General features: G+C 42.1%; 53 protein-coding genes, 2 tRNA genes and 1 pseudogene (1 of these 56 running past the window's edge). 16 read left to right on the top strand and 40 right to left on the bottom strand.

Features of this window, described 5'->3' with window-relative positions; all coding sequences use genetic code 11:
• From H1A14_RS07355 to H1A14_RS07335, 5 genes are all read right to left on the bottom strand, one after another.
• A protein-coding gene (locus H1A14_RS07355; protein ID WP_194775595.1) for a sodium:solute symporter crosses the window boundary here: on the bottom strand, positions 1-1,040 show its 5' portion. Its footprint begins 676 nt before the window's first position; only the first 1,040 of its 1,716 coding nucleotides appear in the window; its start codon is at positions 1,038-1,040; its stop codon lies beyond the left edge, outside the window.
• Positions 1,041-1,127: 87 nt separating this feature from the next.
• Positions 1,128-3,596, bottom strand: coding sequence for a PIG-L family deacetylase (locus H1A14_RS07350; RefSeq protein WP_194775594.1), 2,469 nt, complete (start codon positions 3,594-3,596; stop codon positions 1,128-1,130).
• 231 nt (positions 3,597-3,827) lie between these two features.
• Positions 3,828-3,900, bottom strand: a tRNA-Thr gene (locus H1A14_RS07345).
• 153 nt (positions 3,901-4,053) lie between these two features.
• A complete protein-coding gene (locus tag H1A14_RS07340) occupies positions 4,054-6,441 on the bottom strand; it encodes a DUF349 domain-containing protein (RefSeq protein ID WP_394355327.1) in 2,388 nt (795 codons plus the stop codon).
• Positions 6,442-6,495: 54 nt separating this feature from the next.
• A complete protein-coding gene (locus H1A14_RS07335; protein ID WP_194775593.1) occupies positions 6,496-7,068 on the bottom strand; it encodes a YqgE/AlgH family protein in 573 nt (190 codons plus the stop codon).
• A 100-nt stretch (positions 7,069-7,168) separates the two neighbouring features.
• On the opposite strand from H1A14_RS07335, the gene pdxH reads away from it, so the two are divergent.
• Positions 7,169-7,807, top strand: coding sequence for a pyridoxamine 5'-phosphate oxidase (gene pdxH, locus H1A14_RS07330; protein ID WP_194775592.1), 639 nt, complete (start codon positions 7,169-7,171; stop codon positions 7,805-7,807).
• 33 nt (positions 7,808-7,840) lie between these two features.
• Here pdxH and bshB1 read toward each other — a convergent pair whose 3' ends face one another.
• From bshB1 to H1A14_RS07290, 8 genes are all read right to left on the bottom strand, one after another.
• A complete protein-coding gene (gene bshB1 / locus H1A14_RS07325; protein ID WP_194775591.1) occupies positions 7,841-8,557 on the bottom strand; it encodes a bacillithiol biosynthesis deacetylase BshB1 in 717 nt (238 codons plus the stop codon).
• Between the two features lie 59 nt (positions 8,558-8,616).
• Positions 8,617-9,657, bottom strand: a complete 1,041-nt coding sequence (locus H1A14_RS07320; RefSeq protein WP_194775590.1) for a peptidoglycan DD-metalloendopeptidase family protein — start codon at positions 9,655-9,657, stop codon at positions 8,617-8,619.
• Between the two features lie 10 nt (positions 9,658-9,667).
• The gene (trxB, locus tag H1A14_RS07315) at positions 9,668-10,612 is read right to left on the bottom strand and encodes a thioredoxin-disulfide reductase (protein ID WP_194775589.1); all 945 of its coding nucleotides are present in this window, start codon (positions 10,610-10,612) and stop codon (positions 9,668-9,670) included.
• Positions 10,613-10,809: 197 nt separating this feature from the next.
• Positions 10,810-11,673: a sigma-70 family RNA polymerase sigma factor gene (locus H1A14_RS07310; RefSeq protein WP_194775588.1), complete on the bottom strand. Its 864-nt coding sequence runs from the start codon at positions 11,671-11,673 to the stop codon at positions 10,810-10,812.
• Positions 11,674-11,763: 90 nt separating this feature from the next.
• On the bottom strand, positions 11,764-13,902 hold the full coding sequence (pnp, locus tag H1A14_RS07305) for a polyribonucleotide nucleotidyltransferase (protein WP_194775587.1): 2,139 nt from the start codon (positions 13,900-13,902) through the stop codon (positions 11,764-11,766).
• Between the two features lie 108 nt (positions 13,903-14,010).
• The gene (gene rpsO / locus H1A14_RS07300; RefSeq protein ID WP_194775586.1) at positions 14,011-14,286 is read right to left on the bottom strand and encodes a 30S ribosomal protein S15; all 276 of its coding nucleotides are present in this window, start codon (positions 14,284-14,286) and stop codon (positions 14,011-14,013) included.
• Positions 14,287-14,370: 84 nt separating this feature from the next.
• A complete protein-coding gene (locus H1A14_RS07295) occupies positions 14,371-16,182 on the bottom strand; it encodes an LptF/LptG family permease (RefSeq protein ID WP_194775585.1) in 1,812 nt (603 codons plus the stop codon).
• An 86-nt stretch (positions 16,183-16,268) separates the two neighbouring features.
• Complete coding sequence (locus H1A14_RS07290) at positions 16,269-16,664, bottom strand: START-like domain-containing protein (RefSeq protein WP_194775584.1); 396 nt, start codon at positions 16,662-16,664, stop codon at positions 16,269-16,271.
• Between the two features lie 92 nt (positions 16,665-16,756).
• Here H1A14_RS07290 and H1A14_RS07285 point away from each other — a divergent pair.
• From H1A14_RS07285 to H1A14_RS07270, 4 genes are all read left to right on the top strand, one after another.
• Positions 16,757-16,830 (top strand) — tRNA-Met (locus H1A14_RS07285).
• Between the two features lie 37 nt (positions 16,831-16,867).
• Complete coding sequence (locus H1A14_RS07280; RefSeq protein WP_194775583.1) at positions 16,868-17,122, top strand: GIY-YIG nuclease family protein; 255 nt, start codon at positions 16,868-16,870, stop codon at positions 17,120-17,122.
• A gap of 91 nt (positions 17,123-17,213) precedes the next feature.
• Positions 17,214-17,468, top strand: coding sequence for a GIY-YIG nuclease family protein (locus H1A14_RS07275; protein WP_194775583.1), 255 nt, complete (start codon positions 17,214-17,216; stop codon positions 17,466-17,468).
• Positions 17,469-17,559: 91 nt separating this feature from the next.
• A complete protein-coding gene (locus tag H1A14_RS07270; RefSeq protein WP_194775583.1) occupies positions 17,560-17,814 on the top strand; it encodes a GIY-YIG nuclease family protein in 255 nt (84 codons plus the stop codon).
• 427 nt (positions 17,815-18,241) lie between these two features.
• Here the strand turns inward: H1A14_RS07270 and rplT are convergent, their stop codons facing one another.
• The 4 genes from rplT to thrS form a co-directional block, all read right to left on the bottom strand.
• Positions 18,242-18,586 (bottom strand): 50S ribosomal protein L20, encoded by a 345-nt coding sequence (gene rplT, locus H1A14_RS07265; protein ID WP_194775582.1) that lies wholly within the window; start codon positions 18,584-18,586, stop codon positions 18,242-18,244.
• A 95-nt stretch (positions 18,587-18,681) separates the two neighbouring features.
• Positions 18,682-18,876 carry a 50S ribosomal protein L35 gene (rpmI, locus tag H1A14_RS07260; RefSeq protein WP_194775581.1) on the bottom strand — a complete coding sequence of 65 codons (195 nt, stop codon included), beginning with the start codon at positions 18,874-18,876 and terminating at the stop codon, positions 18,682-18,684.
• A gap of 21 nt (positions 18,877-18,897) precedes the next feature.
• Entirely contained in the window at positions 18,898-19,446 is a 549-nt protein-coding gene (gene infC / locus H1A14_RS07255; protein WP_194775580.1) for a translation initiation factor IF-3, read from the bottom strand.
• Positions 19,447-19,535: 89 nt separating this feature from the next.
• Positions 19,536-21,485, bottom strand: coding sequence for a threonine--tRNA ligase (gene thrS, locus H1A14_RS07250; protein WP_194775579.1), 1,950 nt, complete (start codon positions 21,483-21,485; stop codon positions 19,536-19,538).
• Between the two features lie 328 nt (positions 21,486-21,813).
• Here thrS and lhgO point away from each other — a divergent pair, with 328 nt between their 5' ends.
• Positions 21,814-23,013: an L-2-hydroxyglutarate oxidase gene (gene lhgO, locus H1A14_RS07245; RefSeq protein WP_194775578.1), complete on the top strand. Its 1,200-nt coding sequence runs from the start codon at positions 21,814-21,816 to the stop codon at positions 23,011-23,013.
• A gap of 54 nt (positions 23,014-23,067) precedes the next feature.
• On the opposite strand, the gene H1A14_RS07240 is transcribed toward lhgO, so the two are convergent.
• The 5 genes from H1A14_RS07240 to H1A14_RS07220 all read right to left on the bottom strand — a co-directional run bounded on the left by H1A14_RS07240 (position 23,068) and on the right by H1A14_RS07220 (position 27,865).
• Positions 23,068-24,033: a YheT family hydrolase gene (locus H1A14_RS07240; RefSeq protein ID WP_194775577.1), complete on the bottom strand. Its 966-nt coding sequence runs from the start codon at positions 24,031-24,033 to the stop codon at positions 23,068-23,070.
• 173 nt (positions 24,034-24,206) lie between these two features.
• Complete coding sequence (locus tag H1A14_RS07235; protein WP_194775576.1) at positions 24,207-24,548, bottom strand: hypothetical protein; 342 nt, start codon at positions 24,546-24,548, stop codon at positions 24,207-24,209.
• A complete protein-coding gene (locus tag H1A14_RS07230; protein ID WP_228527668.1) occupies positions 24,545-25,789 on the bottom strand; it encodes a BaiN/RdsA family NAD(P)/FAD-dependent oxidoreductase in 1,245 nt (414 codons plus the stop codon). The genes H1A14_RS07235 and H1A14_RS07230 overlap by 4 nt, the downstream gene beginning before the upstream one ends.
• 34 nt (positions 25,790-25,823) lie before the next feature.
• The gene (locus H1A14_RS07225) at positions 25,824-27,359 is read right to left on the bottom strand and encodes a helicase HerA-like domain-containing protein (RefSeq protein WP_194775575.1); all 1,536 of its coding nucleotides are present in this window, start codon (positions 27,357-27,359) and stop codon (positions 25,824-25,826) included.
• A 98-nt stretch (positions 27,360-27,457) separates the two neighbouring features.
• Positions 27,458-27,865 (bottom strand): DUF4332 domain-containing protein, encoded by a 408-nt coding sequence (locus H1A14_RS07220; protein WP_194775574.1) that lies wholly within the window; start codon positions 27,863-27,865, stop codon positions 27,458-27,460.
• Between the two features lie 894 nt (positions 27,866-28,759).
• On the opposite strand from H1A14_RS07220, the gene H1A14_RS07215 reads away from it, so the two are divergent.
• Positions 28,760-29,431 carry an outer membrane protein assembly factor BamD gene (locus tag H1A14_RS07215; protein WP_194775573.1) on the top strand — a complete coding sequence of 224 codons (672 nt, stop codon included), beginning with the start codon at positions 28,760-28,762 and terminating at the stop codon, positions 29,429-29,431.
• A gap of 173 nt (positions 29,432-29,604) precedes the next feature.
• Here H1A14_RS07215 and H1A14_RS07210 read toward each other — a convergent pair whose 3' ends face one another.
• Together H1A14_RS07210 and H1A14_RS07205 are read right to left on the bottom strand one after the other, a co-directional pair.
• A complete protein-coding gene (locus tag H1A14_RS07210; RefSeq protein ID WP_194775572.1) occupies positions 29,605-30,207 on the bottom strand; it encodes a tetratricopeptide repeat protein in 603 nt (200 codons plus the stop codon).
• Positions 30,208-30,228: 21 nt separating this feature from the next.
• Positions 30,229-31,044, bottom strand: coding sequence for a 2,3,4,5-tetrahydropyridine-2,6-dicarboxylate N-succinyltransferase (locus H1A14_RS07205; RefSeq protein WP_194775571.1), 816 nt, complete (start codon positions 31,042-31,044; stop codon positions 30,229-30,231).
• 36 nt (positions 31,045-31,080) lie between these two features.
• On the opposite strand from H1A14_RS07205, the gene H1A14_RS07200 reads away from it, so the two are divergent.
• The 4 genes from H1A14_RS07200 to mnmE all read left to right on the top strand — a co-directional run bounded on the left by H1A14_RS07200 (position 31,081) and on the right by mnmE (position 35,105).
• The gene (locus tag H1A14_RS07200; protein WP_194775570.1) at positions 31,081-32,193 is read left to right on the top strand and encodes a glycosyltransferase family protein; all 1,113 of its coding nucleotides are present in this window, start codon (positions 31,081-31,083) and stop codon (positions 32,191-32,193) included.
• 309 nt (positions 32,194-32,502) lie between these two features.
• Positions 32,503-33,165 carry a metal-dependent transcriptional regulator gene (locus H1A14_RS07195; protein ID WP_194775569.1) on the top strand — a complete coding sequence of 221 codons (663 nt, stop codon included), beginning with the start codon at positions 32,503-32,505 and terminating at the stop codon, positions 33,163-33,165.
• 105 nt (positions 33,166-33,270) lie between these two features.
• A complete protein-coding gene (locus H1A14_RS07190; protein ID WP_194775568.1) occupies positions 33,271-33,720 on the top strand; it encodes a thioredoxin family protein in 450 nt (149 codons plus the stop codon).
• A gap of 2 nt (positions 33,721-33,722) precedes the next feature.
• Positions 33,723-35,105 carry a tRNA uridine-5-carboxymethylaminomethyl(34) synthesis GTPase MnmE gene (gene mnmE, locus H1A14_RS07185; RefSeq protein WP_194775567.1) on the top strand — a complete coding sequence of 461 codons (1,383 nt, stop codon included), beginning with the start codon at positions 33,723-33,725 and terminating at the stop codon, positions 35,103-35,105.
• Positions 35,106-35,928: 823 nt separating this feature from the next.
• Here mnmE and H1A14_RS07180 read toward each other — a convergent pair.
• The 12 genes and pseudogenes from H1A14_RS07180 to H1A14_RS07130 all read right to left on the bottom strand — a co-directional run bounded on the left by H1A14_RS07180 (position 35,929) and on the right by H1A14_RS07130 (position 47,695).
• Entirely contained in the window at positions 35,929-36,087 is a 159-nt protein-coding gene (locus H1A14_RS07180; protein ID WP_194775566.1) for a hypothetical protein, read from the bottom strand.
• 305 nt (positions 36,088-36,392) lie between these two features.
• Entirely contained in the window at positions 36,393-36,968 is a 576-nt protein-coding gene (locus H1A14_RS07175; protein WP_194775565.1) for a hypothetical protein, read from the bottom strand.
• Between the two features lie 8 nt (positions 36,969-36,976).
• Positions 36,977-37,183 (bottom strand): annotated as a pseudogene (locus H1A14_RS23170) (hypothetical protein); the annotation flags it as partial.
• A gap of 751 nt (positions 37,184-37,934) precedes the next feature.
• On the bottom strand, positions 37,935-38,705 hold the full coding sequence (locus tag H1A14_RS07170; protein WP_194775564.1) for a DeoR/GlpR family DNA-binding transcription regulator: 771 nt from the start codon (positions 38,703-38,705) through the stop codon (positions 37,935-37,937).
• Between the two features lie 55 nt (positions 38,706-38,760).
• Positions 38,761-40,266, bottom strand: coding sequence for an FGGY family carbohydrate kinase (locus H1A14_RS07165; RefSeq protein WP_194775563.1), 1,506 nt, complete (start codon positions 40,264-40,266; stop codon positions 38,761-38,763).
• The gene (locus tag H1A14_RS07160) at positions 40,259-41,248 is read right to left on the bottom strand and encodes an ABC transporter permease (RefSeq protein ID WP_194775562.1); all 990 of its coding nucleotides are present in this window, start codon (positions 41,246-41,248) and stop codon (positions 40,259-40,261) included. Before H1A14_RS07160 ends, H1A14_RS07165 begins: the two co-directional genes overlap by 8 nt.
• 45 nt (positions 41,249-41,293) lie before the next feature.
• Complete coding sequence (locus tag H1A14_RS07155; protein ID WP_194775561.1) at positions 41,294-42,799, bottom strand: sugar ABC transporter ATP-binding protein; 1,506 nt, start codon at positions 42,797-42,799, stop codon at positions 41,294-41,296.
• Between the two features lie 12 nt (positions 42,800-42,811).
• Entirely contained in the window at positions 42,812-43,444 is a 633-nt protein-coding gene (locus tag H1A14_RS07150; RefSeq protein ID WP_194775560.1) for a DUF2291 domain-containing protein, read from the bottom strand.
• A 5-nt stretch (positions 43,445-43,449) separates the two neighbouring features.
• Positions 43,450-44,388 (bottom strand): D-ribose ABC transporter substrate-binding protein, encoded by a 939-nt coding sequence (locus H1A14_RS07145; protein ID WP_194775559.1) that lies wholly within the window; start codon positions 44,386-44,388, stop codon positions 43,450-43,452.
• A gap of 43 nt (positions 44,389-44,431) precedes the next feature.
• The gene (locus H1A14_RS07140) at positions 44,432-45,403 is read right to left on the bottom strand and encodes a transketolase family protein (RefSeq protein WP_194775558.1); all 972 of its coding nucleotides are present in this window, start codon (positions 45,401-45,403) and stop codon (positions 44,432-44,434) included.
• Complete coding sequence (locus tag H1A14_RS07135) at positions 45,400-46,275, bottom strand: transketolase (RefSeq protein ID WP_228527666.1); 876 nt, start codon at positions 46,273-46,275, stop codon at positions 45,400-45,402. Before H1A14_RS07135 ends, H1A14_RS07140 begins: the two co-directional genes overlap by 4 nt.
• The gene (locus H1A14_RS07130) at positions 46,268-47,695 is read right to left on the bottom strand and encodes an L-fucose/L-arabinose isomerase family protein (RefSeq protein ID WP_194775557.1); all 1,428 of its coding nucleotides are present in this window, start codon (positions 47,693-47,695) and stop codon (positions 46,268-46,270) included. The genes H1A14_RS07135 and H1A14_RS07130 overlap by 8 nt, the downstream gene beginning before the upstream one ends.
• A gap of 963 nt (positions 47,696-48,658) precedes the next feature.
• Here H1A14_RS07130 and H1A14_RS07125 point away from each other — a divergent pair.
• From H1A14_RS07125 to H1A14_RS07115, 3 genes are all read left to right on the top strand, one after another.
• Entirely contained in the window at positions 48,659-48,955 is a 297-nt protein-coding gene (locus H1A14_RS07125; RefSeq protein WP_194775556.1) for a type II toxin-antitoxin system HigB family toxin, read from the top strand.
• Positions 48,956-48,958: 3 nt separating this feature from the next.
• Positions 48,959-49,318 carry a helix-turn-helix domain-containing protein gene (locus H1A14_RS07120; protein WP_194775555.1) on the top strand — a complete coding sequence of 120 codons (360 nt, stop codon included), beginning with the start codon at positions 48,959-48,961 and terminating at the stop codon, positions 49,316-49,318.
• Between the two features lie 555 nt (positions 49,319-49,873).
• Entirely contained in the window at positions 49,874-50,980 is a 1,107-nt protein-coding gene (locus H1A14_RS07115) for a Fic family protein (protein WP_194775554.1), read from the top strand.
• Positions 50,981-50,994: 14 nt separating this feature from the next.
• Here the strand turns inward: H1A14_RS07115 and H1A14_RS07110 are convergent, their stop codons facing one another.
• Positions 50,995-51,309, bottom strand: coding sequence for a hypothetical protein (locus H1A14_RS07110; protein WP_194775553.1), 315 nt, complete (start codon positions 51,307-51,309; stop codon positions 50,995-50,997).
• A 217-nt stretch (positions 51,310-51,526) separates the two neighbouring features.
• Between H1A14_RS07110 and H1A14_RS07105 the strand changes: the two genes are divergently transcribed.
• Together H1A14_RS07105 and H1A14_RS07100 are read left to right on the top strand one after the other, a co-directional pair.
• The gene (locus H1A14_RS07105) at positions 51,527-51,982 is read left to right on the top strand and encodes a response regulator transcription factor (RefSeq protein ID WP_194775552.1); all 456 of its coding nucleotides are present in this window, start codon (positions 51,527-51,529) and stop codon (positions 51,980-51,982) included.
• A 107-nt stretch (positions 51,983-52,089) separates the two neighbouring features.
• On the top strand, positions 52,090-53,175 hold the full coding sequence (locus tag H1A14_RS07100; RefSeq protein ID WP_194775551.1) for a hypothetical protein: 1,086 nt from the start codon (positions 52,090-52,092) through the stop codon (positions 53,173-53,175).
• A gap of 131 nt (positions 53,176-53,306) precedes the next feature.
• Here the strand turns inward: H1A14_RS07100 and H1A14_RS07095 are convergent, their stop codons facing one another.
• The 3 genes from H1A14_RS07095 to H1A14_RS07085 all read right to left on the bottom strand — a co-directional run.
• On the bottom strand, positions 53,307-54,569 hold the full coding sequence (locus H1A14_RS07095; RefSeq protein ID WP_194775550.1) for an McrC family protein: 1,263 nt from the start codon (positions 54,567-54,569) through the stop codon (positions 53,307-53,309).
• Positions 54,570-56,867: an AAA family ATPase gene (locus tag H1A14_RS07090; protein WP_194775549.1), complete on the bottom strand. Its 2,298-nt coding sequence runs from the start codon at positions 56,865-56,867 to the stop codon at positions 54,570-54,572.
• Positions 56,868-56,923: 56 nt separating this feature from the next.
• Positions 56,924-57,671, bottom strand: a 748-nt coding sequence (locus H1A14_RS07085; RefSeq protein WP_194775548.1) for a DEAD/DEAH box helicase family protein, incomplete at its 5' end; no start/stop codon positions are given.

The following is a 57,671-nucleotide window of genomic DNA, read 5'->3' as shown; positions in this document are numbered from 1 at the left end:
GATTCTATGGCATCGACCATGGCAAAAATCTGCGCATTTTTTTCCTCAAATTTCTCCTTGAATTCCGCTTCCAGCCCATGGAATTCCTCTCTATAATCACTGTCCAAAAGCTTTTCAGTTTGGACGGAATTGAAAAATACAGGAGGCTGAAAAAACTGATAAAAAACAAATACCATCACACCGATAAAGAGAATGACAAACTGCATCGGAACCTTGAGAAATCCGTTCATGATCAAGCCCATTCTACTCTGATTGAGGGATTTTCCTGTTAGGTACCGTTGAACCTGCGATTGATCAGTTCCAAAATATGAAAGAAACAAAAACAGTGCACCTGTAATCCCAGACCAAAAATTGTATCGGTCTGATAGGTCAAAATCAAAGTTCACAATATTGAGCCTTTCCATTTTTCCTGCCACATGCAGGGCTTCTGTAAATTTGACAGGCAGCAACTGAATGACAAGGAGCCCTGCGAGCACCATCCCTCCCATCATGACCACCATTTGTTGCCTCTGGGTGATAGATACCGCCTTGGTGCCTCCTGAAACCGTATAAATAATCACCAATACGCCAATAAAGATATTGGTCCAAGTAAGGTTCCAGCCAAGCAAAGTAGATAAGATGATGGCAGGGGCATAAATGGTTATACCCGCTCCAAGACCTCTTTGAACCAAGAAAAGTAATGCGGCCAGTGTCCTGGTTTTTAAATCAAAACGGCCTTCCAGATATTCATAAGCCGTATAAATTTTTAACTTATAATAAATAGGCAGGAAAAATGCCGAAATGATGATCATTGCAATGGGCAATCCAAAATAAAACTGCACAAAGCGCATCCCATCTTCATAGGCTTGCCCCGGAGTGCTCAAAAAAGTGATGGCAGAAGCTTGGGTGGCCATGATGGAAAGCCCTATGGTCCACCAATTCATGTCATTGTTGCCTTTTAGGTAACTTTCCATGTCCTTGGGACCGTAGGTTTTATACACCCCATATCCAACAATCAGGATCAGGGTGCCGAACAGGACTATCCAGTCAATGATATTCATGAAAAGGCTAGGCTAAGCTGGTAGAACAAAAAAATCAACAAGCCTAAAACCAACAGCATTAGGGCATATATACGGCTCCAGCTTTCTTTATCTTTTTGCACCGGCTCGTTCTATTAGATTGATGAAGATTTTGGTTGCTCCCGGGACGCCAGCAGGTAATTGCCTAAACCAGGAAATCCCTGAATAAGCATATGTGCCTTTGCCATACTCAGCAAGGAGCAAACCGCCTTTGGTAGAGGGTTCATCTGGGTCCTGTAAGGTTAAAGGGGTTTGGTAAGCATTGTCCCATTGGTCGGGAAAGTACAACCCTCTTTCTTGAACCCAGCCTTCGAAATCCCTGGACTCAATTTGGTAAGGAGTCTGTAAAACTTTGTTTGTTTTGTCCATGATTACCGGAGAATCCTCAACTGCAACCCTGTTTCTGGACAATTCAAAAGGATAGGGTCCAAGATTTCGGGTCAGAAGTGGAGATGATGTGTTGTATTGGACAATTAGGTTGCCTCCATCTTCGACGTATTTCATCAAATTTCCCACTTGATCAGCAAGTTGTTGGTTAACATTAAATGCCCTGATGCCGACTATGATGGTTTGATAAGTGGCCAGTTTTGATTGACTCCAATCCCCATTTTCGAGGAGGGTCACCTCGTATCCCATATTGGATAAGAGCGATGGAATATCATCTCCTGCCCCATTCACATAGCCTATTTTTTGGGAACTGATTGGCTTGTTTAAGCTCAATAAATTGAAGGTACTGGACGGAAAATAAGTTAGATTTGGTATGTGCTTGTATAATATTCGCTTCATACCCTGGTTAAAAACCTTCCCTGAGGGGGTCACATATTGTACTTCAACTTCCTGTTTTTCTCTTTCTGATAATCCCTCAATTTCAATCCAAAAACTTATCAATTTTTTATCTAGCTGGTTTTCCTTCCGGATCGTTTTATACTTGCTTTCTGGTAATCCATTTAAAATGATTTCCCCTTCCTTTTCTCCATTCTGAAAACGAACATCAACCCGAAGTACCTGCGGTATTCCGTCCAAAACATACAAGTTGTTTTTATCCAAACTCAGGTTGACCTCTGGAATGAGCGTAAAGGGCTGTTTGATTTCCCCATCCACCTGATCATTGTATTTATAGACCAATGGAACCTCTTTGGTATACAGTTCACCCGACATCTCATAACTTAACAAGCCCGTCAGGGCAGGTTGGTTAAAAGCTTTTCCAATCAGGGTTTGGTCTTCAATGTCAAACAACTGCTCTTTGACCGGATTGTCCAACCAATACGGTTGGGATACTGGGTAGGTTTCAGGCAACACAATCTTGACCTCTTTTCGAAATGGCTGATTGTTTACAACTGTCTCGCTTATGGGTATTCTTTTATCCAAAATCGTAAATTCAATCAATTTCACACTGATCTTAGAGGGATTGTTGAATACAAGGCTTGCAGACACCTCCTCTCCGGGATAGGCCAATTCTTTTTTGGAAAGGAACTCGGTTTTTATGCCCAATGTGTAATTGGTTATTTCCCTGATCAATTGCTGCTTCTCCCGCACCCAGTTAAGGTCAGTTTTGAGTCGGTCCAAGCTTTTCTTGATGGCCAACAATTGTTCCACCTGGGCAGAGGGGTTTCTGAAATCGTAATTATCTATGGCCACTTGAATTTGTTGTTCAATCGCTTTTCCACCTTCCAATTCTTCCCATTTATTGGCTACACCTTCAAATGGATCATTTCGAAAATTTGCCCCATCGACCAGCTCTACAAAGTCATTGCTTTCCCCTGTTTGGGCTGTTGCTCCAAACCCTTGAGATTTGTGCATCGTCCTGCTGTCGGCTGCAATTTGGGAATAAGAGGTACCCAAGATAGGATTGAATTCGCCCACAGGGAAATTGTAAAAAAGCTTGCCTGGTTCCGGTTCATAGTTCCCCCCCCAACTGTAAGCATTCCAGAAAATCCTTTTTGCCTGCCAAGGTTGAACATGTTCCAGTTGATCGGGAAAAACATTGGGATCATTGGACATTTTGAAAGCTTTCCCCGCCAAGATCGCGGAGGTAGTGTGGTGGCCATGCGTGGTGCCTGGAATGGTATTGAATCGGGTTATGATGATATCGGGTTGAAACTTCCTTATGATCCATACCACGTCCGAAAGCAACTTTTCCTCATCCCAATTGTTAAGGGTTTCAGGAGGATTTTTGCTATACCCAAAGTCCAAAGCTCTACTGAAATATTGAATTCCTCCATCCAGTTCTCTCGCCCTGAGCAATTCCTGGGTACGGATCATTCCGAGTTCTATGCCCAATTCTTTACCGATCAGATTTTGCCCTCCATCACCCCTGGTCATTGATAAGTAGGCCACTTGGGCATGTTCTCTATTGGCTAGATAGGCAATCAAACGGGTGTTTTCATCATCTGGATGTGCTGCTACATAGAGGATTCTTTTGGTTTCCTTTAGCCTAAGGAGTTGATGGTAGATTTCAGAAGATGAAAGTGTCTGTGCGCTGAGTCCAAAAGACCCAAAAAAAATGGCAATAATAAGGATGCACTGGATAATTCTCATAGATGGCTTAAATTAAGCTTGAAAGCTAATGTACTTGGTTGAGAATTAAAAACCATTTTTTACTAATGGAAAATATCCCGTATAGGATGGGAAAGGGTCATCTCCATAGCATTTGGGCTGTTTCTCAGTCAGAAATCCTTACATCTTATTCATTGGATAAATTACAGAAATACCTAGGTACCACTTCACAAAAAAGGCACTTAGAAGGTTTTCTAAGTGCCTGATTTTAAGAGCCCCCTGCCGGGATCGAACCAGCGACCTACTGATTACAAGTCAGTTGCTCTACCAGCTGAGCTAAGGAGGCAATTGAGTGGAAAAGGGAAGATTTGCTGGATTAAATGCCTTTCAAAGCTGCTTTCCTCAATTGTGAGTGCAAATATAGAAGGCTGTAAGTTTTAAGCAAAACTAATTGGTAAAAATATTGATAAAGACACCTATCTATCTTAGATCCAAAGTATTAAAATTCTCTGATGATGGACAGTTTCTTCTTAAGCTTTTCTATTTCCTTTTCAGCCTTTTCAATTTTCTCATCAAACTGATCTTTCAATTTATCTGCAGTTTTGGAAGAGGCAAAGAATTCAAGATTATTTCTCCAAAGGGTTACATTGTTTTCAAGATCAGAAATCTGTTTCCTGATGCCATGTTCTTTTTTGTTCAGCACCCTGTTGAGGTTGGGGTCACCCTGAATCTTGTTTAGGTTCAACCGGAACAAGAACTCATCTCTTTTGACTCCTTCTAGTCCCATGTTCTTCACATAAGTATCCACGGCATCATTGAATTTGGCTGCTATTTCCTTGATGTTCTTTCTGGGAACAAAACCAATGGCTTGATATTCAAGGATCAGTTTTTCAAGTTCATCCGGAGATAAATCATCAGAAGCTGCGGCCGTGTTGATCTTTTGGCAGATTGCTTCTTTTAATTCCAGATTGGTGTCGAATTCCTTTGAAACTTGCTTATTGGCTTTCCTTTTATTTTCGAAGAAAGTGTCACAGGCAGATTTAAATCTTTTGTATAGCTCATCCCTGACTTTTTCAGGCGTGGGGCCTATTTCCTTCCATTCTTTTTGAAGTCCGATTAGCGTATTTGCCGTATCTTGCCATTCGGAACTATCCATCACTTCCTCGGCCCTGGTTATCAACGCCTCGGCTTTCAGTTTATTGGCTTGCCGAATTTCATCTAGCTCTTTAAAGAACAGGTTTTTGTTGTGAAAAAACTGCTTGAATGCCCCCCAAAAGGCCCTGTTGATATCTTTACCGACTTCTCTGGGTACGGGTCCAATTTTTTCCCATTCCTTCTGGATCTCTAATATCTCCTTGGTCTTGATATTCCACTCTTTGATTCTGCTGGCCGTAAAATCTGTAAAAGTATTTAATTTTTCAATCAGTCCCTCTTTTTTATCCTGATTGACCTTAAATACTTCCTTTTGACTTTCATAGTATTCTTTTCTTCTTGAATAGATGGCATCTGAGGCCTCTTTAAATCTTTGCCACAAGGATTCCTGCTCTTCTCTGGGGACAGGGCCTATATGTTTGAATTCCTCATGGAGGTCATTGAGTAGCTTGATGGCTTCTTTAAGATCTTTTACATTTACCAGCGCCTCCGCTTTCTCACAAAGCTCCAGTTTGCTCTCGAGATTTTTTTTCCTGTCTAATTCCTTGAGCTCAAAATAGATACTTCTGTTGTCATAAAACCTATCCATCAAAGCATTGTATGATGCCCAGAGGTTTCTATTCTGTGAAGAAGGTACTGGTCCTATCTTTTTCCAGTCCTCCTGAATGGCTTTAATGGTACTGATGGAGTGTGTGGTTTCTTCACCATCCACCAGTTCTCTCAGGGTGTTTAGAATTTTGTTCTTGGCGTGAAGATTGGTCTCTTTGCTTCGTTCCAGTTCTTTGTATTGGGCGGATTTTTTTTCTCTGAAATCATGGTATAGGATAAAAAACTGACGATCCTCATCTGAGTTCCTAAATTCAAAATCAGCCTCTACCCCCCCATCAGAAATAAATTGTTTAAGAGCATCGTCCTTCTCTTTCGAAAGTAATTCATCAAAATGGGTTTTGATCTCGTGGACAGATTTGTCCGCTTTCATATAATTACTTCCCTGCAAAAGTTCCTTTAAGGCAGATATCAGTTGCTTTTTGGAAAATTCTGAATAGTCAATATGATCATCATCTTCATGATGTTCCTCTTCTGATTGCTCAGTGGTTTCCTCCTCGTCCACAATCTTTTCCGCATCTTTTTGCTTATCTGAACTGGAAATAGCTGGTGCAGCAGCAGCGACTGAGTCCGATTCATTTTCAATGGATGCTTGTTGGATCTCAGGTTCACTTTCCTCTTCCGAGTTCAATGATGCTTGTTCATTTACAACAGCCTCATCTGATTGATCGGTTTCTTCGGGTTTGGAAGTAAAAAATTCCGCCGACTCAGGTTCTGTTGAATCTTCTAATTGGGAAGCTGTGGATTCCGGCAAGTTTGGATTGGTTTCGGATTGGTCTCCTTTTGGTTCAGATTTGACGTCAATGGTTTCAGATTTGTCTTCTTCAGAGGCTGGTTCATCTTTTTGAACCTGCGGAGTAATCATTGGATCTATTTCCGCTTCTTTTTCCTCAGAAGCTTCCTGCATAGTCTCTTGCTCAATACCATCAGACTCAAATGTCGAAACAGCCTCCTCTTTTTCGATCTCGGCTTGGGGATCCTCTGAGATGGACTCCTTTAGTTCTTCAAATTTCTCCGATTTATCTTCTTGATTTTCAGACCCTTTTTCTGTATGATTACTCTCTGAATTGATTTCGTTGGTTTCAGGAGTCACCTTTTTTTCCTCTGACATTTCTTTGTCCTTATCCATAATCCTAATGTACTAGTACCGATAGCTAACGTGAACAAAAGTAATAAATTTGAATTAATTTAATCTTGGGTCAATAGGATAATTTGCCAAAACCTGGAAATCACCTCCCATATTCCGCAAAATAAGCCTCCAAAGTTCATCAGGGGATGAATTAAATAAATTGTCAGAATCGAGTTGTTCGCACACAATCCAGGTTTTCTCTATCAGTTCTTCTTTCAACTGACCCTCTGACCAACCTGAGTACCCAATAAAAAATCGAAAGTTAGCTTTATCTATCTGACCCAGCTTAATTTTATCCACGAGCTCTTCAAAATCCCCGGACCACCAAACTCCCGAACAAAGTTCTACGCTGCCATTGAGTAAAGATTCTGAAGAATGGTAAATAAAATGCAAAGTGTTCTGTTCTACCGGACCACCTACGTACACCTGATCATCGAAATTATTCAGGTCTTCAATCAGATCTCCGATTTTGAGTATGGAGAGTTTGTTTAACACCAGACCAAAAGATCCATTTTCATTGTTTTCACAAAGCAAAATCACGGACCTTACAAAATTTTCATCCTGTAAAAACGGTTCTGATATCAAAAGATTACCCGATTTTGGTGTAATGTTGGAATTATATTCCATAAAAATGAAATTTAAATTTCTCGGTCAATATAAAGTAAAATTTCATAAATGCCATAACATTGGTATTTTTATAGTGTTATTTATAAAATAATTATCCCCGATGAACATAGCTGATATCAGAAAAGATTATTCCTTAAAAAGCCTTAATGTAGAGGAAGTAGACCCAGACCCTCTCCAACAGTTTAAAATTTGGTTTGAACAGGCCATGGAGGCCAAGGTTTTAGAAGTCAATGCCATGAATTTAAGCACCGTCAATCTACAGAATTTGCCAGAATCCAGGATTGTCCTGCTCAAAGGAGTGGATCATGGTTTTGTTTTTTTTACCAATTACAACAGTAAAAAAGGAAAGGAATTGGCCAACAATCCCCATGCGGCTTTGAATTTTTTCTGGGGAGAACTGGAGCGGCAAGTAAGGATCAATGGAAAAGTGGAGAAAATCAGCCAGGAAGCATCCGAAGCATATTTTTTTTCCAGGCCTTTCTCCAGTCAGATAGGTGCGTGGACTTCACCCCAAAGCCAAGAAATTCCCAATCGGCAGTTTCTTGAAAAAGAGGAAGCAAAATGGTCCTTGAAATTCAAGGAGGAGCCTATCCAAAAGCCGGATCATTGGGGTGGATACCGAGTCATCCCTCATTTTTTTGAGTTTTGGCAGGGAAGACCCAGCAGGCTGCATGATAGGGTCGTTTATGAACGTATGGGAACTCGGGATGATTGGAAAATAAAAAGACTTGCTCCATGAGGGCAAGTCCAGTGTATTTCAATTTTTCAGTGATTAAACAAGGTCAAATAAATCATTCACTCCTATCATTTTTTCTACCGTGAAGCCTTCTCCATATTTTACATTGATGGAATGACCAAATTCTTTTGCCCTGGCTTCCACAAAATCCATAAATTCGGAGGAGGATATAAAACTTTCAGGTTCTTTGTTTTCAGGATCATAAAACTGGGATTTAAAGGCTTTGATGCTTTCCAGCTTTTGCTCCCAATAGGATGAGATGTCTACCACAAAATCAGGTTTGATATAATTGTTCTGAATGAAATGGTACAGGTATTTGGGTCTCCAAGGTGCTTGTGATTCTCCATCATGGAAGGTTTCCACCCTTCGCAAACCGCTGACAAAACAAGCCAAAGAAGCCAACTTTCCCCCTTTTCCATGATCAGGATGTCTATCGGTAACCGCATTGGCCAAGACAATTTCTGGACGATATTGGCGGATAATTTGCGCGATTTGGATTTGGTGGTTTTCGTCATCGGTAAAAAACACATCCCTGAAACCGGCATTCCTTCTCATAGAAATATTTAAAATTTTTCCTGCCTCTTCCGCTTCCTTCAGTCTGATTTCCGGAGTTCCCCTTGTACCCATTTCCCCCTGTGTCAAGTCAAGGATACCCACTTTATAACCTTTGGCAACATGCGCGGCTATGGTGCCCGAACAGGAAAGCTCCGCATCATCGGGGTGTGCAGCAATTACCAGTATATCTAATTTCATACAAATTGGTTTTCAAATTGAAACATTGAAGCCTTAACACCAGCCTACTGTAAAAAAGTTTAACGAATCCTTAATCTTTGCCCCACCCGAAGGATCGACCGGGAGGAAATGCCATTCATTCTGGTCACATGGCCTACTGTCACGCCATATCTCCTTGCTATGGTACTGAGGTTCTCACCACTTCGGACACGGTGATAGACGACCTGTTGAGCTTGTATGACATGTTCAAAACTATTAGCAGTAACTGGGTAGATTTCCATTTTGAGTCTCCCTATACTAAAATCGAAGATCTCAGTTGGGTTGATGGAAAGTCCCTGATACCTGATTTCATAATGGAGGTGCGGGCCTGTACTGCGACCTGTACTGCCTCCAAGTCCGAGTATATCCCCTGCCTTAACCTCCTGCCCTACATCCACAGTAATCTTTGACAGGTGTCCATAAAGGGTTTCCAGACCATTTCTATGCCTAACTACCACATAATAGCCATACCCATTTCTATCATAAGATCGCATACGAACAATTCCATCAAAGGTACTGTAAACAGGATCACCAATCTTGAGACTGAGGTCAGTACCGTGGTGCCACCTGTACCTCCTGAACCCAAACTCAGAATTGATTTTTGTTTCATCCAGAGGTTTGTGCCAATTGGAGCCAAAAAAAGGATCATATAATTTGATGTAGACAGTATCCTTAAAATCTTTGGGATCAAAATCATAGATGTTGATTTTTTTGCTGTCCCAAGAAGAAAAATATTCAAAGGCAGTAACCCAAATGCTGTCTATCTGGATTTGCTCGGATACCTGTACCAACTGATTGGTAGGCGCCCAAATGATGGACAAGGTGTCTTCACTAACCGGCGTAAGACTGCGCTTGAGATCGACAAAATCTTTGTAAAAAAGAGAATCGGACCCTTTTCTCAGATCCATCAGGTATTTCTGAACATCAAACGGATTGATGACATTGTAATCCAGTGGGGCAACCGAATCGGGTTTTGGTTTGGGTTTCTTAATTAACTTTGGAAAAACCTGAGCTTGGAGGGCGGTTGCTGTGAGGCACCAGAATATGAAGCTTAATAACCAGGGGCTTTTGACAAATGGCATCCCCACGTTTTTAAACCAATTCCAATTCAGCCAAGTAACGCTCTGCATCCAACGCCGCCATGCATCCTGTCCCCGCAGCAGTGACTGCCTGCCTGTAAATATGGTCCTGTGCATCGCCGCAGGCAAAAACTCCTTCTACATTGGTTCTCGTACTCCCGGGTATGGTTTTGATATAACCTGACTCGTCCATGTCAAGAAAATCTTTGAAGATACTGGTGTTGGGTTCATGGCCTATGGCTACAAAAAATCCGGTAACTGCAAGATCACTGATTGCGCCAGTTTGGTTATTTTTAATTTTCACTCCTTTTACCTCATCCTCACCTAAGATTTCTACTGTTTCTGTATTCCACAGAATTTCAACTTTAGGATTTAACATGACTCTTTTTTGCATGATTTGAGAAGCACGCATTTCATCACGCCTTACCAACATGTAGACTTTATTACAAATATTGGACAAATAAGATGCTTCCTCACAGGCTGTATCTCCTGCACCAACTATGGCTACATCCTGCCCTCTAAAGAAGAAACCGTCACAAACAGCACAGGCAGATACGCCCTTTCCGTTGAGTCGGGTTTCACTTTCCAAGCCAAGCCATTTGGCAGAGGCCCCGGTGGAAATGATCACTGTATCCGCCAGAATCACTTTTTGATCATCTACAACGATCTTATGAGGCCTTTGTGAAAAATCCACTGAGGTGACCATGCCATACCGAACATCTGTTTCAAACCGCTCGGCTTGTCTTCTGAAATCATCCATCATCTGAGGTCCCATCACTCCATCAGGATAGCCCGGATAATTTTCAACGTCGTTGGTAATGGTCAATTGTCCTCCAGGCTGTCCACCTGTATACAGCACCGGCTTCAGACCTGCCCTTGCTGCATAGATGGCAGCGGTATATCCTGCCGGTCCGGATCCTATGATCAATACTTTAACTTCTTCTATTTCTTGGTTCATGGGGAGTGATTTTTCGGTTGGCAAATTTTATTATTTTAATTTTGGAAACAAAGTTTCGAATCGTTAAAATTCCCAAACAGGAGATTATTCGGAATAATTTTTAGTGATCAAAAAATACACCAAGAATATTCAGCTCCAATGATCAAACAAAAAAAGGGGCGATGAGCCCCTTTATATGATTTATCAAATTGAACTTATTAACCCAGATAAGGTTTTAAAGTTTTACTTCTTGAAGTATGTCTTAACCTCCTGATGGCCTTTTCTTTAATTTGTCTAACTCTTTCTCTTGTCAAGTTGAACTTTTCCCCGATTTCTTCCAAAGTCATGGCGTGTTCACCATTGAGTCCAAAATAAAGGGTGATGACATCCGCTTCTCTTTGGGTCAAGGTAGAAAGGGCTCGTTGAACCTCTTTTCGTAAGGAATCATTCATCAGTCCGTCGTCGGGTTTTTCTTCCCCGTCATTTTCCAACACATCCAAAAGGCTGTTTTCTTCTCCCTGAACAAATGGAGCATCCATGGAAACATGCCTTCCTGAGATTTTCATGGTATCTACCACTTCTCCTGCAGTCACTTCCAACACTTCTGCCAATTCCTCTGGCGAGGGTTCCCTTTCAAACTTTTGCTCCAACTCAGAAAAGGTTTTGCTGATTTTATTCAGTGAACCTACTCTATTGAGAGGCAAACGAACAATTCTAGACTGCTCTGCTAGGGCTTGTAAAATGGACTGTCTGATCCACCAAACAGCATAAGAGATGAACTTAAATCCCCTGGTTTCGTCAAACCTTTGTGCGGCCTTTATCAAGCCCAGGTTACCTTCATTGATCAAATCTCCAAGAGAAAGCCCTTGATTCTGATACTGCTTGGCTACTGAGACCACAAACCTCAAGTTGGCTTTGGTTAATTTTTCAAGAGCAAGTTGGTCTCCTTCACGGATTCTCTTGGCCAAAACCACCTCTTCATCAGCGGTGAGTAGGTCCACCTTACCTATTTCTTGAAGGTACTTATCCAGAGACTGACTTTCTCTGTTGGTAATCTGTTTGCTAATTTTAAGTTGCCTCATTCAGGAAATTCATTTATTGTTTAGACCTTTCTATAACAGATGTCGATTCAAAATAAGTTCAATGTGATTTATTGACTAAATTAAATCTAATTAATTTTTATCGGATTTTTCAGGTTTAGGCAATAATACCTTTCTGGATAATTTAAACTTACCTGTCTTTTTATCAACATCTATGAGCTTAACCATAATTTCCTCGCCTGGTTCAAGAACACCTTCCATGTTTTCAAGCCTTTCCCATTTGATTTCGGAAATGTGCAACAAACCGTCTTTACCTGGCATAAATTCAATGAAGGCTCCGAAAGGCATGATGTTTTTCACTTTACCGGTATAGGTTTCTCCTATTTCAGGCATGGCTACAATGCCACGGATACGGCTGATGGCTGCATCCATAGAAGTTTGGTTGTTGGAGAAGATGTTGATCTTGCCCATGTTGTCCACTTCTTCTATGATGATGGTCGCACCGGTATCTTTCTGGATCTCTTGGATCACCTTACCACCTGGTCCGATCACCGCACCAATCAATTCCTTGGGAATAGACATCATGGAGGATCTTGGAGTATGTGGTTTTAGTTCCGGTCTTGGTTCGGCCAAGGTTTTGTTGATCTCATCTAATATATGTAATCTACCTTTTCTTGCTTGATAAAGCGCTTCTTTCAAAACACTGTAATCCAAACCTTCCACCTTCAGGTCCATTTGACAGGCGGTAATGCCTTTGGCTGTACCGGTCACTTTAAAGTCCATGTCACCCAGGTGATCTTCATCACCCAAGATATCAGACAAGATGGTATAATTTCCTGTTTTGGAGTCAGATATCATCCCCATAGCAATCCCGGTAACAGGTGCTTTGATAGGAATACCTGCATCCATAAGTGCCAGAGAACCAGCGCATACTGTTGCCATGGATGAAGAACCATTTGACTCGAGAATATCGGAGACGATCCGGATCGTATATGGATTCTGATCTGGGGATGGAAGCACTTTTTTCAATGCCCTCATGGCCAAGTTTCCATGTCCTACTTCCCTCCTGCCCGGTCCACGGTTGATTTTTACCTCACCTGTAGAGAATCCTGGGAAATTATAATGAAGAAAGAATTTATTGTATCCGGAAATCACTGCACCATCTACCATTTGTTCGTCTAGTTTGGTACCTAGCGTACAAGTGGTCAAGGACTGCGTTTCACCTCTGGTAAATATTGCAGATCCATGTGCAGAAGGTAGATAATCCACCACCGACCAAATCGGTCTGATTTCATCGGGATTTCTGCCATCAAGCCTTTTCTTTTCCTTCAAGGTAAAGTTTCTGGCTGCTTCTTTGTGAATTTTATGGAAATAAGGCCCAATCAAACTTGCTTCAAATTCGTGCTCTTCGCCAAGACTTTCAATAAATCCTTCTTTGATGGCCTTGATGTTTTCGGAGCGAATGCTTTTGTCAGCAATTTGTAGGCTGACTGACTGGTAACAGGCATCATAGAGCTCTGCTTTCATTTTTTCGTACAGAGGCTCATCCGAAACTTCATGGGCATATTCTCTTTTTACTTCCTTGCCCACTGCTTTGGTCAATTCCAACTGAACCTGACAATGTCGCTTGATTTCTTCATGTGCAAATTGTAAGGCTTCCACCATTTCATCTTCAGAGACTTCGTTGCCTTCTCCCTCTACCATCAGCACAAACTCCAAAGAACCTGCGACTATAAGTTCAAGCGTGGCTTTTTCCAATTGAGCTGGGCTAGGATTGATATGGAGCTTACCGTCAATTTTAGCAACTCTCACTTCGGAAATCGGCCCGTTAAAAGGAATGTCCGATACTGCTAAGGCAGCAGAAGCAGCAAGACCGGCCAAACAATCCGGTAGTACCTCATCATCAGCAGAAATCAGGGTGATGTCCACTTTGGTTTCAGCATGATAGTCATCAGGAAAAATGGGTCTTAAAGCCCTGTCCACCATTCTGCTGATCAGAATTTCATAATCGGAAAGTCTTCCTTCCCTTTTCAAAAAGCCTCCTGGGATCTTGCCGGATGAGGCAAATTTTTCTTGGTAATCAACTGACATAGGGAGAAAATCAACCCCATCGTTGGCTTCTTTTCGGGATACAGCGGTCGCTAGCAACATCGCTTTTCCCATTTTTACAACCACCGCGCCATCAGCCTGCTTAGCCAAAGCCCCGGTTTCAATAATAATCTCTCTACCGTCTTCTAGGACAATAGATTTGGAAATAACATTAGGTAACATACAATTTTGTTAAGAATAAATCTTGAGAATAGGTATAAAAGTAAGGTTTAATTATTGGGGGAAAAGAAAAAAGTAAGGTTCTCCCAATAGAGAACCTTACAGTAGTTATTATTTTCGAATGCCTAACTCGGCGATAATGGCTCGGTATCTTTCAATGTCCCTGTCGTACAGATAATTCAAAAGGCTCCTGCGCTTACCTACTAATTTAAGAAGACCCAGTCTGGAAGAGTGGTCTTTTTTGTTGGTTTTTAAATGATCAGTCAGGTGCTTGATTCTGAAGGTAAATAAAGCGATCTGCGATTCAGGAGAGCCTGTATCGGTATCAGATTTTAACCTGCCATGATTTTTAAACAACTCTGATTTTTTCTCTGAAGTTAAATACATGCCTAGTCAAATGATTTTTTAATAATGATTTTTTAAAACAGCTACAAAGATACGTGCTTTATTTAATATTTTAAAATATAGCCTTCATCTTTTGTATTTGGAAAGAAGTTCTTGCCACTTTTTTTTGCCTTTCTGAAACAATTCAACATACAGATCGGGTTCAAAAAGCCTCGCATCCTTTCTGGCCTGTTTCAAAAAGAAAAGACCGAATGGGATTAGGGCAAGGTTGGAAAACCAGGTCCCGAACAAGGGACTTGACATACCCTCTTTTGCCCATTTTTCTCCTGTAATGGTCAGCATGTAGAAGATGATGAAAAAAATGATGGAAAATAAAACCGGCATCCCCAACCCCCCTTTTTTGATAATGGCTCCCAAAGGGGCACCAATCATAAACATCACGATACAGGCAAAGGCTTGGGTATATTTTTGGTACCAGGCGATCTTAAACCGTCGGTATTCTCTTTCCAAATCTTCGAGTTGATTTTTCTTAAGGCTGTAGGTATTTTTAAAAGTCCTCGCATTATTGATGGCAATGGATGCCCCTCTGGCATTATACCTCTCCTTTTCAATGATTGAATCCAGCCTGGCTTTTTGGGCTTCTGTAAAAACAAGGTTTCGTTTGGACTCTGTGGTATCTTTTCCCCTTGCGTTATGCCGTTCCAGGTTCTGAACTCTTGATTGGGTGCTTGAAGTGGCAGCACTAGCCCTGGACCGCCTGATTCTTGCATTTAAAACTGAATCCGACGTGTTCACAGCAGCTGAAGTACTTGGGTTGAGAGATGGGTTGACCAAAGAATCAAATTTGATCGGGTTTTCCAGTTGGATTTTACTCAGTGAATCAGAGGATAGCTCATTTCCTTCAATGTTTTTAAGGCTATCTGCTTCGGAATTTCTTTTGAGTTCCTGTTCTTTTTGCCTGGTCAACGCTTCATTTTTGATGGAATCATAATAATCTTTTTTGGTCTGGAGGTAATCCGGAGGAGAAAGTTGTCGCTCAGCGGTAAAGAAATTGTAGGTCGCTGATGCATTGGTGAAGTTATAAAAAACCAGGTTTGTAAGATCCCTGTCCATGGAATCGAGGTCAACTTTGATTTCAGCGATGTTCTTTATAGAGCGGTTAGTTGACCACTGATCCTCTGAGGTCCTATTCAGGTTAAATGCATCCAAGCTGAAGATAATTTCATATTGGGAAAATTGGGTTCTTCTGAAATCAACAGGCTTTTCTCTGATACCCCTCTGACCCCTTTCTTCATTGTAACTGTAGCCACTGTAAAGGGTCATCATCATGTAACGGTCATTAAAGAATGGCTCCATCCTTCCTGAGTCGGCCACGATCACATGGATGTTTCCCTGGCCTGAAGTGTGGTCATAAATCATCACATCTTCAAGTCTGATGTCATCCTTTTTACGGTTTACTTTGATAGAGTAATTTGGGATGCCGTTATAAAAAATACCTTCTTTGATGTCGAAAGCGGGTGACTTGGTGCGGATATCATAAAGTAGACTGAAGGTTTTCAGATTCACTTTTGGCACAAGGTAATTGTTGGAAAGATAGGCCAAAAAGGTGAGCACTACTACAAATACACCTATGGGTGCCATGGCACGGATCAATGAAATTCCACTGCTTTTAATTGCCGTAAGCTCAAAATGTTCCCCCAAATTCCCAAATGTCATCAGAGAAGACAAGAGGACAGCTAGGGGTAAAGCCATCGGGGAAATGCTGATCACAAAATAGCCGATAAGCTCCATGTAGATCCCGAAACCCAAGCCCTTGCCGAAAATTTCATCGAAATACTTGAGCATGTTTACCGTCAGCAGAATAAAATCCACCACGATAAAGGTCAACAAAAATGGTCCTATGAAGGACCCTAGAATCAACTTATCTAATTTTTTCATGCATTCACTGAAACCTTTCTGCTCATATTTACTTAAGACGAAACAAAGGTCATAATGTTATTGCAAAAATGGACAATCAGACTCAATTAACCTCCTATAATCTCCTTCAATTTAAGGATCAAACCTTCCCAAATAGATTCCAGCTCTTCATCATCATAGGTATCAGAATAATCAATCACCTTTAAAAATATGGTCTGCGTCAGTTCATTTTCTTCCAATTTGAATTCAATGTAGGAATGGTCATTTTCATCTGGAAGATTAGGATCAAAAAACTCAAATTTTACGTGTGAATTGGTTCTCAAGGCAGTGATCTTGGCATAATGGTCTTCATTGTCATAGGAAAAGTTATATACCTTGTCTTCGTTGATGTTGACATCATCTGCAAACCATTCGGAGAGTCCACTTGCCGTACTCAAATATGGAAAGATGATTTTACGGGAAGTATTGACCTGATATTCAGCTACAAATTTATTCTTGACCATAACACTCCTATTTAGATTTTCGTAAAAGTAAACTTTTTCAATTTAAGAACTTGCATTTATATCCATTAAACCTCATATTTGCAATCCGATTTGGCGAGGTAGCTCAGGTGGTTAGAGCGCAGGATTCATAACCCTGAGGCCAGGGGTTCAATTCCCCTCCTCGCTACACCTAAGCTTCTCCTTTTGAGAAGCTTTTTTTATTTATGGTAACTGTTTACGTTTTGTACTCTTTCTCTTCCGATAAACTTTACATCGGTGTTTCTGAACATTTTATCAGAAGGTTTCATTTTCACAACCAATTTGCCACCAAGGGATTCACTATCCGATACAGGCCTTGGTTCTGTATCCATAATGAGTTCTTTGCTGACAAAAAGCAGGCCCTAATTAGAGAAAAACAACTTAAGTCCGGGCAGGGCAGACAATGGATCCGAGAAACCATCCTCCCTTTGTACCGATAGCGCAGGATTCATATCCGCCTCAGGCGGACAGGGGTTCAATTCCCCTCCTCGCTACACCTAAGCTTCTCCTTTTGAGAAGCTTTTTTTATTTATGGTAACTGTTTACGTTTTGTACTCTTTCTCTTCCGATAAACTTTACATCGGTGTTTCTGAACATTTTATCAGAAGGTTTCATTTTCACAACCAATTTGCCACCAAGGGATTCACTATCCGATACAGGCCTTGGTTCTGTATCCATAATGAGTTCTTTGCTGACAAAAAGCAGGCCCTAATTAGAGAAAAACAACTTAAGTCCGGGCAGGGCAGACAATGGATCCGAGAAACCATCCTCCCTTTGTACCGATAGCGCAGGATTCATATCCGCCTCAGGCGGACAGGGGTTCAATTCCCCTCCTCGCTACACCTAAGCTTCTCCTTTTGAGAAGCTTTTTTTATTTATGGTAACTGTTTACGTTTTGTACTCTTTCTCTTCCGATAAACTTTACATCGGTGTTTCTGAACATTTTATCAGAAGGTTTCATTTTCACAACCAATTTGCCACCAAGGGATTCACTATCCGATACAGGCCTTGGTTCTGTATCCATAATGAGTTTTTTGCTGACAAAAAGCAGGCCTTAATTAGAGAAAAACAACTTAAGTCCGGGCAGGGCAGACAATGGATCCGAGAAACCATCCTCCCTTTGTACCGATAGCGCAGGATTCATATCCCTGCCTGTCGGGAGGCAGGCGCCTCAGGCGGTCCGCCTGAGGCGGTTCAATTCCCCTCCTCGCTACACCTAAGCTTCTCCTTTTGAGAAGCTTTTTTTATTTATGGTAACTGTTTACGTTTTGTACTCTTTCTCTGCCGATAAACTTTACATCGGTGTTTCTGAACATTTTATCAGAAGGTTTCATTTTCTCAACCAATTTGCTTCACAGGGAATACAACTTACCCTCCCTACTTCTTAAATGCAGATAGGTTTTACTGAAATTGTCTGTTTTCGGAAGTAGTATCAGGAAATGATCGTCTTTTGTAATATAGTGAAAATTTATAAAATGACATCGACTCCCCAATAAATTCTTTGCAACAAAAAAACCCCTCGAATGAGGGGTTCTTCAATTAAGTAAGCCTTTGCCTGCTTACTTTACTTTTTCAACAACAGCTTTGAATGCCTCAGGGTGATTCATGGCCAAATCAGCCAAAACCTTTCTGTTCAATTCAATTTCTGCCTTTTTCAACATCCCCATAAACTGGGAATAAGAAATGCCATGTTCTCTGGCACCGGCATTGATACGCTGGATCCACAAAGCCCTGAACTCTCTCTTCTTAACTTTTCTGTCCCTATATGCGTATTGTAATCCTTTTTCATACTTGTTTTTGGCTACTGTCCAAACATTGCTACCTCTTCCAAAGTAACCTTTGGTGGCCTTCAACACTTTTTTTCTTCTTGCTCTGGACGCTACTGCGTTTACTGATCTTGGCATGATTTTTTGATTTTTTGACCCTTGGTGCCTTTTGGACTTTAATACCTAAGCGTCTGGTGAATAATTAACCTGATTGATTTACTTTAAACTCCGGATTAGATCCTTAACATGTCTTTTACTCGGCCTTCATCTGAGGTATGAACCAAACCCATTTTGGTTAGATTTCTCTTCCTTTTGGTGGATTTTTTGGTCAGAATGTGGCTTTTGTAAGCATGCTTTCTCCTGATTTTACCGGTTCCGGATAATTTGAACCGCTTTTTTGCACTTGATTTTGTTTTTACTTTTGGCATAGCTGTATTGATTTGTTGAAATTATTTTTTTGCTTTTGGCGCGATGAAAATATTCATCCGCTTGCCTTCCATTTTGGGAAGCTGTTCCACCTGACCGTATTCCTCCAATTCCTGCGCAAATTTCAACAACAACATTTCGCCCCTCTCCTTAAACACAATGGTTCTACCCACAAAGTGTACATAGGCCTTGACCTTAGCACCTTCTTTGAGAAAATTGATGGCATGCTTCAACTTAAAATTGAAATCATGGTCATCGGTATTGGGGCCAAATCTTATTTCCTTCAGAACAGTCTTTGCAGCATTGGCTTTGATTTCCTTCTGCTTCTTTTTCTGCTCGTATTTGAATTTTGCATAATCAATCACCTTACATACAGGTGGACTTGCATTCGGAGAAATTTCTACGAGATCAAGATCATTGTCCTGGGCCAGTTTTATGGCTACTTCTGTTGGAAGGACCGCGTTGCCCCCTTCCACAAAATCCCCCACTACCCTAACTTCTCTGGCTCTGATTCTTGAATTTACCTTATATGGTTCTTCTTGTCTCGGTCTAAACGGTTTTTTTCCTCTCAAAATTGATTTGGCTATTTTAATGAAATTGACTGCAAATATCGTAATTATTTTGAATTATTAAAAACTCCCTACTTTTTTCGCTTTTATTTCTACTGTTTTAATGCACCCTTGATGATCTGTTGGAAATAATCTGCAAAACCCTCAGGAGTGAAACTACCCAAATCCCCTTCCCCATGCTTTCTGATCGACACTTTTCCCTCTTCCGCCTCCTTCTCGCCAACAATCAACATAAAAGGAATTTTTTTGATTTCGGCATCCCTGATTTTTCTTCCGATTTTCTCATCTCGGTTATCTATACTGCCCATAATATCGACCTCCTCCAATATCGCTTTGATCTTTTCTGCGTAGGACACATATTTTTCCGAGATAGGCAAAATGATCATCTGCTCCGGTGATAGCCACAAAGGGAAGTTTCCAGCACAATGCTCTATCAGCACCGCAACAAAACGTTCCAAAGAACCAAAAGGGGCTCGGTGGATCATTACAGGCCTGTGTTTCTGGTTATCAGACCCCACATACTCCAACTGAAAACGTTCCGGAAGATTGTAATCTACCTGAATGGTGCCCAACTGCCACTTTCTTCCCAATGCATCTTTGACCATAAAATCCAGCTTTGGTCCATAAAATGCAGCCTCACCCAACTCGGTGATTGTTTCAAGCCCTTTTTCTGAAGCGGCTTCTACAATAGCGGCTTCTGCCTTATCCCATGCCTCATCCGTTCCTATGTATTTGCTTTTGTTTTCAGGATCCCGAAGGGAAATCTGTGCCGTGTAATCTTCAAAACCCAAGGCACTAAAGACATACAACACCAAGTCGATTACTTTGATAAATTCCTCTTTTACCTGATCCGGTCTGCAGAATATGTGCGCATCATCTTGGGTAAAGCCCCTGACTCGGGTCAAGCCGTGCAGTTCTCCACTTTGCTCATACCGGTAGACCGTACCGAATTCAGCATACCGGACGGGTAGGTCCTTGTAAGACCTGGGTTTGTATTTATAGATTTCGCAATGGTGGGGACAATTCATCGGCTTCAACAGAAACTCCTCACCCTGATGGGGAGTGGTTATCGGTTGAAAGGAATCTTTGCCGTATTTCTCATAATGACCCGAAGTTTCATATAAGGCCTTGTGGCCAATATGAGGGGTTGCCACTTGCTGATAGCCGGATTTGTCTTGGGCTTTCTTGAGAAAACCGACCAGCCTTTCTCTCAGAAGCGTTCCTTTGGGTAACCAAAGCGGCAATCCCATGCCCACTTTTTCCGAAAAGGTGAAGAGCTCCAACTCTCTGCCCAACTTTCGGTGGTCACGCTTCTTGGCCTCCTCCAACATGTGGAGATATTCCTGAAGCTCCTTGGCCTTGGGAAAACTTACACCGTAAATTCGCGTGAGCATTTTATTATTTTCGTCTCCACGCCAATAAGCCCCAGCTATATTCAAAAGCTTAACCGCTTTCACAAATCCGGTATTGGGAATATGGGGTCCTTTGCAGAGATCAATAAAATTGCCTTGTTCATAAAATGTAATGGTCCCGTCTTCCAACCCCTCAATCAAGTCCAATTTATATTCATCCCCTTTTTGATTGAAATACTTTTCTGCCTCAGTTTTGGAAACCTCTTTGCGGATATATTCATTTTTTTGACGGGCAAGCTCCAGGATCTTAGCCTCTATTTTTTCAAGCTCCGCTCCTTCCAGCGTTTTTTCTCCAAAATCCACATCATAATAAAATCCAGCCTCTATAGAAGGACCAATTCCGAATTTAACACCGGGATACAAGGCCTCAAGGGCTTCCGCCATCAGGTGCGCTGATGAATGCCAAAAGGTGGATTTGCCCTCCTGATCATTCCAAGTGAGCAACTGGACTTTGGCACTTTGGTAGATGGGTCTGTTGGCATCCCATACTTCTCCGTTGACTTTTGCTGCTAAAACATTTCTGGCTAAACCCTCGCTGATACCAAGTGCAATCTGTAGCCCGGAAATGCCTTTTTCGTACTTTCTTACTGAACCATCCGGTAAAGTAATTTCAATTTCTTCTCGTGACATTTAATGTTAGGAATAAATGATCGTTTGCACCTATACAAACAGGTGCTTTCTGTTTAAGGTGCAAATATGCAAATTCATCTTGGGTTTATAAAAATTGTAAGTGAATACCTATATTAATTTTTTGGGGTTTAAGGCATTGCAAAAGACAACTCGGTGAGGAAGTTCCTCCCTTTACCCAGCTAAATCATCCATTTCATTCAGTTAAGGTAATCCTTAAGCTGTTTGAAAGAAATATTGTAAAGATTCCGGTCCTGGATCTACTTATTTCTTCAGGGAAATGCCTTTAAATGACAATCCTTGGTATATTTGAAGCAAATAATTTTTAAACATGACCTACGATATCATCATCATTGGAGGGGGAATTGTCGGATTGGCCACAGGCCTAAAAATCAAGTCCCAAAAACCCAACCTTAAGGTAGCCATCCTAGAAAAAGAAGGAACACTCGCCAGGCATCAAACAGGAAACAACAGCGGCGTCATCCACTCGGGTTTGTATTACAAACCCGGCTCCCTTAAAGCGGTCAATTGTATCAAAGGATACGAGGAATTGATTCAATTTTGTGAGGCAGAAAATATTCCTTTCGAACTTACTGGAAAAGTGGTGGTAGCTACCCGAAAAGAGCAGGTCCCCATTTTAAACGGGTTATTGGAAAGAGGACTCCAAAATGGACTCAAAGGCAGCCGCCACATCACTTTGGATGAACTGAAAACCTATGAGCCTTATTGTGCCGGTGTAGCTGCCATTCACGTACCTCAGACCGGAATCGTGGATTATAAAGTAGTGGCCGGGGCTTATGGTCGGAAGTTTCAGGAGATCGGAGGTGAAATTTTTTTAAATAATAACGTACTGAATATCAAATACAAAGATGAACTAAGCCATATAGATACTTCAAGTGATTCTTACCAAACCAAATTGATCATCAATTGCGCGGGACTGTATGCCGACAAGGTAGGCGAAATGAATTTGGGAAAGCCTTTGGATGTGAAAATCATTCCATTCAGAGGCGAATATTACAAGATCAAACCCGAAAGGGAGTACTTGGTCAAAAACCTGATCTATCCTGTACCAGACCCCAACTTTCCGTTTTTGGGGGTACACTTTACCAGAATGATGAAAGGGGGCGTGGAAGCAGGCCCCAATGCGGTATTGGCTTTTCGTAGGGAAGGATACAAGAGATCTGACATCAACCTTTCTGAATTAAGGGAAACCTTGGCTTGGCCGGGATTTCAAAAGGTAGCTTCGAAATATTGGAAAACAGGGATGGGAGAACTCTACAGGTCCTTTTCCAAAACAGCCTTTACAAAGGCTTTGCAGGAACTGATTCCAGACATTCAGGAATCTGATTTAGTCGATGGAGGTGCTGGTGTCAGGGCCCAGGCCTGCGACAGAACCGGTGGACTTTTGGATGATTTTTCCATCCGTGAATCAGATCATGCCATCAATGTTTTGAATGCCCCTTCACCTGCCGCAACGAGTTCTTTGTCCATTGGAGGTACCGTGGCGAAAATGGCATTGGCCCGACTTTGATCGGTGTATCCATTGTCCAATATTCTTTTGGGTAGGCTCCGAAGACTGGGGAGATTAAAATTGGGAAAGAAATTCGATTACCCGTTTTTCTACCCAGCTAAACTCCTGCCCTTTCAAAGTGAAACCAGTATGGCCGCCTCTTAGGGGCATTTCCAAATAGAGGTGCGGATGGTTGAGTGCCAGTCTCTCAGGATAGCATGCCGGACCTAGTAATGGATCATTTATAGCGTTGATGATCAAGGTGGGGATCTGTATTTCCTTCATCCAGTTGTCTGCACTCACACTGAGATAAAAATCACGGGCATCCTTGAAACCATGCAGCTTGGCGGTGAAATGGGTATCGAAGACATCGAAATCATTGGTTTTTTCCAGCAAATCCAAGTCAAATATGCCAGGAAACTGATGGGCTTTGGCCACAATTTTCTTCTTCAGTTTGCCAAGAAACCTTTCTTTGTAGAACCTATTGCTTCTTTTCTTCAGGGTTTCCGCGCTGGATAGGAGGTTACATGGGGTAGAATAAACAGCCGCCCCTTTGATCACAGGAGATAAATCTTTACCTGATTCTCCCAAATACTTCAAAGTCTGGGCTCCTCCCATGCTGATACCAGTAAGGTAAATTTCCCAGTAGGTGTTTTGATCCAATGCATGGTTGACAGTAGTATGCAGGTCGTAGGATGCGCCATGGTGGTACAGGATGGGCCTAAGATTGATTTCCCCGTTGCAGGAACGGTTGTTCCATGCCAAAACATCCCAACCTGAAGCGTTAAACAGTTTGGCCAAGGCTTTGGCATAATGACGGTCTGCACCCCCCTCCAAACCATGGGAGATGATCAATAGTTTTTGGCTGCCTACTTTGGACCAATCTAAATTCAAAAAATCTCCATCAGGAGTATCGATTTTTTCCCTGGAATAATGAATCCCTTCAATTTTTCTAAACAAGCTGGGAATTATGGTTTCAAAATGACCATTGATATAATGCTTTGGGGGGCCTGGGTAGAGCGACCTTGAAATGATGGGCATGATTTTTCTGTTGGGCTATTAGAAACAAGAAAAAGGATCTGTGAACCTTTGTTGATAAAATGGTCACAATGCCTTAACAGGATTCTACCTAAAAAAGCCCAGCTTTGTGCCAGTAAAAATTTTCTTCATAGGTAAAATACTAAAGCGGATCTACAGGTGTAAGTCCGCTTTTTTTATGGCTTCTGCATGGCGAGTTCCGAGAGCAGGGCATCTGTGCATTCAATGAATTCCAGCCTGTGGAGTTCAATTTCATCCGAAAAACCATCACTCTCCATCATTTCTTTGCCTTTCTGTAAAATATCGGCCAATTGGTCCAACCCAAAAAGATACAGACTGGGCTTTACTTTGTGTCGCGCCTGCTGAATCGCTTCAAGATTCTGGGTAGCCAAAGCAAATTGATAAGAAATTCTCAAATCTTCGATGGAATGGTAGATGGCCTCCAATAATTCATTTCTAAACTCATTATCCCCTTCTGCCATCTCGTCTACCTTTAGGTAGTCAATGATTGTTTTCATACTGCTTCAATATGGTGATTAGCGGCATGCTTACCTGCTATCTGTGCGGTGCTCCAGGCTGCTTGAAAATTAAATCCTCCTGTAATACCATCTATGTTTAAAACTTCACCTGCAAAATACAATCCTGGAAGTATTTTGCTCTCTAAATTACTTGGGTCTACCTCCGATAACTCAATTCCACCGGCTGTCACAAATTCCTCCTTATACGTGGTCTTTCCTTCTATGGGCACAATATAACAAAAAAGATTATCTACTAACTTATTGATTTGTTTTTTTGAGCAATCTAACCAAATAAATTCTTCTGAAATGCCAGAATTGATCAGAAAATGTTCCCAAAGCCTAGATGGAAGATCAAAAAGTGGGTATTTGGCCACCTTCCTTTTGGGATGAAGGGTTTTGTATGCTCCGATCCCTTTGCGGTAATCTTCTTCTGATTTGGTGCCATGCCAGCGAATATGGGCCTTGGCTTGGTAGGCTTTTTCAGCCAGCCAATTGGCTCCAAAAGCAGATAGTTTTAACACAGCCGGCCCACTGATTCCCCAGTGGGTAATCAAAAGCGGACCACTATAGGTAAGTTTGGTGCCCTCCAGTTTGACCATGACTTCAGGCATACTGATTCCGGGAAATGATTTGATGGCAGATTGCGGTGTATTAAAGGTAAAAAGAGAAGGAACTGGAGCAATGATGGAGTGACCCAATGCCGCCAACCAGCCAAACCCTTCCAACTTGGGATGACCGCCGGTAGTCACTATCACCCTATCCGTTTCCAGAGGTTGATTTGGACCATGTAAGCGGAACCTATCAGATAACGGTTCGATTTTACTTATCGGGGATTTTAAATGCACTTTTACCCCTTTTGCCAAAGCCTCCTTTTGTAGGGCCTCTACTATTGTATTGGAATCATCACTGATAGGAAACATTCTTCCATCCGCTTCAACTTTAAGGTCCACGCCTCTTTTTTCAAACCAGTCGATGGTTTCCCTCACGGCAAACTGCTCAAATACTTTTTTGAGGAATTTGCCTCCTCTTGGATAGTTCTTGATGAGGTGGGAAGGCTCAAAGGCGGCATGGGTTACATTGCATCGTCCTCCCCCTGATATTTTGACCTTGGAAAGCACATGACTGGTCTTTTCGAAAAGGTGTACTTCCGCACCATGAGAAGCAGCTTCTATTGCCGCAAAAAAACCAGCCGCGCCACCTCCGATTACCGCAATTTTGACCATAGGCCCAAAAGTAGCCATTTATTGGGGAGATATTAATGGGAAAAATGAAATTTCAGCGTTTTTTTCCAGAAATCACCCCCATAAAATTACGGGTAATCTCCCTGAATACTGTTCTGCCAATTTGCCTTACCATGGTATTTTTGGATATTTCTTCTATGAAACTGGTCGGTTTAGGCTGCCTTCCTCTAGCAGGCTTGTTTGGGGCCGTATTTCTGGCTTTCTCGGTGGCTGCCTCCGCCCGGGAAAGTTTCTCCTCCAGCAAATCAAAAGCACTCTGTCGGTCAAGTTCCACATTGTACTTTTTGACAAGTTCAGATTCTCGTGTCAGTTCATCAATTTCATTAAGTTCCAGAATATCCATTCTGGTAATGGGGGCACGCAGCAAGGTATGGACCAAGGGAGTAGGAATGCCCTTTTCATTCAATGCTGTAACCAATGCTTCCCCTATTCCCATGGCTGTGAGCACTTCAGCGGTTTTGTAAAAATCCGAAATGGGGTAATTCTCCGCAGTCTTGGTGATGGCTTTTCGGTCCTTGGCAGTAAATGCCCTCAGCGCGTGCTGAACTTTAAGACCAAGCTGACCCAACACAGCATCAGGAACATCCATGGGACTTTGGGTACAGAAAAATATGCCGACCCCTTTGGATCGAATCAATTTTATGATGGTTTCAATTTTACCGATGAGTTCGCGGGTAGAATGGTTAAACACCAAGTGAGCTTCATCTATAAAAAGGCATAGTTTGGGCTTTTCAGCATCTCCGATTTCCGGGAAGGTCTCGTAGATCTCGGACAACAGGCTCAGCATAAAGGTGGAAAACAGCTTGGGCCGGTTTTGAATATCGGTCAACCTTATGATGGAAATGACACCCTTCCCATCTTTGGTCCTAAGGAAATCGTCCACTTCGAAGGATTTTTCCCCAAAAAACTGTTCGGCACCCTGCTGTTCCAATTCAATGATCTTCCTCATGATGGTATTGACCGATACAGCAGCCACGGTGCCATATTCTTTGGCAATCTCTTCTTTGCCCTCATTGAGTACAAACTGAAGAACTCTTTTCAGATCCCGCAGATCCAACAAAGGAAGATGATGGGTATCACAATAGCGGAAAATCAAAGCAATGATTCCTCGCTGAGAATCATTCAGGTCAAGAATCTGGGCAATTAGAATGGGTCCAAACTCAGAAACTGTCGCTTTGAGTCTGACCCCTTTTTCTTGGCTGATGGACATCAATTCCACAGGAAGTGGGCTTGGTTCATAAGACACACCTACTGTATCGCTCCGCCAGGCAATGTGGTCATTGAGTTGCCCTGCTTTGGCCAATCCGGAAAGGTCTCCTTTAAGATCCATCAAAACAGAGGGGATTCCATTGAGCGAAAGCTGTTCCGCAATGACCTGAAGGGTCTTGGTTTTGCCCGTGCCGGTAGCTCCAGCAATTAACCCGTGCCTGTTCAAGGTCTTGAAAGGTATTTTTACCTGTGCGCCCTTTACGGGTTGCTGATCCAATATACCTGTACCCAAGATAAGGGAGTCTCCTTTAAAAGTATATCCTTTTTCAAGCGAAGTCTTGAATGGTTCTATTTTGGGCATTGCCTATTCATTTACGGTTTTTCAAAAGATTTTGCCTAAAAATAAAAAAAACCTTAATACGAATGGCATTAAGGTTTTATTATCAGTTGAAATAGCTATCAATGGGTGACCATAGGTTCAAGTTTTTTGGCTTGCTCAATGTAATCAGTGACCATGGACAAGCTGGGTACCACTCTAGTGAGTTTCTTTTCAGCATTTTTTTCTGTCAAGGCCTTGTGAAGATTTTCCGGATTTCGGGTTCTCAATTCTTTCACAGTGTCTACTCCTGTTGCTTTGAGCAATTCAGCAAACTGGCTGGCCACGCCTTTGATCCTGAATAAGTCTGCCATATTGACCCAATCCAGGATCCTACCCTCATCCAAACCACTTGCTTCAGCAATTTCTTTTCTACCTTTTCGGGAGGCTCCTTTGGTTAATAATCCGTTCACAGATTTCACACCTGCCAATGAAAGTTTCTCTTTGAAAACCGGACCAATTCCTTCGATCATGGTGATTGTTTTTGCCATAAAATAAAATAATTATAGGTTAAATATTGAATATGAATTTATTGTTGACTCTGGATGAAGCTATCAAAGCATCATAAATAATAAGTTGTAGCTAGGTTTTTTTCATAGTTTCCTTGTCGACGGAACAGAAAACTATTTTCAAGATTTTAAATAAAAGCATATCTGATTATAAATCCAAATCCAGAAAACAATATTCGAAATACAATTTTTGGCATTGTTTCTATTCCAAGGATTTTTTGATTTATCAGACGTAAGCATGGTAAAATCATAGACCCTTGTGGTTGAAAACAAAGGCAAGTCCGAATGGCCAAGATTTTTCAGCATGAAAATAAATGAAATTAGACATGACAAAATAAAAATCATGTATGTACGCAATGAGACCAGCAAAATGGTAATTGAATATAATTCCCGCCATCAAACTGAAAAATGTCCGGCACATCCCTGCCCTAATTCCAACTTCAAGCTTACAATTTTTTCCATTTACATCCCACCTACAACCTCTAACCTTCAACTTCTTACCATTTTAACATCCGTCATCTGACATCCGTCAAGTTTTTCGACAGTGCGGGGACTTCCGACTTCCGACTTCCAACCCGTTTGAAGAAGAATATTGGGTTAATGGCAAAGAAGCGGATAACCATTTTAAAAATTTTCAAGCTCCGACTGACCTTCCACAAAATTCATTTTTGATTGGAAGGTTTTAATAATTAAAATTGTAAAAATCAATACATCTCGCTTCTTGTTTATTTGTCCTGGCCTAATTATTTGGATCAAATATTGAAAAGGGTACAGAAAGAAGGAAGATGGTGATTCAAAAATGTATAAAAATCTATGTGTATAAACCCAAGAAATAGTCAGAAACCGTTCATTTATGTTGTCCTGGTCTTTTGTATCATGGTGACTTTTTCTGTGCATGCCCAGGTAAAGCCCAACCTAGGGACAGTGAACAGAATGATGAATGATGCCAAAACGCAGATGGACAAGGGGAATTATGAGTCCGCCAATGTGATTTTTAGGCAAATTATAGAAGGAAATTACACGATTCCACAAGAGATGCCCTATTATTTTGCGGAAACCTTGTACCATCTGGAACAATATGATAACAGTGCCAATTTTTTGAAAAAATACCTTGAAATCAACCGATCCGGAGGAGACCATTTTGAAGCGGCCAAAGCATTGGAAAACAAACTTGCAGAACCCCTTTTGGCCATTCGAAGCTGTCAACTCTGTGATAGAAAAGGATACCGATACGAACCCTGCTCCAAATGTCACGGGGAAAAAATTACGGAAAAATCCTGTCAATTTTGTAAGTCAAGAGGAGAAGTGGGATGTACCACCTGCATGGGTTCAGGTTTGGTGACCAGAAGAAATGTATTCAACATCATTGAATACCACGAATGCGCCAAATGCAGCAACACAGGACGAACCATCTGCCCGGTCTGTGAAGGGACCAAGCAGGAGTTGATCACCTGTATGGTTTGTAAAGGTAATGGGACCCAGGTATCAGATCAGCTATGTGACCATATCGGTGAAATCAACCATACCCATGAGAAGATTGGCAACTAATTATTTTTATCTGATTTTACGGAATTAAGATTTAAGTGAATATTGGTTGTTACTAAACCATAAAAAGGTTGTGTCATTTAGTTAATGTCACTTCTCTTTTATACACTTTCGTTAAATTAAAAAGGGGCTTAAATGCCCCTTTTTGATCTAAACTTTATATCCGTCAATATCCATTAATTGCAGAATTTTTCCAAGGCTTCTTGGCCCAGCCCGAAATCGGCATTGGAGGCCAACTTGAAATCTTCGCAGGCTGAACTTTTCTTATCCGTTGCCATTTTTAACATGCCTCGATAATAATAGGCCTGTCCAAATTCGCTGTTCATTTTGATGGCGGTGCTGTATTCCCTCAAAGCTTCCTCTGTATTGCCCAGGCGGTGCAGGGCCCTACCCTTTAGGAAAAAGGCCATCGCCGGAGCGCCAACCACATCTGTGGCTTTTCCGGCATACAACAATGATCCGGAGTGATTCTTTTCTTTTTGAAGCAGATTTGACATACTCATCAATACCTGTACATTTTTTGGATCCTTGTCCAAAGCTGCCTCAAAACTGGCTTTGGCATTTTCAAAATCATCCAATTCTTCATAAGCCCTGCCTCTATTGTACAAGGCCTTTACATTTCCGGGTTTGTTGACCAGAAAATCATCGTAAGCCTTGACGGCGCCTTCATAATCTCCAGCTGCATAGAGGTTGTCTCCTTTGTTGGATGTGCTTTCTCCACAGGATTGTATCAATAATATTGCCACCAAAATGACAAAAGTTGGTTTAAAGTAATTCATTGTTTTGATCGAATAGGTTTATTATACTGCCACATTGTTTTCTCTCAATGCCTCATTGAGAGAAGTTTTCAGGTCCGTTGAGGCTTTTCTTTGTCCGATAATCAGCGCACAGGGCACCTGAAAATCTCCGGCGGTAAATTTTTTGGTGATGGAACCTGGAATGACCACAGATCGATCAGGTACATAGCCCCTGTATTCTTTGGGGTTTTGTCCGGTCACATCTATGATTTTGGAACTTGCGGTCAGGGTAACCCCTGCGCCTATGACAGCTTCCTTACCGATCCTCACTCCTTCCACGATGATCGCACGCGACCCGATGAAGGCACCATCTTCTATGATAACGGGAGCGGCCTGAACAGGTTCCAAAACGCCTCCTATACCAACCCCGCCACTCAGGTGGACATTCTTCCCGATTTGGGCACAAGACCCCACCGTGGCCCATGTATCCACCATGGTTCCGCTGTCCACGTAGGCGCCAATATTGACATAAGAGGGCATCATGACCACTCCAGGAGCAAGAAACGCGCCATATCGGGCCACCGCATGGGGAACTACCCTAACACCCTGTTTGGCATAATTCGATTTTAGCGCAATTTTATCATGGAATTCAAAAGGTCCCACCTCAATGGTCCGCATCTTTTGGATGGGAAAATAGAGGATGACTGCTTTTTTAATCCAGTCATTGACGATCCAAGCTCCATTCTCGCCAGGTTCAGCTACCCGAAGTGCCCCCACATCCAAATCACTGATGACTGTTTTGATGGCTATGGCTATTTCTTTTTCCTGAAGTAGCTCGCGGTTATCCCATGCATTTTCGATGAGCGTTTTTAATTCCATATTTTTTGTTAGCTTCATTCCTGACTTCTTTTTGAGATGAAAAAATCAAAAATCGCCATAGCTTCTGTCTTAAAACCCGTAGATGATCCACGAGCCTTAAGAAAAATAGCGCTTTCGTTGCGTGAAACAAATAAATACCACCTTAACATCATAGGATTTTGTACAAAAAATGAAACACATTATGAAAAAATAAATTTTACTGTGATTTTTTGCAAAAAAAGAAAAGACCTTCGCAGGCTTTTGGTTCCTTTTAAGGTGTTGGTCAGCCTTTTTCGCGACAAACCACAGGTTTTGATTATCAGCACTTATGAATTGATTCCTGCAGCCCTGATTGGGAAATGGCTGCTGGGCTGCCGACTGATTTATGATGTTCAGGAAAATTACAGCAAAAATCTCTCCCACAACAAGACCTTACCACCTCTGCTCATTCCTTTTGCGGCTACCTACATCAGAGGAATGGAGGCTTTGGGAAGAACTTTTATAGATCATTTCCTGCTCGCCGAAAGGGTCTATGAAATAGAATTGCCTAAGTTTCGCCCTTTCACTGTGCTGGAAAACAAATATGCAGGTCCCGTCCGTCCGGTTGCACCGATCAAATTTGATCAAGAAACCGCTTTGAAATTTATGATTTCCGGTACCATCACACCGGTGTATGGGACAGAAGAAGGGATACAATGGTTCAGCGAAATCAGCCGTGTCCATCCCAACTTTCAGCTGCTGATCCTGGGTCACTGTCCATTGGATAAGTACCGAAAACACCTTGAGAAGATCTGTAAAAATATTCCAGGGATCTGTTTAAAACTATCTCCAAATCCCTTGCCTCAGGAGGAACTTACCCAAGCCATAATTGCCTCCGATTTACAGCTTTTGCCTTACCAACAAACTCCCAGTATCAGGGAAAAAATACCGACCAAAATCTATGAACTGATGGGCATGGGAAAGCCCTTTCTGGTCAGTGAAAATTCCCTGTGGGAAGGCTTGTATGGTCCCTCCAAAGCAGGTATGTCCATCGACTTTTCCAGACCTGAATTTGCCCTTCGGCACTTGGAGAAAGTGAGGTCAAAAACCTTTTTTATCCAAGACCCTTCTGAACAGGTTTCCTGGAAAAAAGAGGCAGACAAGCTGTTGCATGTGATAGAAAATCTTTGAGCCTAAAGAAAAAAGTTATCCACTTTTGTTCCTGTATGGAAACCCGAAAAGGCATTTTGGAAACTGTAAAACAGAATTAAAGCACTTCAAATTCTTTCCTAATTTCGGTACAAACTCAGGAATAGAACATTGACAGTGAATTCATTTGCCAAATTATTTAGTTTAGCCTAATTAATTTTTAAGTCGGACCTATAACTGGATTCACAAATCGATTTGAGTTATCCACAGGAGATTTAGACTGTAGATAAATTTTTTTTTAGTATCATCTAAAATATTATATTTGCCAAGTCAACCAATTTTTAACCATTCATGATTTCACTAAGCTATGCTGAGGAAAACTACCTCAAAGGCATCTACCACTTATCCGATGGCGGCAAGAAAAATGTGTCTACCAATGACCTCTCCCATGAGATGAAAACCAAGCCGGCTTCGGTCAGTGACATGCTCAGAAAGCTATCCGAAAAAAAGGTCATCGACTACCGAAAATACTACGGGGTCAACATCACGGAGGAGGGCACCAAACAGGCCCTTCAGATCATTAGGAAACACCGGCTTTGGGAAGTCTTTTTGGTGGAGAAATTACACTTCAGTTGGGACGAGGTACATGAGGTAGCGGAGGAACTGGAACATGTAAAATCCCCTATTCTGATTCAGCGCTTGGATGAGTTTTTGGGCCATCCCAAATACGATCCACATGGAGATCCCATACCGGATGAGTTTGGGGATGTCAAAGCCCGTCCACGCATGCCGCTGCATGAACTGAAAAACAACGACACGGGTCAGATTGTGGCGGTGAAAGACAGCAGTGCCGCCTTCCTCAGATACCTCGACAAAGTGGGTGCCTATATCGGGGCAAGAATCAAAGTTTTGGACAAGGTGGATTTTGACGGATCGCTGGAAATATTGGTGGATAACAAGAAAACCATTTTTATGTCCAAGGATGTCGCTGCCAATATCCTAATCCTGCAATAATTTCTAGATGGTGTAAATTTGGGATCAGATTTTGTTTATGGTTATGGGGGAAATATTGAACCTGTCCAATTGTAATACCGTTAAATTTGAAAATCGAACAGAATTATGAAAAGATCGATAGGGATTGTTTTTTTACTTTGGGCTTGCAGCCATTTGGCAATGGCCCAGGACAAAATCCAGTGGCTTACTTTTGAAGAAGCTGCGGAATTGAATGCAGAAAATCCAAAAACCATTTTGGTGGATGTGTACACAGACTGGTGTGGCTGGTGCAAAAAGATGGACAAGAACACCTTTACGGATCCCGATGTGGTTTCCTTTGTCAACGAGCACTTTTATGCTGTGAAGATGAACGCCGAGAACAATCAGAGAAAATTTAAATTCAAAGGACGGGAATACACCGAAGCCACCATGGCCAGGACCATGCGGGTCTCCTCCTACCCCAATTTTGTCATCATGGATTCGAAAATGGAGAACATCACCCAACTGCCGGGTTATAGGGAAGCAGCGCCATTTCTGGATGCCCTGAGCAGCCTTTATGACAATTTTACCAAATAGGCATGAGTTTTTCCCTTGCTGAAAAAGCAGATACCATTGTGGCCTTGGCTACACCCCAAGGGGTGGGCGCCATTGCGGTGATCCGCTTGTCCGGGCAAGAGGCCATCCACATTTGTAATGCCATTTTTTACGGCAAAGACCTCACAAACCAGCAAAGTCATACCATCCATTTCGGTACCATTCGGGACGAGGAAAGAATCATTGATGAGGTGCTCGTTTCACTTTTTATTGCACCCAAATCCTTTACCAAGGAAAATGTGGTGGAAATCTCCACGCATGGTTCCTCCTACATTGTCAATCAGGTCATCAAGTTATTGATCCGTCATGGGGCAAGGCCTGCCAAACCGGGGGAATTTACCCAAAGGGCCTTTTTAAATGGGCAGTTTGATCTGGCCCAGGCGGAAGCGGTAGCTGATCTGATCCATTCCGATTCCGAGACTTCCCATCAGGCTGCCATCCATCAGATGCGGGGAGGCTTCAGCGGGGAGATCGCCAAGCTGCGCACCGAGCTGATCCACTTTGCTTCTATGATTGAACTGGAACTGGATTTTGGAGAAGAAGATGTGGAATTCGCCAGCAGAAGTGATTTGAGGGTTTTGGTGGAAAAGCTGATGCGGGTGGTAGAAGAACTGATTTCCAGTTTTGACTTGGGCAATGTGATCAAAAACGGCGTTCCAACCGTCATCGCCGGAAAACCCAATGCCGGCAAGTCCACCCTACTCAATGCCTTGCTGAATGAAGAAAAGGCCATTGTCTCCGAAATCGCGGGAACGACCCGGGATTTTATCGAAGATGAAATCAACATCGGAGGGGTTATCTTCAGGTTTATTGATACCGCCGGACTACGGGAAACCACCGATGTGATCGAATCCATCGGTGTGAGCAGGACGCAGGAAAAGATGAAGACAGCTTCATTGATCCTTTACCTTTTTGATCTGGGCGATACAGATATGGAAGAAATCAACAGGGACATCCTCAAGTTGGAAGCGCTGGGTGTGCCCTTTCTGAAAGTGGCCAACAAAATTGACAAAGCAGATCCCGTATTTGTCAAAGCCTTAAAAGCCAAGCATCCCGATACCATTTTTATCTCTGCCGGTAAAAAAGAAAACCTGGACCTGCTCAAAGACCGGATCTTGGAACTGGTCAACCTGGACCAATTCAGGACCGGCAACACCATCGTAACCAATATCCGCCATTACGATTCCCTGATCAAAACCCGTCAGTCTCTGCTTGATGTACTCGAAGGGCTGGACAATCAGATCAGCAATGATTTTATGGCCATGGATATCCGCAGGTCCTTGCACTACCTGGGTGAAATCACAGGTGAGATCACGACAGATGACCTGTTGGCCAATATCTTCAGCAAGTTCTGCATCGGAAAGTAAACCTTTGAGGTTTCCCAAGCCTCGAGGGTTTCTTTGCCACAAAGGCGCTAAGGCACAAAGGTTTGTAATTAAGAAAATGGCACGCTGATGATGCTGGTTGAGCTGATTCACTCAGATCTTAACCTTTGAGGTTTCCCAAACCTCGAAGGTTTTTTGCCACGAATGCACGAATGCACACGGATTTTTTACTCCGCAATTACCGTCACTCCGAGCGGAGCGAAGCATAACATTCTCATTTACCGTCACTCTGAGCGGAGCGAAGAGTCTTCGTTCTTTCAGAGCGAAACTCCTCCGTATATCCGGAGAGATGCCTGTCCGACATTTGGGCGGGCCTGCCCGACCATAAGGTAGGCCTACCGACCTTATGGTGGGCCTGCCCGACCTTTGGGCGGGCTTCGGCAGGCTCAGCATGACGCTATAGATAGATCCTCCCTTGGTTATAAGGACTCGCCCCAATTGTCGTCACTCTGAGCGGAGCGAAGGGTCTTCGATCTTTCGGAGCGAAAGTTCTCCGTATTTCCGGAGAGATGCCTGTCCGACATTTGGTCGGGCCTGCACGACCGAAGGCGGGCTTCGGCAGGCTCAGCATGACGCCATAAATAGATCCTCCCTTGGTTATAAGTACTCGCCCCAATTGTCGTCACTCTGAGCGGAGCGAAGAGTCTTCGTTCTTTCGGAGCGATACTTCTCCGTATTTCGGGAGAGATGCCTGCCCGACCTTTGGGCGGGCCTGCCCGACCATAAGGTAGGCCTACCGACCATAAGGTAGGCCTGCCCTACCGAAGGCGGGCTTCGGCAGGCTCAGCATGACGCCATAGATAGATCAATCCTTGTCTGAAGAAATCACGCCCCCATCACCGTCACCCTGAGCTTGCCGAAGGGTCTTCGTCTTTCGGAGCGAAAGTTCTCCGTATTTCCGGAGAGATGCCTGCCCGACCTTATGGTGGGCCTGTCCGACCTTTGGGCGGGCTTGCCCGACCATAAGGTAGGCCTACCGACCTTTGGGCGGGCCTGTCCGACCTTTGGGCGGGCCTGTCCGACCTTTGGGCGGGCCTGTCCGACCTTTGGGCGGGCCTGTCCGACCGAAGGCGGGCTTTGGCAGGATCAGCATGACGCCATAGATTGATCAATCCTTGTTTGGAGAAATCACGCCCCCATCACCGTCACCGCAAATTTAGATCGCCGGCAAGATTGCAGCTATTCTTAATTTGAGATTTACCACATCGACAGCGCTCAGCGTTGTTATTGGAGGTAAGACCACCCGGAAACGGATGATTTTTGAATTGACTAATTTGATAATACAAAAACAGGCCCCGCATAGGAAAACAGGTATGTGATTTCAGTTTCAACATATTCTTCGGAAAAAAAGTCATACAACCGCTGGTAAGTCTCCATACGAATGGATTTATCCTCAGGAAAATATGCTAAACTTTTTATTTCGAATTGATGAAGAAGTCTTTTTGGGTCATCTGAAAAAATTCCTTCATTACCGAAAAATTTCAATCCCAGCTCACCATCTTCTTTCAGATCTACAATCCTCCGTGTTAACCCACATCCCCTAAAAATTTCTCTCTCATTTGTAATTTCATCCACCCGATCCCAGAACATGAATGTATTGAAATCCATTACAGGAGTTTGCTTATTCAGACGCCATACTATGGAAAATTCACTGGTACCACACCATGAAAAATTAGCAACATGCTCGGTGATCTGTTCTCCAGAATTGGTGAAATCTACCGGAATAGAAGAAACCATGGATTCAACTTCATATATGCCATATGGATGAGTTAGCGGTTTTTCTTCTTCCATACACCCAATGAAGGAGAATAAAACAAGGATCAAAAGAAATGCAATTTTTCTCATAGATGAATTTAAAAATAAATTTCACTTATATCAATATCCCAAATCTTGCCAGTAGGATAAATTGTAGCAATGATGAGCCTGTCAAAGACCTTTAAATCAAAGCATCTTCTGTTGAGTTTTTAACAAAACTCGTCCGCCCACTCATGCATCATATGTTTGCGGATCATATTGTAAGTCTTCAAGTGTTTATTTAAGTTAATAATGGCAATGTGAAGTCTTAAGCAAATTTGGTCATATTTTGGCAAAATCTGTGAAAAGGGTGCTAAAGTTCGGAGCCAAGAATGAAAATAACCCTACAAAATCAGCCTTTCTATGGATTTTTGTACCGTATTTGCACCGAAATAACCTTAACATACTGACTATCAAGTGTCTTTACTTTCTGCATCCGAAAGTAAACCTTTGTGGTTTCCCAAAACTCGAAGATTTTTGCCACAAAGACACTAAGCCACAAGGAGATTTAGGATTTTCGATTTACGATTGTTGAATTTTGAATAAAGAATTAAATAAATATTTAAGCAAACTATTTAATATGTATGTACGCAAGGATGCCAGTAAAATGGTGATTCAATACAATTATCGCCTCCAAACTGAAATGTTCCGTTCCTCCCTGTCCGACGACAGGCGGGCCTGCCCGACTATAGGTGGGCCTGCCCGACTAAACGCGTGACTTCCAACTTCGGACTTCTGACCCTTTTGAAGAAGAATATTGGGTTAGTGGTAAAGACTCGGATAACCATTCTATTTAAACATTGGTATTCTATCTAATTAAAATTAATCTGAATTTTTACCCTGATTGGAATGAGAGTGAAAGATCTTCCAAATTACGGAGTGATGCCTATCCGACCTCAAGGCGGCTTTTCCTGAAAGCCTTTGGGATCAGCAGGACGAAATAGAAATGTTGTCCGTAACCACCTTCAAAATCCACGTTATCGGCGTTCTATAACCAATGGCCTCGCCATAATTCAGCTATTCCGCTAAAATCAATTCAATCTCATTCTCCTCAAACACTTTTTTGTATTTGGATTCAATCATTGCGTCGGTAATGATGTAATCAATCAAAGACAAAGCCCCTAGGCTAGCAAAGGAGCTTTTTCCAAATTTGGTTGAGTCTGCCACCAAAAAAGTCTGTTCGGCAGCATCGATCATCGCTTTTTTTACCACAAGGTCACTGATGCTGGGATAAGTCAGTCCTGCCTTCAAAGAAATGCCGGCAGTAGCCAAAAACAATTTCTGCACGTACAATCCCTCGAAAAACTCCGCAGCCTTTTGGCCGGTAAGGGATAAGGTAGGTGGCTTGAACTCCCCTCCTGTCATCACCACATCGATGTGCGGCTCCGCACCCAAAATAATCGCAATGTTTAAGGCGTTGGTGATGACCGTGAGGTTCTTAAAGCCTCTTAATTTTTTTGCAATTTCAGTGGTGGTGGATCCTGAATCGAGGATTATGGTGTCTCCGCTTTCTATATAATCAAGACATTTTATGGCAATCAATTCTTTCTTATCCAAATTATCCTGATTGGCCAAAGAAAGGTTCTTTACCTGATCCTCGATATTCTTTAGAAATACCCCACCATGTTCCCTTTTTACCAGTCCGCTTTTTTCCAACTTTTCAAGATCCTGCCTGATGGTCACATCCGTAACTTTAAATAGTTTGGAAAGCGTAGTCACTTTCGCAGAACCATCTTCTTTGAGCATTTCAATTATTTTTTCTCTCCTTTGATTGGGTAAAAGATCCATAGATTTATGCTTTAAATCGATTCATGTTTTCTTATGCCTTTTTGCCAAGAGTCAGTTAGAATTGCTTTTGGTTTTTGATGACTTCTTTCCAACCCTGATACCAACTGTTCATTTGATCCTGAAAATATTGAGGGTTGATCACCTCTTTAGCTTGGGTAAGTCCCTTTAGGGATTCCAAATCTTTGAAAATCCCAAACTCCAGACCTGCCAACAGTGCCGCCCCAAGAGCGGAAATATCAAGGATGACCAAGGTTTTTACCGGTTTATCGAGAATCGTACTCAGAAAATCCAAAACAAATTTATTTGAACTGACACCTCCATCTACCATAATCTCATTCAAGCCAACACCTGCATCTCTTTCCATGGATTGAATGATATCTTTAATTTGGTAGGGTATTGACTCCAGTGCCGCCCGTACAATATGGTTTTTGGTGCTTGAGAATGTGAGTCCGGAAATGGCCGCTTTCCGACCCATCTGCCAGTGAGGTGCCCCAAGCCCACTGAATGCAGGGACAAGATACACTCCCCCATTATCTGAAACGGATTGGGCAATTTTTTCCGTTTCATGACTTTCCGAAAATAGCCCCAATTCATTTTTAATCCACTCCAGCGTGGCTCCACAACTTACAACAATGCCTTCCAATGCAAAATCAACCCTTTCGCGGGTACTCCAACAAATGGTGGTAACCATGCCATGTTCAGAGGCTTTGAAGGCTGATCCAATATTCATCAAAATAGAACAACCGGTACCCAAAGTGGCCTTGGCTGTACCTGGACTGAAGCATCCCTCTCCAAAGGCGGCTGCATGGGAATCCCCAATCATGCTGGTAATGGGTAATGGGAAATCAAGTAAGCCTTTGAAATTTGTCTCTCCAAAAGAAAAAGAAGAAGGCTTGGGATCAGGAAGATGGAGTTTTTCTAAACCAAAAGCCTCCAACAACTCCTTATCCCATTTCAAGGAATGGAGATTGAAAAACAGGGTCCGGGATGCATTGGTGTAATCGGTGTAATAGGACCTCCCTTCTGTTAGCCTGTACAGCAACCAGGTATCTACTGTGCCGAAATAGGCATCCCCTCCTTCAATGGCCTTCTTCACTTTTTCAATATTTTCATTGAGCCAGATGAGTTTGGTTCCAGAAAAATACGGATCTATGATCAGTCCGGTTTTCCCCTTTATTTTGTCTGGTAAGGTTTTATTTTTCTTTAACCTATCGCATATTTCAATGGATCTCTTGCATTGCCATGAAACGGCATGGTGCAAAGCCTTACCCGATTGATCCCAAATCACAAAAGTCTCCCTTTGGTTGGATATGCCAACGCATGCCAAATCCGCTTTGTCAAAGCCTAATCCGGCAAACTTATCCAAGCAATCCTCGACGGCCTGCAAAACATTGTCAAAAATTCCCTCTGGATCCTGTTCTACAAAACCATCCCTTAAGTAAAAAGCATCCAAAGCCACGGTGGACTTACATATCAGATTGGACGAACCATCAAATACAATGGCCTTGGTACTGCTTGTTCCCTGGTCTATGGACAGGATGTAACGCTTGTTCTTACCCATTGGATTTCGAATTGTATTTATCGATAATGATGGCCAAAAGAATGACCACACCCTTGATTACTTGCTGCCAAAATGGAGATACATTGAGCAACACCAAGCCATTGTTCAATACCCCGATGATGATGGCTCCCAGTACCGTACCTCCAATTGTGCCTTTACCCCCTGATAGGGAGGTCCCCCCAATCACAACTGCAGCAATCGCATCGAGTTCATAACTGTTGCCCGCATTGGGTTGGGCGGAATCCAACCTGGAAGTCACGATAATCCCACCGACCGCCGCCAAAGCTCCGGCAATGGCATAGACCATTGTTTTGATTTTTTTGATGTTGATTCCAGAAAGGGCTGCCGCACTTTCATTGCCTCCGATGGCATAGATATAGCGTCCAAGTCTGGTTTTATTGGTGATAAATACGGCGATGGCTACCACGATTAAGGAAATCCAAACCGGAATAGGGATACCTAGAAACCAACCGGTTCCCAGATAGGAGAATTGTGGCCCAAGGCCTGAAATTGGAAATCCCTTGGTATAAAGCATGGTGAGGCCCCTGCCGATGGTCAACATGGCCAAAGTGGCCACGAAAGGCGGAACTCTGAACCGGGTAATCATCAGTCCATTGAAAGCACCCAGGGAAGTTCCGGTAATTATTCCGGCCATGATGGCCCCAAAGAGCGTAAATCCAATAAAAGTATCTATAAAAGGCAACTCCAGACCGAACTTTAAAAGGCCGGCAGTGATGGCACCCGAAAGGGCCAAAAGTGACCCCACAGAAAGGTCAATTCCACCTGTGAGAATCACCAGGGTCATCCCTACTGAAATACAGATATTCACTGATATCTGCCGCATCACATTGATCAGATTGGCATAGGTGAAGAAAATGTCGGTCATCACCCCCAACAAAAAACATAGCAGGACCAAAGCCAACAAAGACTGAAATTTGACCAGCATTTCTCGGGTTTGATGGGGTTGTATTTTACTGAACATAGGCTGTGGACGATTCGCTTTTTTGGTGGTTAATTTGAGTTGACTTCAAACCGAACGGGGAATGGCCGCTTGAAGGATGTTTTCCTCCTTGGCTTCAGAAATGGGCATTTCGGCGGTAATCACCCCTTCTGCAAAAACCACTACCCGATTTGAAATGGCCAGAATTTCCGGTAACTCTGATGAAACCATGATAATTCCAAGGCCTTTTTTTGCCAGGGCCGTGATGAGTTTATAGATTTCATTCTTGGCATTGACATCGATTCCTCGCGTCGGTTCATCTAGAAGAAGGATTCTTGGATGGGTGGCGAGCCATTTTGAAATGACCACTTTTTGCTGATTTCCACCACTCAGGTTTTTGGCCAGTTGCTTTTTGGAAGATGTTTTTATTCCAAGCTCCCCTATATATTTATCTGCAAGGATGTTTTCTTTCTTTTCACTTAAAATTCCCGCTGTTTCAATTTGATCAAGGACAGTAAGGCTAATGTTGTTTTTTACATTGAGCCCTAAAACCAGCCCATCTTTCTTGCGGTCCTCCGGTACCAAGGCGATTCCTGCCCGGATGGCATCACTTGGATTTTTCAGCGTAATTTGTGTTCCTTCCACGAAAATATCTCCTGTACTGTCTTTGGCATGCATGCCGAAAAGGCTTTCCAAAAACTCTGTCCGACCAGCACCCATCAGGCCAAAAATTCCAAGAATTTCTCCCTTTTTTAAGTGTAGGGAAATGTCCGAAAGCTTTACATTTTTAGATATCCCGGATATTTTAAGGTTTAGGTCCTTGACCAAAAGTAGGTCATCTGTGAAGTTATTGGCAATTGGGTTCCCTACTATTTCCACATTTCTGCCTACCATTTTCCGGATGATATCCTCTTTGTTCACTCCATGCATCTCCCCTGATTCTATGGTCTTCCCATCTCGTAAAACCGTATAGCAGTCTGCTATTTTAAACAGTTCGTTCAGCTTATGGGAAATGTACACAATGGCTTTGTTTTCCTTCCTGAGGTCATCGATGATTCTGAAAAGAATCTCCACCTCATGGTCACTGATGGCTGAAGTTGGTTCATCCATGATGATGACTTCAGCATTGGTAAGTAATGCTTTGGCGATCTCCACTACCTGCTGTTGCCCCACTTTTAACCGATAGACCGGCGTGTCAGGGTTGAGGTCAAGCTTCAGCCTTTGAAGCAATTTTTTGGTTTGCAGCCGCATTTCTTTTTGATTCAGACCACCAAAATAGTGGGTGAGCTCCCTGCCCAAAAAGATATTTTCTGTTATGGTCAATTGGGGAATCAAACTCAATTCCTGATGAATAATGGCAATTCCTGCTTCTTGGGCCTGTCTTGGGTTTAAAAATCGGATGGCATTGCCGTGCAGAAAAATATCGCCTTCATAATCTGCATAAACCCCGGAAAGGATTTTCATCAAGGTGGACTTTCCGGCTCCATTTTCTCCTATGATGGCATTCACCTTTCCCCTATCAATCTCCAGATTGACACGCTCTAAGGCCTTGATGCCTCCGAAATTCTTAGATATGTTTTTGGCTACCAGCATGGGTGAAGGTCCTTATGATGCAATGGAAAGTTTAAGCGGAATAAGCTCGAGGTTGTCCAATGCCAGGAATTTTTGGTTCATCTCCAGCACGCCAATGATTTCGATCAAATCTCCCTCCTGTATGTTTTGAAGAAAGGGAGTCACCACCTGAGCTCTTATCAGCTTATTGATTTCTTCAGAAACTTTATTCAAAGCAGCCGTGCTCTCAAATTCATTGATGTCAATCGCTCCAAAAACATCACGGGCAGCATTTCCATAGATAAATTCCACCGCAAGCATTACCTTATCTGCACCATCCACGTTTACCAGTTGAACAGCAATGGCATTTTCATCTATGGCTCCAATCCTTCCCTGCGCTTTGACTAAAAAATACCTGATATTTCCTATGCTGATGGCATTGCCATATTGTTTGAATGCGCCCTCACTGTCTTCTTGAACTATCCTTAGGAAATATTCCAAATCAACACCACTGTCAAGACCCGGTAAAATCGTCGAATCCCAGTAGGCTTCGGCATAAGCTTGGGCATCAAAGGCAGGCTGCGAACTTGCTTTTTTGTATTCACTTAAAGGCTGAATCGTGACAGAACTATAAACCAGCAAAAACAGCATCCCAATAAAAATGATTATCCTGATCAGTTTCTTCATAAGGATTAGGGTTTGTCGATATAGAATTTGACATTCTCTGAGGTCACGAGTTCGACGGATACAGGCATTTTCTCAGGAAAATCCCTCCTGCCATTCATGTATTCATCCGCAAAGCCAGCAGCCGTTTTGGCCATCAATTCCGGGAACTGCATTCCAGTCGCCTTAATTTTTCCTTCATGGATGGATTGGATGACTTCATAGGCACCATCAAACCCAAAAACTTTTACCCGGTCCGCCATTCCGGCAGCCACCAAGGCTTGATAGGCCCCCATGGCCATCGGGTCATTGCCGCAGAACACCGCATCAATATGCGGCTGTGCCTGAAGAATGGACTCCATGATTTCCATGGATTTATTTCTGTCAAACTCCCCGCTTTGCTGGGCCACCATCACCAATTCCGGATAATTGTCCACTACAGAGTGGAAGCCCATGGACCTGTTCCAGGTATTGTTATCCCCCACCATCCCGATGATTTCCACATATTTGCCTTTTTTATTCAAGCTCTGTACAAAGTTCTTTCCTATGGCCACGCATCCTGAATAACTGTCTGAAAGGATCTGAGAAGTGGCCACTCCCTTGGCATTGACCTCTCTATCCATACAGAAAACCGGAATATCGGCAGCCTTCGCCTTGATGATGTTGGAAATGGAACCATCAGAGTCTGAGGGATTGAAAAGGATGGCGCTGTATCCTGACACAATCACATTTTCGAAATGATCTGCTTCCAAGGCAGTATTGTTCTGGGAATCAAAAATCTTGGCTTCATAGCCCAACAGTTCCGCTTCCCGTACCGCAGATTCGGCAAGCACCACAAACCAGGGATTGTTCAACGTGGAGATGATGACCGCAATTTTCGGAGTACCCGAGGTCTGTTTGTTCTTCCTGCAACCTGAAGAGAAGGTCAGTAGACATGCTGAAAAAAACAAAATCAATCTATACTTCATGATGGCTGGTATTTTGGGGTTCGTCAATAAGGTGCGTGAAAGGTCAATTATCGATCATTTTTAACACTTCTGAAGCAATGCCCTTTTCTGAAATGCCATAATGGTCAAAGATCTCCAACTGTGAGCCTGTTACGGTGTATTCATCAGGAATGCCCAATATTTTAAACTTAGGGGCAAATCCATTTTGCAACAGAAACCCGCTGCAGGCTTCCCCGAGTCCCCCATTGACCATATGTTCTTCGACCGTCAGCATGACAGGAAATTGACCGGCAAGATCTGTCAACAGCTTGGTGTCCAAAGGCTTAAGGGTATGCATGCTTACCACAGCCACTCGTATCCCTTTGGTTTTCTCCAGGTGATCCGCAGCCAGTAAAGCGGGATATACCGTTTCTCCAGTAGCTACTATCACAGCCGCTTTACCATTTCGGACCAACCTACCCTTGCCAATTTCAAAATCCTTGTTTTCTGAAATAAAGGGCATGTTTTTTTTCCCGAAACGGATGTAAAAAGGTTGGGGAGAATGGGCTGCAAACCGAATGGCCATTTCCGTTTCGAAATTATCAGCAGGGGCCACGATGGTGATGTTGTTCACCGCACGCAACGCCGCAAAATCATGTAAACTATGGTGGGTAGTCCCCAAAGCCCCGTAACTTACGCCCGCACTGATGCCGATCAGATTGACCGGATTATCGGAATAGGCCACGTCATTTTTGATCTGCTCAAAAGAACGGGCGGTAAGAAAGCAGGCCGGGGATACTGCAAAAACCTTTTTGCCTGTTGATGCCAATCCGGCGGCAATCCCCACTAAATTTTGTTCAGCAATCCCCACTTCCACGATCTGCTTCGGGAATTTTTCCCCAAAAGGGACCAGTTTGCCTGAACCCCTTGAGTCACTGGTCACCACCACAAGGTTTCTGTCCTCAGCCGCCAGATTTTGTAAAGTGTTGGAAAAGACCTCCAGGTTGGGACTTCCCATTTTTAATTTGGAAGTTTCGGCATTGATCTGACTGTTCATTTGGATTCTAGTTTTTCTAGGGCTGATATTTTTTTATCTAGTTCTTCCTGAGCTTGTTGGTATTGTGCATCATCCGGCACGCCATGGTGCCACTTGACTGAATCCTCCATAAAACTCACTCCTTTGCCTTTGGTGGTATGGGCGATGACCAAATTGGGTTTTCCTGATTCAAAGGGCACATCTTCAAGCGTGGCTTTTATGGAAGCAATGTCGTTTCCGTCCATTTCCCTGACTGCCAAACCAAAAGCCTTGAACTTGTCAAGCAGCGGTTCTACATTCATGACATCTTTATTTCGACCTGTAATTTGAAGTTTATTGTAATCCAGTATCACCACAAGGTTGTCCAAATTGTAATGGGATGCCGCCAGCAGGGCCTCCCAGTTTGATCCTTCCGCCAGCTCCCCATCTCCCAGTAAGGTGAAAACCTTGAAATCGGCTTCATCCATTTTTCCGGCCAAAGCAGTTCCTACACTCAGGGCAAGACCGTGACCCAATGCCCCGGTGTTCTGCTCCACGCCAGGCACTTTTCGGGTAGGATGTCCAATGAAATGGGATTGGTACTGACAGAGGGTTTCCAGTTCAGATTCAGGAAAAAAACCCTGATCTGCCAAGACCACATACAGGGCTTCCACGGAATGCCCTTTACTTTGGATATACCGGTCCCGGTTGTTGTCCGAAAAATTTTGTGGGGAAACATGGAGGATTTGGTTGTAGAGTACGTTCAGGATATCGATGCAGGAAAGACTCCCTCCCGTATGTCCGGCGGAGGCATGCTTGATGTATTTCAAAATCTTTTTTCGGTATTCGAGAGATTTGCGTTCTAAGTCCGGTACACACATCGCGCTTTTGGTTAAATTGTTTTTACTATCCATGCTTATACACCTCCCAACCCATGTAATTTTCTAAAGCTTCCTGAAGGATATGGGCAGAATGAGAGGCATTCATGACCACATGGTGTTCAAAACCATTTTTGCACACATACTTCATAAGCTCCTGAAGATGAGGTATTTTTGCAACTGCACGGTTTCCGAAAGTTTTCAATTCATCATCTGTCAACACGCCTTCACCGATGTATGCCTTGATCTTGCCTTTGCTATCATCTGTGGAAATCCTACCATAAGTGAGGTTCGATGCCGGAGTCCTGCCATCGAGTGCGCCATAGGTGTTTTCCTCACCCACTGAGGTGCCCAATATGGGCGCTGTACTGATTTGGATATCCGGCAGGAATGATTTCGCCCAGTTACCGCAATGAAACAACACACACTTCTCCTCATCATCCGCATAGTTGTTGTTCCAATCCACCAAAGCGGATGGCGAACCCGAAGCCAACTGCATGGCATACATGGTGAGCGTGCCGGTAACATCCACTTCACAGGCACTGGGTTGCATGTTTTCACTCATCATGCTCATGCTGGTACAGACATTGCAACCATAATTCTGCTGTACCGAAGTCCAACATTGAATGGCCGTAGCATCCAAAGCGTTTTCGGTGATGAAATCATGGAGCACAAGATCCATCTTGGCGATTTGAAAGAGGGCCGAATCAGGGGTTCTGCCAATGGAGGCGTAGGATTTGATCAAGTCAATCCGTTCTTTCACTTCTTGGGCTTTATTGTCCAGTTTGTTGGCTTTGCCAATGATTTCCGACAAATCCACCGTGACCACAGAAACCCCGTTGTGTTGCAGTAATTTTTCGCTGTACCGCACGGTATTAAACCCTCCTGGCCTGGCCCCGATGGCCCCTATTCGGGCATTTCTCAGCCCCTTCACTACCCGACATACCCCTACAAAATCACTGAGGTCTTGCCTAAAAGCCGCGTCAGATGGCGCAATGACATGTTTTTGGGTCAGAGAATATTTGATGCCAAACTGGTACAAATTGTTGCAGACGGATATTTTGCCACACCATGCATCCCGTCTTCGGGCCACATCCAACTTATTGAGGTCATCGGGATAGCCCTGAATTAACACCGGAACATGGAGTCCTGCCATTTTGAGTGTTTCTGCCACGCCCCTTTCATCGCCAAAATTGGGCAGGACAACAAGCACCCCCATGATCTCGGCTTTGTGGTCGGCGAAGAGCTTGGCGCATTTCGTGGCATCCAGAAAAGTCTCCACCCCACCCAATTTGGTGTCTGTGTCTTCTAAAAGTATAGGCTTGATGTTTGCCTTCTCCAGTACCTCGAGGATTTCCTTTCTGGCCTCGGACACCAGGCTATCAGGAAAGAAATCCCGGTTGCCGATGATCACCCCCAGGGTAATTTGTGTTTGGGTTTTCCCTTTAAACAACATGTTCAGGTTTTTATTATGGGTTATTATTTCTATTATGTTTCCTAATCAACAATTAAAGCAAATAAACGAAAAAATACGAAAATAAAAAAAAGTTTGGAACCCTGATTTCCGAAGCCCATAACCTTTGAGGTTTCCCGAACCTCGAAGGTTTTTTTGCCAAAACGACACTAAGGCACAAAGGTTTGTAATTAAGAAAATGGCACGCTGATGGAGCTGATTCACTCGAAGGTTTTTTTGCCACGAAGCCACGAATGCACACGAATTTTTTACTTCCCTATTACCGTCACGCTGAGCGGAGCGAAGCATGACACGCTCATTTACCGTCACTCTGAGCGGAGCGAAGAGTCTTCGTCTTTCGGAGCGAAACTTCTCTGTATTTCCGGAGAGATGCTTGCCCGACCATAAGGTAGGCCTATCGACCTTATGGCGGGCCTGTTCAACCTTATAGCGGGCATGCCCGACCTTAAGGGCGGGCTTCGGCAGGCTCAGCATGACGCTATTGTGAGGTCCACTATAAGTAATTCGATACTATATTATAACCTCACTCCGAGAGGAGCGAGGCATGACACGCTCATTTACCGTCACTCTGAGCGGAGCGAAGAGTCTTCGTTCTTTCGGAGCACAACTTCCCCGTATTTCCGGAAAGATCCCTGCCCGACCATAAGGTAGGCCTGTCCGACCTTTGGGCGGGCCTGCCCGACCTTAAGGGCGGGCTTCGGCAGGTTCAGCATGACGTCATAGATTGATCAGTGCCCATCCCCCAAATCTACGTAATCTACGCTCCAATAAGTTCATGCAGTTGACCCCTCGGGATACCGATCGATCTTTCATGTTTACCAATGATGAAATAGCTCCGAAATTTGTATTGGGATTTATTTTAAAATCTGTTCAAAATCTTCGTAGTTAATTTTATTAATTGTAATTTTATTACAGATTTCAAAACTTGTTGGATATTTAAAATCAATGCGAATCGTCACATTTAAACGAATTCAGGAATTTTCGGAAAAACATGCAGATGCTGAGATTCCGTTAAGATTCTGGTATTCGATGACAAGTAAGAAAGATTGGTCCTCAATAAATGATATCAAAAACGATTTCAATTCGGTAGACTATGTAGGAAACCACCGCTTTGTTTTCAATATCAAAGGCAACAAATACCGTCTTGTTGCCATTATTTCCTTCAAGGCAAAGAAGGTGTATATCCGATTTATTGGTACCCATGCTGATTATGACAAAATAAAAAACATCCAAAATATCTAAGCCATGATCAAATCAGAAAAAGACTATCAAGCCATTGTGGAGAGAGTTGAGGAGCTGCTCTCCGTTCCGGATAACATTGACAATCCAGAGGCCAAAGGATATGTGGAACTGAATTTATTGTCCGACTTGGTAGCGGACTATGAAGAAATGCATCATCCCGTCCAACCGCCCACTCTGGCGGAGGCAATCAGACTTAGGATGCAGGAACGGGGATTGACCCAAAAAGCACTTTCTGAATATTTGGGAGTCAGTACTTCAAGAATCAGTGAATACCTCAATGGCAAAAGCGAACCCACCCTGAAGGTGGCAAGGGAAATAAGCAGAAAATTAGATATTGAAGCAGCCATTGTTTTGGGCGTCTGAGTATTCAAATAAGTTCACACAGAAGACTTTAATCCAGCTGATTGTACCCTTTGAGGTTCCCGAACCTCGAAGGTTTTTTTGCCACAAAGGCACTAAGGCACAAAGAGATTTAGGATTTTTGATTTACGATTTACGATTGAATTAAGAATTTTGAAATAGATTATGGATGTAGACCTCATAAGTGTACCATCGTTCAATGAACTGCGCGGTGGGTTGCCGGAAAACCGGGCGTGCGTCGGGCCTTGTGGGTGGAAGGTTTTTTCCCGGCTTGATTTTTTCCAGCATGCTGTGCTGCTGACAGGGGTTACTTTCCCGCCTACTGTACGGCCGGCAGGTTGATCAAGGAAAAAGTAACAGAGGAAATAAGGGGAAATAGAGATTTAAGCAAACTATTAAAATATAGGTCTTTAATCCAATTACAATAGTTGTAATTTTAAACATCCCCCAAATCCGGGACACCTGCGTTCCAACCTCGGGAACAATTGAGCCAATTATAATCTCTATTTGGCTCATAAATTACCTATATTTGAGCCGATTAAGATATGTAATTGGCTCATGACCTACAACTGGCAACACAAAGACTGGCCTGATTTCCGATATGACCTGGAAACACTGCAACCCATTTTCATGGATTTTGCCTTGGAATGGGCGGAAGTGAACGGGATGGAGAAAGGGCTTTCAAGTGAATTGGAGGAAGAGGCATTGATCCATATCATGGTGTCAGAGGCCATCAAATCATCGGCCATAGAAGGAGCGTTTTATAGCAGAGAGGATGTCATGTCCTCCATTAAAAATAAGCTGGGTCTGAGTGAAACACCTTTGGCAGTTAAAGACCGGAATGCAGCAGGCATCTCGCACTTGATGGTGGAAGTCCGGACAAATTTTCAAGAACCAATGAGTCAGGACTTGCTTAAAAACTGGCATGCCACCTTGTTTGCCCATGCGAAAAACATGGTTATCGGAGATTGGAGAAAGGGAGATGCATCCATGCAGGTGGTTTCTGGTCCGTTGGGGAGAGAACAGGTGCATTATGAAGCGCCACCCGCGAACCGCGTTCCAAAAGAGATGGAAGAATTTATTGAATGGTACAACCATTTCAAGACACCCACCAAAGATCCCATTGCCTCTGCCCTGCTGAAGTATGCCATTGCCCATCTCTATTTTGAATCCATTCATCCTTTTGAAGACGGGAATGGGAGAATCGGAAGGGCCATTGCGGAGAAAGCCCTGGCCCAGGGTGTAAGCAAACCGGTCCTATTGAGTATTTCCAAAACCATCGAAGCGGATAAAAACAGGTATTACCAGATGCTGAAAGAGGCGCAGCGCACTTTGGAGATCACCGACTGGATTGCATACTTTGCCGAGGTCATTCTCACTGCCCAGCGGGAAGCCAAAGGAATGGTGGATTTCCTTTTGAAAAAGGCCAAATACTTTGATAAATACAGAAACCTCCTTGAACCACGTCAGCTTAAGGTCTTAGAAAAAATGTTTGTTGCCGGCCCTGAGGGCTTTACGGGTGGGATGAGTGCCAAAAAGTACATGTCCATCACCCAGGTTTCCAAAGCCACCGCCACCAGGGATCTGCAATACCTCCTTCACCACGGCCTCCTCACCCAACAGGGCGCAGGAAGGTCGGTAAGGTATGAATTGAATTTGGCTTAAAAATCCCACGCTCATTAACCTTTGAGGTTTCCAAAACCTTGAAGGTTTTTTTGCCACGAATGCACGAATGCACACGAATTTTTTACTCCCCTATTACCGTCACTCCGAGCGGAGCGAAGCATGACACGCTCATTTACCGTCACTCTGAGCGGAGCGAAGAGTCTTCGACTTTCGGAGCGAAACTTCTCCGTATTTCCAAAGAGATGCTTGCCCGACCCTAAGGTAGGCCTACCGACCTTATGGTGGGCCTGTCCGACCTTTGGGGGGGGCCTGCCCGACCATAAGGGCGGACTTCGGCAGGCTTCTACCTGAAGGTAGACAGGCAGCATGACGCCATAGATTGATCTATCGAAGAATACTCCAAACTTCCCTAAAAAATACCATGAATTGGGTATTTTTTTAGTCGGTTAAAAACAATAATTTTAGTCCAACTGATTCATGTGGGTGTAAAGCGGGTGAAGCGGGATTCGGGATCCAAAGAGGCTGAATAACATGGGTTTGAGATTTTTTTATCCTATTCGGTTGATTCAACAAATCTCTGCTTATATGAAATCTTTTCTCCCATTTAAGATCAACCCAATCAAGTTCCATGATTGGGTGCTCCACAGCCATATTTTGGTATTCGGGGCATTGCAGTATGTGATTTTCGTGGAGATCGGTCCCCTACTCCAGTGGAACATGTCCTTCTACGGCTTGTATGCCCTGATGCTTTTGGGTTTTGGGATTTTCTGGATCTATGCCCGATCGATCCATAGGGCCTACCAAAAAGCCACCGCTTCCCAATCCAAAACCAACCTAGCAGAAGCCGCCCTACAGGCCAAACTCAAAACCCTCTCCCGCAAAGAAAAAGAAGTCCTCCAACTGATCCTCCAAAACAAAAGCAACAAAGCAATCTGCGAACTCCTTTTTATCGAACAGAGCACCCTCAAGTCTCATATCAACCACATCTATCAGAAGATGGAAGTCAGCAAAAGACAGGAGATAATGGCCCTTTTTGGATAATGGAACGGGGTGGAGAGAAAAATCAACCTTTTTTGGGACTGTAGTTAATTGAGATTAAACTGTAATAATATTAGGTTTAATTAAAAAATAAAAGATAATAAAGTATTATGAAAAAACTTGTTCTTAGTATTGGAATACTATTCTACTCATATTTTTCATTTGCAGAATCTGAATGTGAAAAATCATTAAATTTTGTTTTTAATAGCTACAACGTCAGTTCGGATATTCAATATATCCAGACTCTTTATGAATTATTTGAATTAGACGAAAGTAGTTACGAAAATAAAAGAGAAAACACTTCTTTAAAGATTTTTCTTCCTGAATATGGGTCTGCTGATTACCGGAAAAAGAAGGCTGAAATAAAAGAGTATAATAAAAAAAGCCAAAGCATAACGAACTTCAGTCTCTCCTATTCCGATCATTATAGATTAATTGAATCGAGTGTAAGTGATGCAGTAAGAATTAAACATTTAGAAACATTTGCTCAATGTCATCAGATAAATAACAATACTCCATACTTTCGTCTTTTAAACAATTCTAAAGATGAATCAAGTTTAATTTTAAAATTACCAATTGATAGTTATAGACAGGGCAAAAAAACAAAAATTAGAAGCATACAATTATCTAATGGGCTTCAGGTTAAAGATAATAGAACTTTATATGTTGGACAAAAATTAGAGTATGGCGAAGATCATTCATTTATTTTGGCTAGAAGCAAAGATGACCTTCAATTTATTTCTATTAATCTAAAAAAAGAAAGAGCAATTCATCAAACGATACCAAAATTCTGTGTGCCAATTTGTGAGTTAAAATGGATGTCTACGGATGCTAATGGAGTTATTCTTCAACTTAAAACCCATGAAATACATGTTCCTCCAGGTGAGGACTCTAAGTATGAAGGCAAACAAAAATTTCCATTTAGGGGAAGAAGTAAAAAATATTTCGCTATTCCCGGTACCTCTGAAGGCCTCATTAATCTAGATATACCTAATGAAAATCACCAAATTAAACAAATAACTTACCAAATGATTTCAAGTGGTGGATTGAATTCGGAAACAAACCACATACGAGTGATTGATAATCAATATTATTTGTATTACAAAGTGAATTCTTCAGTTGCTGCACCTATAACATTAAGATATAGTGTTTTATATGATCAAGCGAGAATTGTTTGTGATAAAATCTGCGACTAAAAAAATTAATCGTTTACACTTTTTTTAAATAGGTGTTCAAGTTTATCCTTAAATACCTATTTTCATTTTAAATTTATGACTCTAGATTTTTCTTCACAGAGTGGTAATTTCATAAAATACCATCAACGGGATTAAGTCATACCTACCCATACGAAAAACCTCTCCCCAATCCCATCCTGCCACTTCTTCACATCCTCACCAACTGGCAAAAAAATCAATGAGCATTCTATTGAAGAATCTTTAGATTGATCAATTTCTACGTACTTGCCTGAAATACCATTTAATTCTCCCGGATAAACCAAGGCTACTTTCTCAGCTTCAAAATAATGATGATAAGCATACATCTGACGGATATCTTTTACGGAAGGTCGATTGTCTGAAAGTAACTTCCATTTAGTGTCAAGAACATATTTGGATTTACCGACTTCAATTAGGATATCCGGTCTAATGGTTCTTCTTGGTCCTGTGGATGGACTCCAGAAATATTTCCTTTTTTGGGTATGGACTTTAAAGCCTTTTTGCTTTCTCAAACTTATCGCTACAAACTGTTCCCAAAGTTCATTCATGTCAAACATCAATGCTAGTACATGATTTCTACCTTTACTGAGGTCAGGATGATAATGTAAAAGCAAAAGTCTGGAAATCTGAAATGCTTTTTGGTAGCTCTGAGACTTTCTGTTAAGGATAATTTTTTCAAAAAAGGATTCACTAACCTTGATATCCGGCATTTCAGGGAAATGTAGTAACAAAGCCCCTATCCTACTGTGCAGCGCTGAATTGGTATTGATCAACTTAAGCAGCCGCAGTGTCTTGTAAAGAATATAATGCAGTGTATGTGACACATCATAAACGGTATGCTTGACAAAGAAGCGTTCCTGATGCACCAGATTATATTGGATATGCTTACCAAACTGCAAACTTCCTTTTAAGGCATTTACATTACCTTTTACCTTTCTGTATTTCTTGATCAAACCTGCATGGAGCAAGAATTCCACTTCCTTGATAAAAAGCTCAAAATACATGTCAAGGATGGTGTTGGATTTCAGGCTGAGATTACTTGAACTGGGTGTTTGAACATCAAAACCATTCACTGCTTTGAGCATTCCCAAAAGTATTTTTTGCCATTTGGCAGTTTCTAATAAAGTAACTTTCCCTGGTTTATCAGACTTAGGTAGCACTTCAATTAAAGTATTTCCCACTTGAATTACTCCTACAAATTCCTTGAAGCGAATTCCATTATGAATCAGGTCAAAGTATGGAATACCCTTTTCTCCATAAAAGCGCTGACAAGCTACAAGCACATCAACATCAAATTTTCCGTTATTGGGAAATTCTTGATCAAGCTTAATTGACTGATGTTCAAAAACAGTGATATAGTTTCTTGCAGTATTCAATTATTTCATTAATTCTATTATGGCATCTTTAAATTCTTCATTATCCATCTTTGCAAGGTTCTTTAATCGGTAAATTCTTCTTTCAGAAAATCCATCATCGCTGTAATCAAAGAATTCTTTAAACTTAACCTCTAATTCAATTTCATTTTCAAAGAATTTTTGGCCAAGGATCAACCCTATCTTACCATAATCCCCAAAAAAGTATTCCTGAAGTAGCGGGATAATTTTATTTTGAAAAGCTGATTTCAATTGATCCAGGCTATAAACATTGATCAAATAGCTATGACCTATTTGATGATCTTTGTCTAATAGCTTTTCAATTCTTTTGTTAATAATATCCAATAGCATTGATAGGTCAATTCCATTGAATTTGACAACTTTATCTAAGACTTTTTCCATTTCTGTCGGATGAAAGGTAGCCTCTTCGATCAATTTGCGCTCTCCATATTCTCTGTATTTTGTCTCATTCTGAATTTCCAATCCAAGAAGATTCCGGAGGTCCTTTTCATAATTATCATATGTAGATTTTGATGGCCCATACCTACCTACATTTGCTGCCCAAAATCTACTCAAAACTTCATATGGCGATAACAATTCCGGCTTCGGAGCCATCTCTTCAAATGTAAACCTTCTTCTCAATGCGGCATCCAACGCTTCTACGCTTCTATCTGCGGTATTCATGGTGCCAATGATATAGAGATTAGCAGGTACTCCAAACAAATCTTTGCTGTAAGGAAGCTTAACCTTTAGCTCTTCTGGAGAGCCTAATCTCTTATCCTCTTCAATTAGAGTGATTAATTCACCAAAAATCTGGGAAACATTTCCTCTATTAATTTCATCAATGATTATAACAAACGGTTTACCTATAGAATTTTTAAAATTCGTTTGGTTTTTAACAACTTCGAGCTTTTCCTCAAAAGTAAAATTCCTCGTATTGCTTTTTTGGGAATTTACCTTTCCTTCCTTCCTAATAGCATTTAACACTGACCAATAAGCGGAAGAATTGCTGCCACCTATAATTTCTCTAAAATAATCATTAATGTTATTAACATCATTTAAACTTTTTATTGCCGAATTGAGCTTGCTCAATCTCGCCTTAGAAACTGTATATGTTCTAGAACCTTCAGGATGTTTGACAATAAAATTTCCTTGAGGAGATATACTTTCTACAATTAATTTCCCACCACTTTTTGACTCAAACTCGACTGGTTTTCCTTGAAGAATCTTTTCTTGAATAGTTTCTGAAAAATTATCATATAGAACTGAAAAATCCAGGACTTCTCCTGCCTCTTTAGAATCTCCAACTTGAATTCCATCAAATGCAGCTTCTATACATAGCTTTCTGAAAATACCAAGTTCAATTTTATAGATAACAGGATCCCCATCCTTTTCCGGCTCCTGAGGTTTAATCCCTTCAATAAAATCCTCATAACTCATGCTTTGGTGAAAAGTCGTAAAGACGATCTGTCCATTTTTTACCAATCGATTATATTCTTCCTTTATTACGTCTCTAGGTTGCGAAAAATCGAATTTTGGGTTTATAATTTTTATTGCTTTTTCAATCGTACAATAGGTTTTTCCTGTACCAGGAGGACCATATAAGATGGAATTTTTGCTTACAGAACTTTCAAATGCTTTGTTTTCTGCATCAATATTCTTTTTATCATTCTTAATACTTATTTCTTTTGCTGGATAATCCAACTCCAACCTTTCTTTTAGCTTCATTTGTTGATTTTCGAATTCAGCGTCTGAAATTTGATCAGCAAAAAAAGCAGGGTGGGCTTCCTTAATTTTTGATATTTCATTGTTTACTATTGGAATTAATGTTTCCAAATCTTGAAAAACATCAACCATTAAATCATCCAGTTTTTCATAAGAATCTTTTCTACTCTTTGTTTTGTAGTTGTGGATTTTCTGTTTTCGATTGCTCGTTTTTTTCAACCCTATTTTTTCTTGAACTTTTGGCTCAATTCCCTTAATTAACCCCAATGCCCATTTGTTTTGGTCATTATGAGGAGATGTGGTTTGATTGAACTCTATACTATAGCCAAGTTTGGTACCACCCTTAACATAAGAAAAGAATACATTGATTAAATCCCCAGCAGAACCAGGATAACCGACTTTTATATTCCATAATGTGGTTCCAAAATACTTTCCATTTTCGGTACCAATAAAAAAATCCTTTTCAGCACCTTTTGAAGCCTTTAACCTGACTGAAAAGTTGTAACGGTTGTCTTCATTTCTTTTTTTTAAAAAGGCTTCATAAACAGATTTTTCGTAATCATGATAGTTCAGCATAGCAATTAATTTTTATAATAACTCACCTTTCGACTCCCAATAAAATTATTGGACTCTCAGTTTCTGATTTCTAAGTCGACCATTAACTTTCCGATCATATGCATTTGAATTATCGAATCAGCAAAGTAGACAGGACTCAATTGCAGCCGTCTTGCGTTTTGTGTTCTCAAAAATAGTTTGATTACAGCCGCAGAAGTAAGTGTCTTTCCTGTTCCGGTTGCCATTTCAAAAAGGAATCTGTCTTTTCCTTCTGCAACAGCACCTTGCAAAGCCTGAATGGCTTTGAGTTGATAATGCCTTAAAAATCTTAGACCTTTTGACCAGATAAAATCTTTGCTTGCTTCAATACTTCCGTTCCATTCAGGTCTTTCCGCAAAGTCGGGCATTTGAACTTTAACAATGTAGTCAACCGCAACTTCTTCGTTTGCAAGTATATTTCTGTCAGGATTCCAGTTTTTGATTGCTCCAATTTCCTCAGGTGAAGGAAATTTGTAAATGGGTTTTGAATTTCCTTTTGTTGAGTCCCAAAAGTAGTGAACAATGCCATTAGAGAGAATTACATATCTCGCACCAACAGTCTTTGCGTATTTTCTTGCCTGTTCTTTGGCTACTAGAGGATGAAGGCTTTCCTTTTTTGCTTCAAGAACACATATCGACTTATTATCACTGTCAGTGAGCAAAAAGTCTAAAGACCCATTTTTTGTTTTCTCATAGTCATTGCCCCATGCGTCAATCTCTTGCTGTGTAATTTTCACATGATTTTCAAGCAGGATGTTTGCTTTTCCTTCCTCATTGTCAAAGAAT

The organism is Pararhodonellum marinum (assembly GCF_015354735.1).
Classification (GTDB): Bacteria; Bacteroidota; Bacteroidia; order Cytophagales; family Cyclobacteriaceae; genus Pararhodonellum; species Pararhodonellum marinum.
Note: the sequence above shows the minus strand (reverse complement) of the source record. Positions and strands in the feature narration are given on the sequence as shown.

Excerpts from the sequence above, each read along its gene's own strand:
- H1A14_RS07350 (WP_194775594.1), bottom strand. The coding sequence starts at position 3,596 with ATGAGAATTATCCAGTGCATCCTTATTATTGCCATTTTTTTTGGGTCT.
- H1A14_RS07340 (WP_394355327.1), bottom strand. The coding sequence starts at position 6,441 with ATGGATAAGGACAAAGAAATGTCAGAGGAAAAAAAGGTGACTCCTGAA.
- H1A14_RS07335 (WP_194775593.1), bottom strand. The coding sequence starts at position 7,068 with ATGGAATATAATTCCAACATTACACCAAAATCGGGTAATCTTTTGATA.
- pdxH (WP_194775592.1), top strand. The coding sequence starts at position 7,169 with ATGAACATAGCTGATATCAGAAAAGATTATTCCTTAAAAAGCCTTAAT.
- bshB1 (WP_194775591.1), bottom strand. The coding sequence starts at position 8,557 with ATGAAATTAGATATACTGGTAATTGCTGCACACCCCGATGATGCGGAG.
- H1A14_RS07320 (WP_194775590.1), bottom strand. The coding sequence starts at position 9,657 with ATGCCATTTGTCAAAAGCCCCTGGTTATTAAGCTTCATATTCTGGTGC.
- trxB (WP_194775589.1), bottom strand. The coding sequence starts at position 10,612 with ATGAACCAAGAAATAGAAGAAGTTAAAGTATTGATCATAGGATCCGGA.
- H1A14_RS07310 (WP_194775588.1), bottom strand. The coding sequence starts at position 11,673 with ATGAGGCAACTTAAAATTAGCAAACAGATTACCAACAGAGAAAGTCAG.
- pnp (WP_194775587.1), bottom strand. The coding sequence starts at position 13,902 with ATGTTACCTAATGTTATTTCCAAATCTATTGTCCTAGAAGACGGTAGA.
- rpsO (WP_194775586.1), bottom strand. The coding sequence starts at position 14,286 with ATGTATTTAACTTCAGAGAAAAAATCAGAGTTGTTTAAAAATCATGGC.
- H1A14_RS07295 (WP_194775585.1), bottom strand. The coding sequence starts at position 16,182 with ATGAAAAAATTAGATAAGTTGATTCTAGGGTCCTTCATAGGACCATTT.
- H1A14_RS07290 (WP_194775584.1), bottom strand. The coding sequence starts at position 16,664 with ATGGTCAAGAATAAATTTGTAGCTGAATATCAGGTCAATACTTCCCGT.
- H1A14_RS07280 (WP_194775583.1), top strand. The coding sequence starts at position 16,868 with ATGGTAACTGTTTACGTTTTGTACTCTTTCTCTTCCGATAAACTTTAC.
- H1A14_RS07275 (WP_194775583.1), top strand. The coding sequence starts at position 17,214 with ATGGTAACTGTTTACGTTTTGTACTCTTTCTCTTCCGATAAACTTTAC.
- H1A14_RS07270 (WP_194775583.1), top strand. The coding sequence starts at position 17,560 with ATGGTAACTGTTTACGTTTTGTACTCTTTCTCTTCCGATAAACTTTAC.
- rplT (WP_194775582.1), bottom strand. The coding sequence starts at position 18,586 with ATGCCAAGATCAGTAAACGCAGTAGCGTCCAGAGCAAGAAGAAAAAAA.
- rpmI (WP_194775581.1), bottom strand. The coding sequence starts at position 18,876 with ATGCCAAAAGTAAAAACAAAATCAAGTGCAAAAAAGCGGTTCAAATTA.
- thrS (WP_194775579.1), bottom strand. The coding sequence starts at position 21,485 with ATGTCACGAGAAGAAATTGAAATTACTTTACCGGATGGTTCAGTAAGA.
- lhgO (WP_194775578.1), top strand. The coding sequence starts at position 21,814 with ATGACCTACGATATCATCATCATTGGAGGGGGAATTGTCGGATTGGCC.
- H1A14_RS07240 (WP_194775577.1), bottom strand. The coding sequence starts at position 24,033 with ATGCCCATCATTTCAAGGTCGCTCTACCCAGGCCCCCCAAAGCATTAT.
- H1A14_RS07235 (WP_194775576.1), bottom strand. The coding sequence starts at position 24,548 with ATGAAAACAATCATTGACTACCTAAAGGTAGACGAGATGGCAGAAGGG.
- H1A14_RS07230 (WP_228527668.1), bottom strand. The coding sequence starts at position 25,789 with ATGGCTACTTTTGGGCCTATGGTCAAAATTGCGGTAATCGGAGGTGGC.
- H1A14_RS07225 (WP_194775575.1), bottom strand. The coding sequence starts at position 27,359 with ATGCCCAAAATAGAACCATTCAAGACTTCGCTTGAAAAAGGATATACT.
- H1A14_RS07220 (WP_194775574.1), bottom strand. The coding sequence starts at position 27,865 with ATGGCAAAAACAATCACCATGATCGAAGGAATTGGTCCGGTTTTCAAA.
- H1A14_RS07215 (WP_194775573.1), top strand. The coding sequence starts at position 28,760 with ATGGTGACTTTTTCTGTGCATGCCCAGGTAAAGCCCAACCTAGGGACA.
- H1A14_RS07210 (WP_194775572.1), bottom strand. The coding sequence starts at position 30,207 with ATGAATTACTTTAAACCAACTTTTGTCATTTTGGTGGCAATATTATTG.
- H1A14_RS07205 (WP_194775571.1), bottom strand. The coding sequence starts at position 31,044 with ATGGAATTAAAAACGCTCATCGAAAATGCATGGGATAACCGCGAGCTA.
- H1A14_RS07200 (WP_194775570.1), top strand. The coding sequence starts at position 31,081 with ATGAAAAAATCAAAAATCGCCATAGCTTCTGTCTTAAAACCCGTAGAT.
- H1A14_RS07195 (WP_194775569.1), top strand. The coding sequence starts at position 32,503 with ATGATTTCACTAAGCTATGCTGAGGAAAACTACCTCAAAGGCATCTAC.
- H1A14_RS07190 (WP_194775568.1), top strand. The coding sequence starts at position 33,271 with ATGAAAAGATCGATAGGGATTGTTTTTTTACTTTGGGCTTGCAGCCAT.
- mnmE (WP_194775567.1), top strand. The coding sequence starts at position 33,723 with ATGAGTTTTTCCCTTGCTGAAAAAGCAGATACCATTGTGGCCTTGGCT.
- H1A14_RS07180 (WP_194775566.1), bottom strand. The coding sequence starts at position 36,087 with ATGGTCGGGCAAGCCCGCCCAAAGGTCGGACAGGCCCACCATAAGGTC.
- H1A14_RS07175 (WP_194775565.1), bottom strand. The coding sequence starts at position 36,968 with ATGAGAAAAATTGCATTTCTTTTGATCCTTGTTTTATTCTCCTTCATT.
- H1A14_RS07170 (WP_194775564.1), bottom strand. The coding sequence starts at position 38,705 with ATGGATCTTTTACCCAATCAAAGGAGAGAAAAAATAATTGAAATGCTC.
- H1A14_RS07165 (WP_194775563.1), bottom strand. The coding sequence starts at position 40,266 with ATGGGTAAGAACAAGCGTTACATCCTGTCCATAGACCAGGGAACAAGC.
- H1A14_RS07160 (WP_194775562.1), bottom strand. The coding sequence starts at position 41,248 with ATGTTCAGTAAAATACAACCCCATCAAACCCGAGAAATGCTGGTCAAA.
- H1A14_RS07155 (WP_194775561.1), bottom strand. The coding sequence starts at position 42,799 with ATGCTGGTAGCCAAAAACATATCTAAGAATTTCGGAGGCATCAAGGCC.
- H1A14_RS07150 (WP_194775560.1), bottom strand. The coding sequence starts at position 43,444 with ATGAAGAAACTGATCAGGATAATCATTTTTATTGGGATGCTGTTTTTG.
- H1A14_RS07145 (WP_194775559.1), bottom strand. The coding sequence starts at position 44,388 with ATGAAGTATAGATTGATTTTGTTTTTTTCAGCATGTCTACTGACCTTC.
- H1A14_RS07140 (WP_194775558.1), bottom strand. The coding sequence starts at position 45,403 with ATGAACAGTCAGATCAATGCCGAAACTTCCAAATTAAAAATGGGAAGT.
- H1A14_RS07135 (WP_228527666.1), bottom strand. The coding sequence starts at position 46,275 with ATGGATAGTAAAAACAATTTAACCAAAAGCGCGATGTGTGTACCGGAC.
- H1A14_RS07130 (WP_194775557.1), bottom strand. The coding sequence starts at position 47,695 with ATGTTGTTTAAAGGGAAAACCCAAACACAAATTACCCTGGGGGTGATC.
- H1A14_RS07125 (WP_194775556.1), top strand. The coding sequence starts at position 48,659 with ATGCGAATCGTCACATTTAAACGAATTCAGGAATTTTCGGAAAAACAT.
- H1A14_RS07120 (WP_194775555.1), top strand. The coding sequence starts at position 48,959 with ATGATCAAATCAGAAAAAGACTATCAAGCCATTGTGGAGAGAGTTGAG.
- H1A14_RS07115 (WP_194775554.1), top strand. The coding sequence starts at position 49,874 with ATGACCTACAACTGGCAACACAAAGACTGGCCTGATTTCCGATATGAC.
- H1A14_RS07110 (WP_194775553.1), bottom strand. The coding sequence starts at position 51,309 with ATGCTGCCTGTCTACCTTCAGGTAGAAGCCTGCCGAAGTCCGCCCTTA.
- H1A14_RS07105 (WP_194775552.1), top strand. The coding sequence starts at position 51,527 with ATGAAATCTTTTCTCCCATTTAAGATCAACCCAATCAAGTTCCATGAT.
- H1A14_RS07100 (WP_194775551.1), top strand. The coding sequence starts at position 52,090 with ATGAAAAAACTTGTTCTTAGTATTGGAATACTATTCTACTCATATTTT.
- H1A14_RS07090 (WP_194775549.1), bottom strand. The coding sequence starts at position 56,867 with ATGCTGAACTATCATGATTACGAAAAATCTGTTTATGAAGCCTTTTTA.